We start from the raw sequence: 57,671 nt of genomic DNA, 5'->3' as shown, positions 1-57,671 counted from the left end.
GTACCCTCAAACCTGATTTCTTTAATATCAGGAAATTCTTCCTTTAATTTTTTCGCAATCTCTGTTTCAAATCCCTCGTATCTCAATTTATTCGCCATTTCAGCTACTCTTTGATTATGCGTTTGTTTAGCCATATACATTTTTCCTCCTATAATTCCGACAACTACCAATAAACCAATGACAATCCTTATAATTATTTTCTTCCGTTTACTCATTCAATTTTTCCTATTCCTTATAATTATGGTCAACGCCATAAACTATACCGTTCAAATCTACAAGCTCTTGTTCTGTCGCCATTTTAAACCTCCTTATTTTTACCAGTTGAATATGTAACTAATACTGGTGTCACTGTTTTACCTGTCCCCTGATATTTATACATAGATTTTGACAAAATCATCGAATATACATGCGTTTGTATATCTTGAATATTATTATAATTTATCACTGAATGTCTCTCACTTTCAGGCTGATTTTCTGTCCAATCTGCAATAATCTGAAATGTTGACCAATAAAATCCCATTTTCCTATTTTTTGCAGTATCATCAAATCTGATTTCTTTAATATCAGGAAATTCTTCCTTTAATTTTTTCGCAATTTCTGTTTCAAACCCCTCGTATCTCAATTTATTCGCCATTTCAGCTATTCTTTGATTATGCGTTTGTTTAGCCATATACATTTTTCCTCCTACAATTCCAACAACTACCAATAAACCAATGACAATCCTTATAATTATCTTCCTTCGCTTACTCATTTAATTTTCACTTTTTTAACCTTTTCATCTGAGTATCTAACTTCAATATCTTTTGTAATATTTGTGTTAATATTATGTTTTAAAAGTTCTTCCACATCATCAGTATACTCAAAATTTTTAGGATTAAATTTTATTTTTTTTATTGTATTATCTGTAAAAGTAACAATTAGTGAGATTTTAGGCTCAGACATAAAAGGGTTTGTTGGAACATACTTTAATTTTTCAAATTCTAGTTTCTTAATATCAGGATATTTGTCAGTAACCATCTTGACAATTTCTTTCTCATGGTAAATAATTCCCCACATTTCACTTTTTTGATGTTCTTGAATACCCCTAACATTGGCAAATGTTATCAATGATAAAAAAGCGATTGAAAAAATAAATACTTTTTTAAAATCTAGTTGTTGTACATCTTCTTTATCCTTTGAATTTTTTGAGATAACTACAATTTGTGAGATTATAAAAGAAATAATTAAAAGTACATCTAACCATATAGTAATCCCTTGGAAGTCTCCTCCCGTATCATTATAAAGATTGTCATAGTAATAAAAAGCTCCTATAAGATTTATAATTAACAGGAAAAGAATAAATATAATGACTAGATATTCTTTGGTTGAAAGCCGTGCACGTAACTCTAAACTTATAAAACTCATAAATACTATTGGACTTCCTATTACCAAAATCATAACAATTAACGCTATTAATGTCATTTTTTCCTCTTCCTATTTGAAATCAATACTTACTATATTTATTGATTATTTCCCATTTCTAAGTTTATAAAATGGGGCTTTAAGATATTCAGGTTCCATTTCATCGTCTTGAATTGTTTGAGAAATAGGGTTAAGACTTGATGAAGTGACCTGATTTCCAATTTCCTGTGATGGATTGCTCGCCTTTTCAAGTTGTTGCTTGGCAAAAATTTCATCTTTTTCATCTTCATAACCAAAATGATGAAGTTCTGTTATTTAATTTTCAGCTATAATAATGGGTTCGTGAGTTGCAGTTTTTCCGAATGGGTGGAGAACCCCTCTATACTCCGCTAAAAACGTACCATCCTTTTGTTTTTGAAAACCTCTTGATATGATGATGTAAACGCTATCATTTTCTTTTACGCTAACAGTTGTTCCAAGTGGTAATAAGCTCATTTCTTCCGACATATTAAACCTCATTATCTTTCTAAATGTTATTATCATTTTATGTTATTTGTCAAAATTTTACAAATATTTCTACCTATGCTCACAAGATTTTAGAATAGGTATTCAAAAGACTATAAAATGAAACTATCAAAGGACATTATTTAAAAATTGCTTCTTTGGTTGTCAAAACAAGAAAAAACTAACAACTAAACTGCAACCAATTCAAAACAAAGATTATCTAAAATAGAAGCGCATGATATGAATAAAAAAATAGACTTATGGTGCTTTTGTTCGGAATGAAAACAAAAAAGCGCCACAAAGTCTATCAGGACAATCAAAAAGGAAAGTGGATGATACCACCTTTCCTTTCGTAGTTTGCTTACAGTTCCTTATGAGTATCTACACTAATGTGTCAGACTATTTTTTTAAAGGTAATAGTGCTTCTGCTAACTTGGCAAATTCTGGGATTGAGAGGGCTTCCCCTCGAATTTGTGGGGAAATGCCTGAGACTTCCAAGGCTTGTGTGAGTTGCTGACGAACTTCTTCCGTCTTACCAAAGGCTGACTGGAGATTGTTCCAAAGCGTTTTTCGTCTGTGAAGAAAGGCAAGTTTTGCGACTTTGAAAAAGAAGTCCTCGTCTGAAACCGCAACCATTGGCGCATCGCGCCGGGTCATCTTGAGAATGGCGGAGTCGACATTAGGCGCTGGCACAAAAACTGTTTTGGGCACGATAAAGGCGACTTGGGCGGTCATGTAGTACTGGACGGCGATGGAAAGGCTACCGTAGGCTTTGGTATTAGGCTCAGCTGAGATGCGGTCGGCGACTTCTTTTTGCATCATGACAACGAACTCCGTGAAAGGAATTTTACTCTCAATCAAGTGCATCAAAATCGGGGTTGTGATGTAGTAAGGCAGGTTCGCCACGACTTTGATGGGCAACTCTGGATTTTTGAAGTTGCGAATGTGCGTCTGTAAATCTGCTTTGAGGACATCCTCATTAATCACGGTGACATTGTCAAAATCACGCAAGGTGTCTGCCAAAATCGGAATCAAACGGTCGTCGATTTCAAAAGCCATGACTTCTGCCGCATTCTCAGCGATAAATTCTGTCAGGGCGCCGATACCAGGGCCGATTTCGATGACATTAACTTGGCGGTCAATTTCGGCTGTATCGACGATTTTCTGCAAGATATTGGTATCTGTCAGGAAATTTTGCCCCAGACTTTTCTTAAATGAGAAACCATGACGGTCTAGAATGGCTTTGGTGACGCGGTAATCTGCTATGTGCATGAATAATTCTCCATTATGTTTTCAACTTCTGCTAGGGTGATGCCAAACAATTCTAAACGTTTGAGCTGCTGCTTCGCATTGCTGTAACCAATTCTGAGTGTCTGACCCAGATATTCTCGTCTTTGCCGGCTGTCCCTATGACCGATTAAACCTAACCGAATCAAGTCGCCATGCGTGATGTCAAAATCAGTGTCATCCTCAAAATTCGACGTTAAATGCCCTAGGGCCTTCTCTAAATCGTCATAACTCGCATGTTCCACCCCGAGGGAACGCCCTTTAGTTTTCGATTTTGGCTTGGCCTCGTCTCGATTGAGAAAGGCGTGCTTGACGGTCGGAATGGCGGTCATGATGATGCGCCGAATCCGCTCACCACTGTGGTCAGGGTCTGTAAAGACGATGACGCCACGCAGGTCGTGCAGGCGCTCAATCCGCTCCAAATCCTCATCTGAAATCGCTGACCCTTGCGTTTCGTAAGTGTCAACCTCATAATAACGTTTGAGATTGGCGGTATCATCCTTGCCCTCGACGACAACAATTTCTGAAATTTTGCGTTTATCAGTCATGGAGGTCAAATATCCTCATGGCATTATCATAAGTCGCTTGGGCAACTTCATCTGCCGATATACCGCGGAGTGCTGCGATTTTTTCGACGACAAATTTCGTGTAGGCGGGTGTGTTTTCACGACCCCGGAAGGGCATGGGCGCAAGATAGGGCGCATCGGTTTCAACTAAGAGCTTATCAAGTGGTAATTTTGTCGCTGCCTCTTGGAGTTCCAGTGCCTTTTTAAAGGTCACGACACCTGAGAAAGAAATCATCATCCCCAAGTCTAAAAACTGCTTGGCTTCTGCATAAGTGCCTGAAAAAGAGTGCATGATACCACCACGTGGTCCGACACCTTCAGACTTGATGATAGCATAGGTGTCCGCCATGGCATCACGGGTATGAACAACAAACGGTAGATTATGCGTTTTAGACAACTGAATCTGACGACGAAAGACAGTTTCTTGCACGTCTTTCGGATCTGCCATCCAGTGATAGTCTAAACCAATCTCGCCAAGCGCGATCACTTTTGGATTCGCCAACTGCTGGACAATCATCGCCTCAATTTCAGATGTATAAAACCCAGCTTCAGTCGGGTGCCAGCCAATGGTTGCATATAAATTATCATAGGTTGCTGACAAAGCCAAACTCTGTTGAATTGTTGGCGTATCAAACCCTACGATATTAAGTTTGGTCACACCAAATTCACGCGCTTTCTCAATCTCCTCAGCTTCACGACCTGCAAAATTCGCTACATTTAAATGCGTATGGGTATCAAATATCAAGTGCTTCTCCGTTTTCTATTTCTGATGCCTGTGAATACTACTTTACAAGGTATTCCGCCAAACAACAGAAGCTACTGCTTCCATTATAACATTTATTTAGCAGTCGGTTTCGTATTGTAGCTAATTAATCCAATAAAGCAAACTCTATTTTTCCTAAATTGCCAGACAACAAAAAACTGTCCCTAAAGTCTGGACAGTTTGAACAGGTCAAGCACTCAAATGGCATCACGCAAGCGCAGGCCATCATTTTCTAAAACACGGACGCTACGTGGTAAAAATGCGCGAATTTCTTCTTCATTGTAACCAATGTGGAGACGTTTATCATCCATGATAATCGGACGACGTAGAATTTGTGGATTTTCAGAAATGATTGTGACAGCTTCCGATAAAGAAAGCTCCTCAAAATCAACATTTAATGATTTCACGAATCGATTTCGATTTGAAATCAAAGATTCAATGCCATCATCGCATTTTTCTAAAATATGTTTAACTTCATCTGTCGATAAAGGAAAGGACATAATATTTCTCTCGTCATATGAAATATCATGCTGACCTAACCATAGTTTCGCTTTCTTGCAACTCGTGCAAGATGGCGCTGTATAAATTGTTATCATAGTGACCTCCATGTTGGTATTTCTAACGCATTTCATGTTATTTATATGATATCAATTATAACATATTTTGTCATCAGTCAAAAGACCTATTCCCTAAAAAACTTCACTTTTTAAAACAATTATTAGTGGTTTGTTTAAAAAAAGTTTAATATTCCTTTTGTTTTTCAACTAAAAATAGACTTTATTCTTCAATTTCAATCGTGTCTAAATCGAGAGAGACTAATTCAGGTTCGGCTTCTTGTTTCCCTTTTTTAGCTTTAGTTGCTTTTTTTGTCACTTTTTCTTCAGTTTGGTCTGTTTGTTCGGCAGTCGTTTCGCCCTCAATTAAACCAAATTTTTCACGCACTTTACGGTCGATTTCATCAAATACTTCTGGGTGTTCTTTCAAATAAAGTTTCGCTTTTTCAGAACCTTGACCGATTTTTTCATCGTTGTAAGAGAACCACGCGCCTGATTTTTTGATAATCTCCAAATCAGTTGCGATTTTGACTAGCTCGCCAGTTCGAGAAATCCCTTCGCCAAACATGATTTCAACTTCAGCAACTTTAAAAGGTGGCGCCACCTTGTTTTTCACGACTTTAATCTTAGTTTCTTTCCCCATCGCCGTGTCTTTATCATCGCCAGTTCCCTTGATTTGCGTGTTACCACGGACATCAAGACGAACAGAGGCGTAAAATTTCAAGGCGCGACCACCAGGTGTTGTTTCTGGGCTACCAAACATGACCCCAACTTTTTCACGCAATTGGTTGATAAAGATGGCGATTGTTTTCGTTTTATTGATGGATGCTGATAATTTACGCATGGCTTGCGACATCATCCGTGCTTGCAAACCAACGTGAGAATCACCGATTTCGCCATCGATTTCAGCACGTGGGACAAGGGCTGCAACTGAGTCGATGACAACCAAATCAATGGCACCAGAATCAATCAATTTACCTGCAATTTCAAGACCTTGTTCACCAGAATCTGGTTGAGACAGCAAGAGTTCATCGATATTGACACCAAGCGCTGCGGCATAGGCAGGATCAAGCGCGTGTTCTGCATCGATAAAGGCTGCAATCCCGCCCTCTTTTTGGGCTTGTGCCACCGCATGAAGGGCAACAGTTGTCTTACCTGATGATTCTGGCCCATAGATTTCGATAATCCGCCCTTTCGGATAGCCACCCGCACCCAAGGCAATATCAAGTGCCAATGACCCCGAACTCATGACCTGCACTTTTTGCTCAGCCTTGTCGCCCAGACGCATCAAAGCACCCTTACCAAAGTCTTTTTCAATGACTTTTAGGGCATCATTGAGCGCTTTTTCACGCTCTTCGCCAAATTTCTTCGTAATATCGTCTAAATTTTTCTTAGCTTTTTTTGCCAATCTTTCTCTCCTCGTTTCATACACGACCAGTTTTATGACCCGACCGCAAAACTTTCACAATACCCTATTATAGCATTTTTCCGTCTACTTTTATATACGTAATGCACCGTCAACTTGCTCAAACTTTTTTCAATTTCTGACATTTCGGGCAAAAATGCGTGCCACGTCCCGCTAGCTTATACTTCTCGATTGGCGTCCCACAGCGGGCACACGGCTGTCCCGTTTTCCCGTAAACCTGTAAATAATTCTGCATGGTGCCGTTCATCCCAAGCGCATTTTGATAGCTGCGAATGGTAGAACCACCATGTTTGACACCCTCTGCTAAGATATGAATGACAGCACGCCTCAGCTCTGCCACTTTTTGGGGCGATAAATGTCGAGCGATTTCAGACGGATGGATTTTAGCCAGCCACAAGGCCTCATCTACATAGATATTACCCAAACCCGCCACCAAAGACTGATCCAATAAGTAAGGTTTAAGCTTCTTTTGACTGCCTGAGAGCTGATCTTGCAACGTTTTTAAATCAAAGTCCGCCTCAGTTGGTTCTGGACCAATTTTTTTACGGCTGAAAAAATCGCCAAGCTCTAGCGTTTTGACCAGCTCCATGGTGCCAAATTTTCGGACATCTTGATAGACGAGGGTTTGTGCGTTTGACAAGTCAAAAAAGGCATGAAAATGCTTGTTGTCCGGCACTTCAGAACTGGGATAACGCAACCATTTCCCCTCCATCCGCAAATGACTGACCAAGGTCTGCTCACCTAAATCAAACAACAAATACTTGCCGCGACGATTGACCTGATGGATGGTTTGATTGACGAGATAGGCTTTAAACTCAGCCAAATCAGACTGAATCATTCGCTTGTAATTAATCTTGACTGCTGAGATTTTCTGACCGCGGACGAGGGTGTTGAGCCCACGCCTGACGGTTTCGACTTCTGGTAATTCTGGCATGGCACTTTCCTTTAACATTTATTTTAAATAGGGGTTGTCATCTATTTTAAATGGCTATACAATGCACTTAGACACCGGTGGACTAAAACGATGGAGCGCACAATGAAAATCGAACAAATTTCCGAAACACACCTCATGTACCAACGGCGAATAGGGGCTTATGGTCTTACAAACAAGCACCTGATGACTGACTTTAAGGCTTGGCTCAAGACGCAGCAGCTTTTGACAGATGATGCCGTTATTTTAGCCTTGGCTTGGGATAATCCCGAAACCGTCACACCCCAAAATTGTCGCTACGATGTTGCCTTAATCGTAGATAATTTTGATACTTTTGAAGAGTTGCTTTCGCCGACTATCAAAGCAGGACATTTAAAAGCTGGACGGTATGCTGTTTTTACAATCGCCCATACCGAAGCTGCCATTCAAGCCTGCATGCAAAATCTGTTTGCTGACCTCGCACAAGCAAGCTATACTTTTAATCCGCAGCAAGCCATTATTGAGCGTTATGCCATGGCGGTGCTTAAAGATGAGTTATGCGAAATCTGCGTGCCAATCCTTTAAGATTGAGACACGACTTTTAATCTATTAACAATTTTACCAAAAAATCCGCTATAATAGAGCTATGATAACTTTAAAGACCGTGATCGCTATTTTAAAACAAGACCAAAATTTTCGTGACATTATCAGTGACGGTGCTTATTTTAGCAGACCGCAACAAAACCTGACTTTTAGCCAGCTTTCCTATGATAGTCGGAATGTGACCGACAGCACCCTCTTTTTCGCCAAGGGGCTGAATTTCAAGCGTGAATTTTTGGCAGATTTAGCCATTCCTTTTTATGTATCTGAAACAGACTACGAGGTCGGCATCCCTGCCATTATCGTCAATGATGTCAAGCACGCCATGAGTTTGATTGCCATGGCTTTTTACGGTCAGCCACAAGATGCGCTCAAAACCCTGGCTTTTACGGGTACGAAAGGCAAAACGACTGCCGCTTACTTTGCTAAAAATATCCTAGATACGCATAATGGCGGTAAAACCGCTATCTTTTCAACCATGGAAACAAGCCTTGACGGGAAGACTTTTTTCAAATCGCAACTGACGACACCTGAAAGTCTTGACCTCTTTCGGATGATGCGTGAGGCTGTCAGTAATGGCATGACGCATCTGGTCATGGAAGTCTCGTCCCAGGCTTATAAAACCGCCCGTGTTTACGGTCTGACCTTTGATGTCGGGGTCTTTCTGAATATTTCGCCTGACCATATCGGCCCGATCGAGCACCCGACGTTTGAGGACTATTTCTACTGCAAACGTCAGTTGTTGGCTAATTCGCGCTATGCCGTGGTCAATGCTGAGATGGCGCATTTTGACTTTGTCAAATCTGAGTTGACAGGCGAGACTGCCTTTTATGGGACGGGGTCTGAGCACCCAATTTCAAACTCTGAGGCTTTCTCTTTTTCTGCCCTGGATACCAAGTTTGAGATTCAGTTAATTGGCCGTTTTAATCAAGAAAATGCCGTCGCTGCAAGTCTGGCTGCCATTCGCCTAGGGGCGAGCTCAGCTGATGCGCAGGTCGGTGTCGCGATGACGACTGTGCCTGGCCGCATGGAGGTGTTGACGCAAGCCAATGGTGCCAAGGTTTTCGTCGACTACGCGCATAATGCCGATAGTTTGGCGAAGTTACTCGATGTGGTGTTGCCCCACCAGACGGGGCGCGTGGTGCTTGTGATAGGCACGACAGGGAATAAAGGCGAGAGCCGACGTCAAGGTGTGGGCGAGCTTTTGGAGCAACTGCCTGAGATAGAAGTGATTTTGACTGCGGATGATCCGAATTTTGAAGATCCTGCTGAGATTGCGCGCGAAATTGCGAGTTTTATCACGCGCGATACTCAGATTATCGTTGATCGGGAAACGGCAATTCAGACCGCGATGGCCAGCACTTCTGGTGCTGCCGATGCGGTGATTATCGCTGGCAAAGGGGTCGACGCCTATCAAATCGTCAATGGCGTGCGTGAGCCTTATGCAGGTGATCGCAAGATTGCTGAGAAATATTTATAAACTGATGAAAACGCCGTGGGCGTTTTTTTCTAGCCCAACTCCTTTCCACCGCTCCCACATTTATGTTAAAATATAGCTTATGGATAAGATAATCAAGACAATTTCAAATAACGGGCATTTTAGAGCCTATGCCCTTGAAGCGACACAGACGGTTAGTGAGGCGCAAAAGCGACATCAAACCTGGTCAAGCTCGACGGTTGCGCTTGGTCGGACTTTGATTGCGGCGCAAATTTTAGGTGCCAATCAAAAAGGCGATGATATGATTACCGTCCGCGTGCAAAGTAATGGCGCGATTACCAGTATCATTGCGGTCGCAGATACACGTGGCAATGTCAAAGGCTATATTAAAGAACCAAATGTCGACTACAAACGTGGCGCAACTGGCGAAGTCTTGGTCGGCGATTTAGTCGGTCAGGGCTGGTTTTCAGTCGTGAAAGACATGGGCTTGAAAACACCCTATACCGGTCAAACGCCTTTGATTTCAGGGGAAATCGGCGAAGACTTGGCTTACTACCTGACAACTTCTGAGCAAACACCTTCGGCTGTTGGCTTGAATGTCTTGCTCAACGAAGATGAGTCTGTCCACGTTGCCGGTGGTTTTTTGCTCCAAGTCATGCCGGATGCCCCTGAGGCTGAAATCGCAGCTTTTGAAGCACGCATTCAGAACATGCCTGCCATTTCTAAGCTCTTGCGCTCACATGACCACTCTAAAGCCATTTTAGATGCCATTTACGGTCAAGACCAGTACAAAATCTTGGTCGAATCGCCTCTGGCTTTCCACTGCGATTGCTCTAAAGAACGGTTTGCTGACGGTATCCAAGGCCTTGGCAAACTAGAAGTTGAAAAATTAATCACTGAAAATCACGGGGCGGAAGTCATTTGCCAGTTCTGCGAAACAGTCTACAATTTTTCTGAAAATGATTTGAAAGAACTGATATAAGATGACGAATACCTACGATACACCCTGGAAAATTGGAAATGTTGACATCAAAAACCGCATCGTCCTCGCCCCGATGGCGGGGATTAACAACAAGGCTTTTCTTAGCCTTGCGAAAGACTTTGGCGCTGGTCTTGTGGTTACAGAAATGATTTCTGATAAAGGCATCGAATACCGCAATGCTAAGACCTTATCCATGCTGGATTTTGATGGCGTACCAAATCCCTTGTCGATTCAAATTTTTGGTGGCGATGCTGAGACGCTGGTCGCTGCTGCGAAATTTGTCCAAGCACATACGACGGCTGATATTATCGATATTAACATGGGCTGTCCTGTCCCTAAGGTCACTAAAAATGAATCAGGCTCCCGCCTCCTGCTAGACCCTGATAAGGTGTATGATGTGGTCTCTGCCGTTTCATCTGCTATCGACCTGCCCTTAACGGTCAAGATGCGGCTCGGATGGGATAAGGATCATCTGTTCGCCGTCGAAAACGCGCTAGCTGCTGAAAAAGCGGGTGCTGCTGCCATTGCCATGCACGGGCGAACGAAAGCTCAGATGTACGAGGGCAAGGCGGACTGGGCTTGGCTCGCCAAGGTTGCGAGCCAGATGACGATTCCTTTCATCGGGAATGGCGATGTCAAAACGCCTGAGGACGCGAAGCGCATGCTGGATGAGACCGGTGTCGATGCCGTGATGATTGGGCGTGCAGCACTGGGTAACCCTTGGATGCTGAAACGGACGGCGCATTTTTTAGCCACTGGCGAGGCAATGCCTGAGCCAAGCGTTGCTGAGAAAATCGAAACGGCCAAGGTTCACTTGACACGCCTGACGGAGCTTAAAGGGGATGAAAACGGTTCTCGTGAATTCCGCCAACACGCCGCTTACTACCTCAAAGGGGCACCTCGGGCTGCCAAGGTTAAAGTCGCCATCAATCAAGCCAATTCTGCTGCGGAGATTTCTGGCATCTTTGATGACTATTTGAACCTGTTTTGATAACCAAAAGACTGCTGTCGGTTGACGGCAGTCTTTTTAGCTTATCGTGGTTTATTTCGCTACCTTGGGTTTTTCATCTTTTTTAAACTTAGCTGTCGCTAGGGCGTTCACTAGCTTATCGCCTGCTTTAAATTTTATTTTGGCGCCTTTGATGAGCTTAACGTTAAAGGCTGCCTCAGTCTCAGCGCCCTCACTGTTAAGTGAGAGACTAAAGTTGCCCAATCTGCCAAAACGAACGATGTTCCCTTCAACGATTTCAGATTCGACAAGCTTAGCAACTTCGTTTAAAACGGCTAAGACGTCCGTATCACTGACTGTCGTCGACCCTTTCGCAATCTTTTCTGCCAAATCCGCCAAGGTTACCTCGCCAACCGACTTCGCGATGGCATAAAACTTAGGTGCCTCCTCAGGATGTTGGAGATTTGTTCTTGGGACGAGATGATAATGAATTGCCATACTATTTTTCCTTTCTGCGCATTCCTTTGCGACTACTTGAAACTTGACTGACGCTACTGCTCCGGTAGAAATTTGCTATTGCGACGACAGTTTTTCGCTACCGCTACAGTAGAAATTTGCTACCGCTACGATAGTTTTTTGCTACCGCTGCGACAGAAATCTGCTATCGCTACTGTCGTATTCTGCTACCGCGCCATCAGTGAACTCAAGACATCGTCATGTCTTGACTTGCTAAACACGACACCTTCATGTGGTGTTGCTAAACAATTCGCGCGAGTTGTTTATAGCTCTACTATAGCATATCTTGACAGCTTTATTTTCGAGATGTCATGAACGGTTATAAAATATGCCATGAACGACCATTTTTTTGATAATGGCAACTCAAGACAGCAAAAAACACCTGAAAATTGTTTTTCAGGTGTTGCCTAATCTCAAACATTTGTAGGGCTAACTGTCATTAAAGCATAGGTTTCACTTTTTCTTCAATAAAGGCAATCTCTTGTGCCTCAAGTCCGTATTTTGGATAGAAAAACTGGTCGATTTCAGCAATTGCTTTTTTCCATGGGATATCTGAGTTGGCTGTGAAGTCTTGGAGGGGACATATTGCCAAGTCTCAGGTGTATTATGTTGTGTAATTTTTAAAACTCCCAATAACACACGTGTAAATTTTGATTTTACATATTTCAAAGTAAATTCCGCTTCTGATAGTGTAGCAAAAACATACCCGACATTTTCGTCAAGTCACTCTTATTATTTGCTTTGAACAAACATCGGGAACCTGTCACGATTTTAAATCTTCGGTATAAGTAAACCCACTCCCAATCACTTCATGAACATTAATAATCGAAACAAACGCATCGGGGTCAATTTCTGCTAGGATGCCTTTGACGGCTTGGACTTGGATAGGACTTAAGACGACATAGATGACCTTAGTATCTTGACCCGAGTAGACGCCTTCTGCCTTAAGATAGGTCGCGCCACGACCGATTTCATCTGTGATTTTTTGGCTGATTGCTGTGTGCTTCCGGCTGATAATCAGCATCCCTCGCACAGTGTAACCTCCATTTTGCACGACGGCAACGACTTGGCTAAAGACGAAACTGGCAATGACGGTGTACATCATGTGCTGGATGTCGATGTAGGAGAGGGACAGGGTGAGGACGACGATGTCAAAAACGAAGAGGGTTTGACCGAGGGCGAAGCCTTTTTTCTGTTCAAAGTAGCGGCCGATGATGTCGCCGCCGCCCGTCGTGCCGCCAAAGCGAAAGACGATGCCGCCGCCAATCCCCGCAAATATACCAGCGAGCAGGGCGGCGATTAAGGTGTCGTGCGCGAGGTCGATTGAACAGCTCATGCGCTGGAAGAGCCAGATAAAAACAGAGAGACAGATGGTGCCGTGAATGGTGTAAATCATGCCCCGCTTGCCGAATATTTTCACGCCTAGAATAAATAGGGGAATGTTGAGCACGATTTGCGTATAGGCGGGATTGATTTTAAACAGGGCATGAAAAATCAAGGTAATCCCGCTGACACCGCCCTCTGCCAAGTGATTGACCATGTTAAAATTTACAAACCCAAAGGCGTAAATCGCCGTTCCCAAGGCAATCATCAGGAAATTCAGGGGGTGAAATTTGACTTCTTTATTCATTTATTCTCCTCAAAAAATAAGATTGCGATCCTTCATCACAATCTTATCAAAGTGCTAAGCCTTATCTTTTAATTATCATCCTCAACAAAACGTCCTAAAACTTTCACGTTTTCAGCGATTGAGACAAAGGCCGTCGGATCCGTTTTTTTCATGATGTACTTGAATTCCTGATACTCGGCTTGGGTGATAATCGTGATTAAAATCGTCATATCAGCGCGTGTGTAGCCACCCTCAGCTGATCGAACCACCGTCACGCCCCGATGTAGCTGTTGGTGCAGAGCTTGGGTAATCTCGACCGGATGTTGGGTGATAATGGTCGCCTGCATCTTACGTTGCTTGGTATAGATAGCATCGGTCACACGGCTAGACACAAAAATCGTGAGCAGCGAATAGAACATATATTGCCAACCAAAAAGCACCCCTGCAATCATCACAATGATACCATTGAACAAAAGGCTAATATGTCCAACTTGACGGCCTGTTTTCTTCCGAATATAGAGGCTGACAATGTCCGTGCCACCGCTGGAAATCCCACTGCGGAGCGCATAGCCAATACCAGCACCCATCACAGCACCACCAAAAATTGCATTGATAATCGGGTCAGTCGTCATGGTGTACTCAGGGATAATGTGGATGAAAATCGAGCTTAAAGTGACCGTAATCACCGTGTAAATGGTAAAGCGTTTGCCAATTTTTAGCCAAGCTAAAATCAGCAAGGGCAGATTCAGCAGATACAAGGTGATGGAGACGGGAATATTGTGCTCTAATAATTTAGAGGATAGAGTCGTGAAAATCTGCGCCAGACCTGTAATGCCACTAGAATAAACATGTCCCGGCTGAAAGAAGAAATTCAGAGCGACCGCAGACAGAATCGCATAGACGACTGACGCTGAAAGTTTGTACATCAGCTTTTCAATAGATAAATTTTTAATGACGTTCATCATAGGGGATTATTTTCCGATTTTCAAATTGAGTTCGGCTAGTTGTTGGTCAGAAACCAAGCTCGGGGCTTGTGTCATTGGATCCGTTGCCTTATTATTTTTCGGAAAGGCAATGACTTCACGAATATTATCTTTACCAGCTAAAAGCATGACGAAACGGTCAAGCCCAAGCGCTAGGCCACCATGTGGCGGGAAACCGTAGTCCATGGCTTCCAATAAAAAGCCAAACTGTTCATTGGCAGCTTCTGTTGTGAAACCAAGGGCTTTGAGCATGCGCTCTTGCAGATCTTTGTGGTTAATCCGCAAGCTACCACCACCCAACTCATAACCATTGAGTACGATGTCATAGGCGACTGCACGAACCTTAGACAAATCCCCCTCAAGTTCAGGCGCGCTCTCTGTTGTCGGCAAAGTAAAGGGATGGTGGGCGCTGGTGTAGCGATCTTCTTCTTCGCTCCACTCAAACATCGGCCAGTCGATGACCCAAAGGAAATTAAACTGATTTTGGTCAATCAAATCTTGTTCTTTAGCAATGCGACTGCGTAATGCGCCAAGTGTCGCATTTGCCACATCCAATTCATCGGCTACAAAGAGGACTAAATCTTTATCCGTCAAGGCGAGTTTGGTAGCCAATTCATCGGCAATTTCTGGCAGGAATTTCGCGATAGGGCCTGAAAATGCATTATCTACAAACTTAACCCAAGCCAGACCTTTAGCACCGAATTGTTTGGCGTAGTCGGTCATTTGGTCAATGTCTTTCCGCGAGTAGGCATCTGCCGCATTTTTAGCAACGATGGCTTTGACGACTGGCGCCTCTGTAAAGACCTTGAACTCAGCCTTTTTGACAATGGGAGAGACATCTGTCAAGAGCATCTCAAAGCGTGTGTCTGGCTTATCAGAACCATAGTCATTCATGGCGTCATCATACGTCATGCGTGGGAAAGGCAAGGTCACGTCGATATTTTTCGTGTCCTTCATGACCTTAGCAATCAAGCCCTCTGTCAAATCTTGAATGTCCTGTTCATCAAGGAAAGATGTCTCCAAATCGACCTGTGTAAATTCAGGCTGACGATCGCCCCGCAAGTCCTCATCACGGAAACATTTAACGATTTGATAATAGCGGTCAAAGCCAGCATTCATCAATAACTGTTTCGTGATTTGTGGCGACTGTGGCAAGGCATAAAAATGTCCTTCCGAAATTCGACTCGGCACTAAATAATCACGCGCCCCTTCCGGTGTTGACTTAGTCAAAATCGGTGTTTCAACATCAATAAAGTCCAAATCGTCCAGATAATGACGGATAGCCTTGGTCACATTGTGACGGAGTTTAAAATTCGCTAACATCTCAGGACGACGCAAGTCCAGATAGCGATAACGCATGCGTGTGTCGTCACTAGCCTCTAAGTCATCTTTGATTTCAAAGGGTGTTGTCTTGGCAACATTTAACACGGTCAAATCAGCCACTTCAAGCTCGACTTGTCCTGTTGCTAATTTATCATTGGCTTGCCCGCGGGCGACAACCGTTCCTGTCACTTCGATGACAAATTCACTGCGCAGACTTTCTGCTGTTGCTAAGACTGTTTTTGAGGCCAATTCAGGGTTCACTACCAACTGCATGATCCCTTCACGGTCGCGCAGGTCAATAAAAATCAAGCCACCAAGGTCACGACGGCGTGCTACCCAGCCTTTAAGCGTCATGGTTTGACCGATATGTTCTGAGCGGACGGCGCCCGCATATACTGTACGTTTCATTTTTTTATTTCCTTAATTAAAATGTTGAGGCGACTGCCATGGTGTGTCGAAAATTAGGAAAAAGACGTCAAGACACGACAGTGTCTGCGTACTTTTATCTATTTTCCTAACACCAAGGAGCCGAAACTCAATTATAATACTTTCGATAATATCAACATCACAACCTGCAAACTAACTGCTAGAAAAACTAACACCGTCGTCAAGCGACTTTCTTTGAGAAAGGTATTGATTTTCTTGACTGCCACCACATAGAGCGCGACAAATAACCAGAGATTGAGACCCTTATCATCGCCTTGTGCAAGTTTGAGCACGCTGATAATGATGATTAAAATCGCTAAAATTCTGATGAATATATGGACTTTCTTGTCAGTCATACGCTACCTCGCCAGAAACGATGTGACAAATAAGAGGATAAGCGTGATAATGACGACAACCCGTGCGATTTTGTCCTGTGTAATCGCCTTATCGCGATTAAAAATCACGATTAAGACACAATAAATGATGAGAAAAGTCCGGTCAAACTGATGAGAATGTGTCAGAATTTGATACAAACTAGCAGCGCTTGATAAGGCCGATAAGCCCATCAATATCTTGAGTTTATCTGCCATCAGTCAGCCGTCACTTCTGCAAAAACAGCGTCAAACTGACTTTCAATCTCGCTCAAAGTTGTCTTGACTTCTGCACGGGTCACATTGTTTTTAACGACAATTTCGCCGGTTTCGACTTCTGTTTCCCCAAGAGTGATGATGGTCTTCGCCCCAAATTCTTCTGCCGACTTGAATTGTTGCTTAATCTTGCGATTTAAGACATCACGTTCCACACTATAGCCTTGATCGCGCAGCGACTGAACTAACTTGAGTGCTGCAACATTGGCGCTTGCGCCCAAAACAACCACGTAAACATCGAGCGGCTGCGAAACTGGCAAGGACGTGCCCTGCTCCTCCAAGACGAGCAGGAGGCGATCCACACCAATCCCAAAGCCAAAGCCGGGGGTCTCAGGGCCACCAAAATAGCTAACCAGCGCATCATAGCGCCCGCCGCCGCAAATCGTCAACTCCTTGCCCTTAATCTCCGTCATAAACTCGAAAATCGTGTCGTTATAGTAGTCCAAGCCCCGCACCATATTCTGATCGACGGTGTAGGCGATATTAAGGCTTTCCAACATGGTCTTGACGTCGGTCAAATGCTGCTGACTGGCGTCAGTCAAGAAATCCAGAATTGAAGGCGCGTCTTTGACGATAGCAATGTCCTGTTTATCCTTGGAATCTAAAACACGCAAGGGATTTTCATGCAAACGGCGCTTAGAATCATCAGATAGCTTGTCAAGATGCTGTTCCAAATAAGCAATCAGAGCTGTACGATAACGTTCACGCGTCTCGCTATCCCCCAATGAATTGATAACCAGCTTGATATTTTTGACACCGACTTGGTCAAAAAAGGCTTTAGCCATGGCAATCGTCTCGACATCCGTTGCGGGATTTTTTGAGCCAAAATTTTCAACACCAATCTGATGAAACTCACGCAGACGACCAGCCTGTGGGCGTTCATAGCGAAACATTGAACCCGTATAGTAAACTTTAAAAGGTTTTTGAACTTCTGGCGCAAATTTTTTGTTTTCGACATACGAGCGAACAACGGGCGCTGTCCCTTCCGGACGTAAGGTCACATGACGGTCACCCTTGTCATAAAAATCGTACATTTCTTTGGTGACAATGTCTGTCGTATCGCCAACAGAACGCGAAATCACTTCATAATGCTCAAAAAGTGGCGTGCGAATTTCACTAAAGCGGTAGGTCGCAAAAACGCGACGCATGGTGGCTTCGACAAACTGCCATTTTTCACTCTCACCGGGCAGAATATCAACCGTGCCTTTGGGTCTTTGTAATTTCATAGTTGCTCTTTACCTCTTTCATTTCCTATAAGAAAACGCCCCTGAGCGTAGACATATACTCAGTTAACTCAAGAAAGAAAACAAAATTTTTGAGATATTTTCTGTCAATTCGAGGCGATGAGGCGATGACACACAGGTGTACGTCAAGACTTATCAACGATGAAGTGGCGGAAAATAACCGAAAATGTTTGCTTTATTGGGTTAAGTGAGTATATACGCTCAAGGACGATAATATCGTGGTACCACCTTGTTTTCTAGGCATTCCTAGCTCTTTAGCTATAAAGTCGCTAACTTTTCTTTTTATACTCATTTAAGTAAAAAAAGTGTACAGCATTTTTGAGATCTTTTTTGTCAATTCGAGGCGATAAGGCGCTGGCGTACAGGCGTACGTCAAATCTTGTCAACGAAGAAGTGGCAAAAAATAGCCCAAAATGTTCGCTTTATTTGCTTAATTGCGGATAAACTGTCACGTTTCCTAGTTGCGGATTTTCAGCTACCTCCGCTCTCTGATTGGTTATCTCAATTATAGCTCAGTCCGTGCCATTTTGCAAGATTTATTGTTGTGATTGGTCTGCTTCTTTAAAGACAGACAGATTTTGAGCAAAATAGTCGTAACCTGAGTAAATGGTTGCGATGAGGCAGATGTATAAGAAAATCACACCAAGGGTATGCCAACCGAGTAATAAGAAGATAATTGACAGCATTTGTGTAAAGGTTTTGATTTTCCCTGGCAAGGCTGCTGCCATCACGACACCACCTTGTTCGACCAAGAGCAGACGCAAGCCTGTCACGGCTAATTCCCGACAGATGATAATGGCAATCACCCAAGCTGGTGCTAATTTCAAAGGCACTAACATGATGAAAGCTGACATGACTAACATTTTATCAGCTAAAGGATCTGCAAATTTACCGAAATTTGACACGATCTGCCATTTGCGGGCCAAATAGCCATCTAGCCAGTCGGTTGCAGATGCCACAGCAAATAAAATCGCTGCAACGATTTGCCAAGCTTGGTGTTTGCCACCCAAGGCTAAAATTAAGATAAAAAGTGGAATCGCGAAAATGCGGGCGATCGTTAAATTATTGGGTAAGTTTTCTTTGGTTAGTTTCATCTTAATCTCTATTCTACGTTTATCGTCAAGGTTGCAGGGCTTTCAGGCGCTGCAATACTTGACAAATCAATTGGGGTATCGCCAATTTTAAGGGTCAGACCTGCTGTTTTTCCTAATGTCAAAACGGTCTGATTACCTGTTAAAGTCGCTGTCGTTGGTGTCGCATCAGTCAAAGTAATCTGACCACCAGCCAAGTCTGAATTCGTCATCCCAATCCAGACGGCAACACCTGCTGCCGTACTCAGGCTAACTTTCACTGGACTTGGCACATTTTTCACGGTTGCAACAAGCGCTTGACCATTGCCCGCCACCGTAATGTCGGCTTTAGGCGGTTCTGGTGCTTTGGACTCTGATGTGGCAGATGATGATGACGCGCTTGGCTCAGTACTGCTCGCCGACGCCTTGCTTTTAGAGCTGGTCGACACGCTATAGAGGTGTTCCGCGATGCCGCTATTTTTAGGTTTGTTGAGAATGACTGCAGCTGAAATGCTGATGATAATCAAGGCCGCAACAGTCCCTAATAAAACGATGGGCAAATAATAGCGCCATTTTTTACCGTCTAGCTCGTCCTCATTTTCGTCAACGCGTTCTGACGGCTTGACAAACCGATAATCTTCAGTTAAATCCGGTGTTTCTTGGACATCGATTGGCTCATTTTTTTCATAAGCTGTGACCAACTGGTCATAATCGAGATCCAGACGTTCAGCATATTGTTTGAGATAAGCTTTGACGTAAAAGTCCCCTGGCAAGGCATCATAATCATCACGCTCCAAGGCGACGATATACATTTTTTGAATCTGCGTTAAGTCTTGCGCTGCATTAAGCGTCATATCAAGCTTCGCGCGTTGATCACGCAAAACTTGTCCTACTGTTTTTTGGGCCACGAAAACTCCTTTCTGGTCATTTTAAGCTGGTGCTTACCTGATAGATGCAATGGTCGCCAGCATCACTTTTTTACATTTTTACTTGTTGATTTACTTAGGATTCATTATGAAATCAGTCGAGACCATCTCTTGAATAAATCGGTCAGCGTGCTGCTCGATTTTTTCGAGTGTCAGACTTGACAAAATCATTGGAAAATCAAAGAAAGTCACGCCTTCAAAAAGGTTAGACGAGAATTGATTGGCGATGAATTCCAAGGAATTTAAAGACTTATAATAGTCGCCAAGCATTTCTTTTTTGATAATCGTCAGATGATCTAAATTGAAATCATTCTCTATTTTATAACTTTTTAGCGTATCACGCAAAATTTTAGCAAGTTTTATGGGATAAATCGTATCAGATGTCATGCTGGCAAAATGATACTGCGGGGCGACTTCAAAATCAAAACCGAAAGAATCATCAATCAAGCCTTGATTATACAGGCTTTCATAGCGACTGCTGGTAGTGCCTAAAATCATCGTCAGCATGAGTTGAATGGCTAACTTATATTCAAAGCGCAACAAGGGATCTGACGGCAAGCGGTCATATCCCCGAAAACCTAGGGCAAGTTTGGGAATGGTCACATCAAAAGCCAGTTTATTTGTCGGAATCGGTGCTGCGGCTTCAAATGGCGCGCGCTGAATTGGTACAATCGGCTCAAAGCGTTTCTCTGCCTGATTTTTCTCGACCAAGGCTGCCATTTCTGACACCTCAAATGGCCCTGTCAAAAAGAGGGTCATATTGGCAGGATGATAAAAAGTCCGATAATTTTCATACAAATCTTCTGCTGAAATGCGTCTGATACTTTGCGGCGTGCCTGCAATATCCGCAGCCAAAGGGGACTTCGGATAAAGATTTTGTAGGAGACCAAAAAACAATCTAAAGTCTGCATCATCTTGATACATCTGGATTTCCTGTGTGATAATCCCTTGCTCTTTTTCGACTGAGGCTTGGGTAAAATAAGGCTCCTGCACAAAATCTAGCAGTAATTCAACATTAGGGTCAACATTTTCCATGGTTGAAAATAGATAAGACGTCCGTGTAAAACTCGTAAAGGCATTAGAATTCGCACCAAGCGCACCAAAAAAGTTCATGGCATCGCCATCTTTTTTCTCAAATAATTTATGCTCTAAGAAATGGGCAATCCCCTCTGGAAAAGTCTGCATTTCTGAGGCCCCACGTGGGACAAAACGGGTATCTAAACTCCCAAAATTTGTCGTAAACAGACCATAAGTTTTATTAAACTCAGGCTTGGGCAGATAGTAAACGAGCAGGCCATTTTCTAGCACATCTTTATAGAGTGTCTCACCGACTTGTGGATATTTTTTAATCTCCAAGGCTTTCTCCCTCCATGAAGTACAAGGCTTGTAGGTTCAATGTTTGAGCTACCCTGACGACGTCTGCTTTGGTCACGGCGTCTAATTTCTGTAGCCATTCTGCTTGAGAGAGCTGACGATCTGGTAAAAGTTGCTTGATATAGGCTTGTTCGATCAAATTTGACGGTGAATCCAATGATAAGAAATAAGCATTTCTCAGCATATCCTTGGTCTGACGGAGTTCGTTTTCCGAAATGTCTCCTTGTACCAAAGCCCGAACCTGCGCCCGAATAATAGTCAACGCCTTACTGCGATGTCCTGCATCGATCCCCGCTGCAATTTTCAAGAAGCCTGTGAACGTATCAAAACGTGAATTGGCATAATAAGCCAGACTTTCTTTTTCCCGCACATTTGTGAAGAGTTTGGAATGCGAAAAACCACCTAAAAGCCCATTCAACACTTGCAGGGTCAGATAGTCTGCATCGCCATATTTAACTGGATGGCTATAAGCTAGCTGTAAAATCGATTGATTGACGTCTTCTTTCTCTGTTTTTTCACGGACGATATTTGATGTCGCTTGCGCATAAAAAACCGTGGTCAAAGGGTCTCGGTCAGTGAACGGCATGTCCGAAAAATAAGCTCTGATACTACTTTCCTGAGCAACAGTCAAATCACCCAAAATCCAAATATCAATCGTATCGGTCAGCAACATTTTTTTATAATAGTCAAAAACACTCTGACGCGTTTCGTGTTCCATCAGCTCAACGGTTGAAATACTCGGTGTTGACAGGTTTTTATCCGCAAAAAAGAGCTCGCTCAAACGCGTAGATGCGACGTAGGATTTATCCTCACGCGTTGACGCCAAATAATGCAGGAGATTTTTCTTCTCACGCGCAAATGTTGCCTCATCAAAGCCAATCTCATCAATCAAGGGCATAAACAAAGCCTGATGGATAAGTTCAACCGCATCTGTCACCGTATCACTCTTGACAAATTTAGGATTAACCACACTCATGCCGATATTCAAAAAATGATTATCGCCTTTTTTAGCCACACCTGTCGCAAAACTTGCCCCATACATCTCTGATAATTTCCGCTGAAATTGCTGGTTGGTCGTCAAAACTGCATTTGATGTCTCCCAAAGATTGGAAATAATCACCCGTTTGGCAACAGTTTGCCGTGACATCTTCGTCCGAAAGCGCACTAAAAACTGGACTGTCTTAAACTTCGTTTCCTTGATTATATGTAAATTTACACCATTTTTTATTTTCATGTTTGTCCTTTATTTATATACTTTTCCATTATACCAAAATTTAAGGCCTCCCTCCTTAAATCAAGCAGAAGATTTTTATAAATTTTCAAACACAGAAATTGCCATTATCACCAGCTTTTTTTTGCATTTTCTGTCAACTGATCACACCATTTCACGAAAGATTCGGGTTGCGCACCTATCCCACCTCAAATTATGTTAAAATGAGGTATGAATACTTATACGATATACGATGACTTTATTACCCTCGGCAAGTTGCTCAAAGAGGCAGCCATTATCGAAACTGGCGGCGCAGCCAAGCATTTCCTCGAGACCCACGACGTTTTGTACAATGGTAACTATGAAAATAGACGCGGTAAAAAACTTTTCGACGGCGATGTGCTAGAATTCCCAGAATTTGGACTGAAAATTGACATTATCGCAGCGACAGCTGAAGAAATTGCTGAGCATCAGGCTGAACTTGATGAAGAAGCGCGTGTTAAAGCCATTGTCAAAAAAATCAACGCTGATAATAAAAAAACGGAAATGCGTCAAAAATCAGCTGCTAACAATAAAGAGCAATACTATAAACGCAAAACAAGCAAACCAAAATTTCCTGGTGCTAAATAAACCCCTATGATTATTTCCGAGTTACATCTCAACAACTTCCGAAATTATAGCCATCTCGATCTCAAGTTTCATCCTCATCTCAATATTTTTGTCGGGCAAAATGCGCAAGGCAAGACCAATATTGCTGAGAGCATTTATTTTCTGGCATTGACCCGTAGCCACAGAACACACGCCGACCGTGAATTGATTGCTTGGCAGCAAAAAGAGATGTCGGTTTCAGGCACAATCCTCAAAAAAAATACAACGGTGCCACTTGAGATTACTTTGACACCAAAGGGTCGAATTGCCAAAGTCAACCACCTCAAGGAAAATCGACTGGCTGATTATATCGGTCATCTCAATGTCATCATGTTTGCACCTGAGGATTTGGCGATTATCAAGGGCGCGCCTAGTGTTCGCAGACGGTTTATTGATATGGAAATCGGACAGATTCGCCCAGTCTATCTTTACGATTTGATGCGCTATAATAAAACGCTCAAAGAGCGCAACAGCTATCTCAAATTCGATGCAGCTAAAATTGACCCCGATTTTTTGGACGTTTTAGACGATCAGCTGGTCGAATATGGTGAAAAAGTCATGACCCATCGCAGGCAATTTATCACCAGTCTGACCGAAATTTCGGCTGAGTTACATCATCATCTCAGCCATGGTCAAGAAAAATTAAGCATCGTTTATGCCCAAAATGTCAAGACCGACTTTGCAGCCGAGTTGAAACAAGCGCGTGACAAAGATAAATTTCGGTCGCAAACTTCTGTCGGGCCGCATCGTGATGATTTACAGTTTTTAATCAATGCCATTAATGTGTCAAATTTTGGCTCTCAAGGTCAGCAACGCACGACTGCGCTATCTGTCAAATTAGCTGAGATTGAATTGATTTATCAAGAAACGGGAGAGTATCCTGTTTTACTCTTAGATGATGTCATGAGTGAACTCGATAATCAAAGACAGCTCGATTTATTGGCTCTGGTTATCGGTAAAACACAGACCTTTATCACAACAACGACGCTAGATCACCTCCAACATTTGCCCGATAAAATGACGGTTTTTGAAGTTGCTCATGGGGAAATCACAGAACAAGATAATCACGATTAAGGTTGACAAAAAAGCTCCAATTTCACTTTTGAAATTGGAGCTTTTTCCTTGATTTATAAGGTAATAATCGTGCCACTTTTGCCATCAAAGACCAATGGTGCATTTTCAAGTGAGGCAATGACTGCTTTTCGACCTTTTTGAGATGAGGCAAATTCAATCGCTGCCTCAATTTTAGGGAGCATACTGCCCGGCGCAAATTCACCTTGTTCAGCATAGACTTTAGCTTGTGCTACTGTTAATGTGTCCAAATCTAATTGGTCTAGTTGCCCAAAGCGAATGGCAACACGATCAACTGCGGTCAAGATAAAGAAGTAGTCTGCCTCAACCAGCTCGGCTAATTTCGCTGACGAAATATCTTTATCAATGACTGCTAGCGCACCTTCATAGTCCCCATCGCCATGTTTGACAACAGGAATACCACCACCACCACAAGCGATGACGATAAATTCATTATCTAGCAGATTAAGAATAGATTTACTTTCCACAATGTCAATCGGTTTGGGTGAAGCAACCATCTGACGATAGCCACGACCTGAATCTTCTCGATAAACCAAAGATGGATTTTCTGAAATCATCTTCTCGGCATCTTCTTGGGTATAAAAACTGCCGATTGGTTTGGTTGGATTTTGAAAGGCTGGATCGTCAGCTGCAACCTCAACTTGCGTGACAACCGTTGCCACATTCCATGGCATGCCTTGTTTTCTCAATTCTCTTAGAATAGCGTTCTGCAAATGGTAGCCAATATAACCTTGACTCATGGCTGTACATTCCGGTAATTGCACATGTGGGATTGAGCTATCCAAATTTGCTGACATATTGATTGCTTTTTCTAACATGCCAACCTGAGGGCCATTGCCATGGCTGATGATAATCTCATAGCCGAGTTTGATGAGATTGACCATTGCTGGCGCTGCTTGATTGACATGTTCAAGCTGTTCTTTGGGATTATTGCCGAGAGCATTCCCACCGAGGGCGATGACGATTCTTTTCATAATTTTTTTCCTTTCTGCGATTTCATTTTATGAAACCTTGAAACTTGACCTACGCTGCGCTCCGTCCAAACGGGGGCATTCGCGAGCTTCGACCGCTCAAAGGCTTTCTGCGATTTCATTTTATGAAATTTTGAAACTTGACCTATGCTAAACACTACCGTCTAAACGAGGGAGAAAAAGTAAGCAGAGCAAGCACAAAACTTGTCGTTTTTAGCTTGTTCTGCCCTTTTTACTAGTGCCTTACTGTCAATTTATGACGGCTTAGATTTCCTTATTCCTTAGTAAGTTTACCGTATTTTTCTCCCATTAAAACATGGTCATAATATTCGCCATCTGTTTTTGGAATCGTAATGTCTAGCTTAACGCCTTTTTCAAAAATCATCATATAGTCACTGCCACCAAATAAGAAGTAGCCAAGTGGATCACCTTTTTTAACGGTGTCCCCAACTTTTAGATTTTTTTCAAAATTAACTGAACTAATTTGTGACATACCAACTGGAACTAGGGCAATTTTGCCAAAAGTTGGATTGTCAATAATCATATACTGTCTCGTCTCAATTGATTCCCAGTTAGGATTGGTACTTGAGAGCATATAACGTTGAAGTTTTGAATCCCAATAGGTTAGCCCACCAATCGCATCCTGCTCCATCACTGTTTTCATTTCCAATATTTTTCCTGAAATCGGGAAATGATAACGATGATAGTCCTGAACGTTTAAGAAAGTATGTGTCACGCTGCCGTTTGCAAATGTATTGGCATATTTACTGTCGTGCAAGATTTGAGGAATAGAATTGTAGCCTTTAGATTTCACAACCATCTTGTCGCCATTTTCAGAATCAACTTGGTCACTACTATTCATAATCTCTGATTTGTCATTGATTTGCCACAGACCTTGTGCTTCACTATCAGCTGGCGCTGTCAAAATCGAATCATCATCAGGATTCGAAATCGGTCTCACACTTGGATCCTTTAGTTTTCTGGCAAAGAAGTCATTGAATGAATGCCAATTTGACGCCTCTTCATACCAATCATTTTGTAAGCCAAAATTTTCATCATTCTTGGCTCTTTGCAGGTATTGATCATTCCAAGATGCGGGTTGACTCAAATATTTACCCCAATTTTTGGTGAATTTAACCAGCCATTCAGAATAGGGTGGATAGTATTCTAAACAAGCTCTATAGTAGCCTTTATCTGCTAGCTGTGGTAATTCAATATCTGCTAGAAAATAGAAGTAATTCAAACTCTGGTCAATACTTCTAAATAAGCTTGGCTGTTTATCATTATTATAATTGATATTCCAAGGCAAAGCTAAGGTTGCCCAGTCGATAAAACTATAAAATTCATCCAATGTTTGTGCCGGATTTTTATCCTTATTAGGATTGATTTTTTTCCCTTCTGCAATGGCATCCATTAGCATGGTTTTGAGCTCTGGATCTTTTTCAACGATTGCAATCAAGGCGTCTGTATCCGGTTGATGATAAGACGTACTTTTAGATTTCTCTTTCGCAACATTGGATTGGCTCGGTTTGGTCGCATTTTCTTTAGTCGTCGTGCCACAGGCACTCACAGAAAAGATGACGGCGAATGTGACAACAATGATTTTTAATTTCTTCATGATGGACATATTTCTTCTCCTGACGTTTTCATAACGCTCTCGTTTTATTTCTGTCAGTCTTATCTTTTAGGTTGTTGTTGTGTGACACAGTGAATGTTGCCGCCGCCGTAGACAATTTCGAGCGTATCCACACCCACAATTTCCTTATCTGGGAACATGGCTTGGACTTGCTCAAGCGCTAACGCATCATTTTCATCGCCATATTGTGGCACAATCACACCACCATTTGTAATCAAGAAGTTCATATATGAGGTAATACAAATATCACCGTCTTCCCGTGGCAGCGTGCCTTCTACCGTGTCAATGGCGAAATTCCCTTTAATCGTAATGGCATTTTTAGGACAGCAGAGTTTGTGAACTCTAAGCGCACGCCCTTTGGCATCTGTCATTGCTGACAATGTTTGATAGGCAGCTTGAGCTTCAGTATAGAAAGGACTGTTGGTATCATCAGTATAGATACAGGCCACTTCGCCCGGTGCAACGAAGCACGCTACATCATCAATGTGACCATTAGTTTCGTCTGGATCAATGCCATCTTTTAGCCATAGGACTTTTTCACAGTTGAGATGGTCACAAAGCATTTGTTCAATTTCGCTCTTACTCATCTGTGGATTTCTACCTTCACTGAGCAAACACATTTCAGTTGTCAAAACAGTGCCTTGACCGTCAACATGAATTGAACCACCCTCGAGCACGAAGCCCGATGTTTTATAAGTATCAACCCCTTCAAGCTCCGTCACTTTTCGAGCCACTAATTCATCTTGATCCCATGGAAAATAGAGCCCATCAACCAAACCACCCCAAGCATTGAAATCCCAGTCATTAGCACGAATTTCACCTTTATCATTGATCACAAAAGTTGGCCCACAATCACGCACCCAAGCATCATTATTTGACATTTCAATCACGCGAATGGTATCAGGCAACTGTTCACGACAGTTAGCATATTGGGCTTGTGAGACTAAGACAGTCATTTTTGTGAAACGGCTGATAGCTTTCGCCACATTGGCAAATGATTTTTGGGCAGGTTTCGCGCCATCACGCCAATTATCTGGGCGTTCTGGCCAAATCATCCAAACCTGTTCTTGTGGTTCAAATTCTGCCGGCATTCTAAAACCGTCTGCTTTAGGTGTTGTTCCAATTATTCTTTTAGCCATGATATTTTTCTCCTTTTACAAAAAATATGCTATTTTTTTATTTTTTTAACAGTAATGATAAGTTCACCGACAATGAGACAAATAATCGACCCAATCGTAATCGGTAAGACTTCACCCAAGGTTTCTGGGCTGAAATCAAACGGGACGGCGATAAAGATAAGCGATGTGACGATCAAAATAATGGGCAAGGTAACCAATAGATAATGGAAGCCTTTACCACCACCAACTTTGAACGGTCTTTCTGTATCCGGATCAATTTTACGAAGTTTCAAGAATGCTGGGAAAATGGGAATATAGGATAAGAGGAACATGACCAGATTCAAGGCGAAGAAACTCCAGAATAAATCTTCATTTGGTAAAAGTGGTGCGATGATGACGATAGCTGATGCAACAACGCCATTCATAACCGCTGCACCAGTCGGCATGTCTGTTTTGGCATTTCTCTTGGCAAAAACAGCTGGCATATCCCCATTTTCAGCTGCGTAGCAAGCAGTGTTATTAACCCCTAGCGACCATGAGACCATGTTCCCAAACAAGGTAAGTAAGAACAGGAAGGCCACAATCGCCACTAGTATGCCCCCAGAATTGCCAAGCATGAGTTGAATACTATCAATCAAACCGCTACTTGTGCTAATCTTATCGGTTGGAATAGCAACGCCTATCCCAAATGCCGAGAAGATATAAATCGCAGCAATCACAAGCCCACCTGTGATAATGGCAAGTGGAATTTGTCTCTTGGGGTTTTCCATATCCGGCGCGAAGGTACATACAACTTCAAAGCCTAAGAAATTGAACAAAATGACCGAGATAAAGGACAGGGATTTCATGTCAAAGCTAGGCAAGAGGGATGCAAGTGTGTATTCGTTGGCAACACCTTGCGTCACTGCAACATAAATACCGAGACAACCAACAAGCAGCGCTAGAAAGACTTTGATAAATGCCGCACCATTGAGAATCCATATGCTGTCACTAACGGAATAAAAGCTAATGAAGACAATCACCCAGATAAAGACAAGCTCTATCAAAAGGGAGACTAGGGTATTGGGTGTTTGACTCGTCACGATGCGAATCAGCTCAGGGCAAATCACGGCAAGCGATGCCATCCACAAAGGGAAGTTAATCCAGTAATACCAAGCTGTACGTGCGCCCATGCGATGTCCGAAAGCTTTGGTTACCCAATCATAGATACCGCCCTCACCTTCATAGGTCGTTCCAAGTTCTGAAGCGATTAAGCCATAAGGGAGTAGGAAAGTAATCATCAGGAAAATCCACCAGAAGTATTGCGAATTACCGATAGCTGCGACAGGTGCCGCTGCTTCAGCAACAAATACCACACAGATAACTGTTAGTATGGCGGAAAATAGTTTAAATTTCTTTTTTGGTTTTATATCACTCATATCTGTTTCCTCCAGTAAGGCGCTGAGCTATGCTTTGATTTAAAGCAAAATGCTCAACTGCCGGTCATTTAGAGTGCTAAACCTAAGAATTTTTCCAAATCAGCTTTAGCAGTCGCCTTTTCTTGTTCACTTACGCTTGTTTTGGCAGCATGTTGCTGATAGAAATAAACGAGTAACCCTCGAATAGAAGACAATCTATTTTCTGCTTCATCAAAGACAATCGAATAATCTGAATCAATAACTTCATCCACCACTTCTTCGCCACGACTCGCAGGTAAACAGTGCATGAATTTTGCCCAAGGATTGGCTTTCTTCATCATCCGATCTGTCACTTGATATTTCGGATAGAAAATACCCATTCGTTCTTCTTCGGATAATTCGGCATCGTAGAGACCATACCAAACATCTGTGTAGACGAAATCGGCATCAGCCAAGCCTTCGCTTTCGTCCTCTGTAATGACATAAGAACCACCAGAAACTTGACAAATTTCATCTAGTTTAGCTTGGTGCTCTTCATTTAACTGGAAGCCTTTAGGACCAAATTGAGCAAAACGCATACCTAATTTGGTTGTAATTAAAGCCAATGAGAAGCAAACTTGTGTCGCATCACCGACAAAAACAACTTTACAATCTTCCAGTTTCTTACCTTCTGGTAAATGCTCTAACATGGTACAAACATCACCCATTTCTTGTGTTGGATGGTTGTAATCAGACATGCCATTAATGACAGGAATTGTTGCATATTTTGCCAAATCAGCTACATTAGCATGCCGGTCAACACGTGCCATGACAATATCCACCAATCTAGAAACAACCCTAGCAGTATCTTCTAATGTTTCGTGACCACCGAGTTGAATTTGACCCGGTGCTAAATATTGGGCATGGCCCCCGAGTTGGGTCATGGCCGTTTCAAATGAAATACGTGTTCGAGTTGATGATTGTTGGAAAATCATGCCAAGTGATTTATTCTTAAGTAATGGTGGGTAAAAGCCAGCTTTGATACTTCTTTTAATGGCAAGTGATAATTGTAAGATTTCCCATAATTCTGCTTTGGTAAAATCTTCAGTTGTAATAAAATCTTTTTTCGACATGTGTCTGTCCTCCATGTTTAAAATTTTAGTTTGTTTGACAAGCTCAGTTTAAACTTAAAGCAAGGAGTTTACTATCAGCTTCTATCCAACTTTCGGGCTTATTTTCATCTAAACTTTTCTATACCTTTTTGATTGAAATGCCTAAACTCCTTTTATTGACAGCGTTTTCAAACTTGTTATGTAAGCGTTTTTTTGTTATAATTCAACTAGAGTTAGAACATATTTAATCGAGGGGGAGCGTGAATATGGATATTCTACTTATCATTTATAACATTGGACTTTTTATCCTTTTTACTGTCGTCGCAACACTTGGTATCATTACCTATCTTCAGAAAAAACGACCATTTTTCCTCACCATCACTTTTTTATTTGTTTTTTTAATCATTAACAATATTTTGATTTACTTAACCGAACAAATTCCTTGGTTTTCAGATGGGTTTGATCAAATTTTCATGACAACACCCTCGCCTAAAACCATTCTTCTGGTGGCACACTCTGTCTTCTTAGTCCTTATTTTAGACGCCGCCTTACAAGCTAAAATTCAAACTTGGCAATATCTCTTGGTGATTGCGCAAACAACTGTCCTTTTATTTGTACCCATGCTGCCAAACAACGCTTTTAAGGTCTGGATTTTCTATTTCACCTCAGAAATTGTAAGGATTATACTGGCTACTTATGGTCTGTACGTTTTAAAAAATATGAACCAAGAAGAATATGAAAAAAATGCTTCTCATATTGACATTCAAATTAGTAATTCCGATTTATTTAGAAAATTACTGATCATTACCATTATCATGACCGTTGTTATTATCATTGAAGATACCATTGTCATCTTTTTCCATGATAGTTACGCATTAGATCAAGTCCACATGACAAATCGGAGTATCAGTGAAGATCTATTAGCCATCATTTATGCGAGTATTGCGATTGGCTATCTCACGAAGGACTTGATTCAACCAGTCTTTGCGGGAAATGTGTTAGACGACGCATGTCCAGCTGAAAGTCTGTCAATTGCCAAACAACGAAAATTTGCCCATACTTACAGCATGACGTCGCGTGAAATAGAAGTTTTGATGCTGCTCTTGGAAAATAAAAGCAACCTCGAGATTAGCAGCGAACTTTTTATATCAATGGGCACTGTCAAAAGTCATATCCATAATATTTTCATGAAACTTGATGTCACGAGACGAAGAGAAGTCCAGAATTTGTACTCTGAATACCGTGTAGATCTATAAGCTCAATTCAGTTCACCAAATGTTTAGAAGTCAAAAGAAAAAAACCGCGAACGGCTGTGCCATTTGCGGTTTTTAATCACTTATTGTTTTTTCTTATTAGCATCATCTGAACTACTACTGCTAGTCGGAGGGTTGCTGCTGGTAGGAGGAGTTGTATTATTATTCGCTTTATTACCTAAAATTTGTGTCCAAGCATTAGCATAATCGCTATCGCTACCCCCAATCGCAAATTTATACTGTGTCGTTGGTGCGCCTTCCGATTTAGCCCAGTAAGAGGTCGTCGTCGGTCCAGACAGTGTGAAGTTGGTATAATTACCACCTGTGAACGCCCCTGGTTTTTCGCCAGTCGAGACTAAGACCGTTGACTTCGTCACTGACGGATCGAGCGCAAACCGTTGCTCAATGCCAAAGACTGCTGGATTAGCTTGATAAATACTATTGGCTAATTGTGCCATATACTGCGAGTTATTAGTATAACCTGTCATCGCAGCCATCGGGGTATTATTATCATGACCAGCCCACGAACTCAACGTTACTGATGGTGTTGCAACCATTAACCAAACGTCTTTAAAGTCATTCGATGTCCCCGTTTTACCGACCCAGTCTGCCCCAGCAAGTGTCGGATTCAGACCAGACAGCTGACCGTAAAATGTCGTTGTTTTCTGCGACTTAATCGGCCCTTTTAAAAGCTCTGCCATGATTGATGAAGTTGCTTTTGAATAAACTTGTACCGGTTGACTTTGGTGTTTATAAACTTCCTTACCGTTGCTATCTTTGATACTATCGACAACGTAGTAAGGCTCGTATTGACCGCCATTGAGCAAGGCTTGGTAGCCATTGGTATGCTGCACAACCGTTGGATCCAAACCACCACCTAAAGGCAAGGACTCAATCGAATAGTCAGAAACCTTGTAGCCCATCTTAGTCATATACGGCTTAACACTCAAACCATCTTTAAGAATGGTCTGGTAAGTCCAGTAAGCCGGAATATTCCAAGATGTATCCAGCGCATCCTGCAAGGTCATCATTTCTTGCGTCCCAGCTGAGGTATCATGCATGATAGGCTCACCACTTGAGAACTTCGTCGGGTAGTTAGATAAGCGACTTGCGCTACCCATCAAGCCCATATCAATCGCCGGACCATAAGCTACGATTGGCTTGATAGAAGATCCCGGATCACGGTGCGTGTCAAAAGCATGGTTGTTTTGGTTGGCATTATAGTCCAAACCGCCAACAAAACCAAGCACAGCACCCGTTTTATTATCCATCAAAACATTACCCGTCTGATTTTCACCCGTCCCATCTTGCAGCAGATAACCATAATTGGCGACTGCCGACTGCATGGCCTGATAAATCCCTTGGTCAATGGTTGCTGTAATCGTATAACCGCCTTGTTGCAATTTTTGCTCAGCCATTTTTTGATAGGTCTCTTTGATCACATCGTTGCCTTGATCAGCCTCAGAAACCTTATCCGTCTTAATCAAATAATCATAGATTTTATCAAAGGCTTCATTGTAGACCACGTGATAAAGATATCCATGGCTGGTTGTTTCAGGTGTCGCTGGCGCGATAAACTCTGTCGAAATATCATAAGCTTTATAGGCATCATATTCTTTTTGAGAGATATAGCCATTGCGATAAAGATTAAAAAGGACATCTTTTTGTCGCGCTAAACCATACTGCATATTTTCCTTAGATTTGAGCTGACCATCTGCACCATAAGGCGTGTAAACAATCGGACTTTGCGGTAAACCGGCGATAAATGCCGCTTCTGGAATCGTCAAATCCTTAGCTGCTTTTCCGAAAATCCCCCGCGCTGCCTCTTCCACACCAGCGATATTTTGACCTTTATTATTGCGACCAAAAGGTGAAACATTGAGGTAATCCGTTAAAATTTGATCCTTAGTGGCGTGTTTTTCAAGCTCCAAAGCATAGACCATTTCAGTCGCTTTTCGCTTAAAAGTCGGCGAATCACCAAGGACTTGTTGCTTGATTAATTGCTGAGTCAGCGTTGAGCCACCTGAAGATGAACCGCCCATCGTCTCGCCCAAAATCGCTCTCAGAAAGGCTTTCGGCACGACACCATTATGGTGTTCAAAATTCTCGTCCTCTGTCGCAATCAAGGCATCTTTGACCGTTTTGGCAATCTGATCACTTGCGACTTTTGTTCTGATTAAATCACTCGAAATGTCAGAAATCGGTTGACCATTGCTGTAAGTCATCACAGATGCTTCGTGGATGGTATTGATTTTTTCAGTCAAGACTTTGCTTGAAGGAACCTTAACATCTGAAATCAGACTGACCAAATAACCTGTTCCTGTCGCAGCCCCAAAAATAATCCCGAGACTCACAATCGTCGCAAAAACAATTGCCAAACCTCTCACAACCATAAAAATCGTCTCTAAAATGGTTTTACCATCTGAGGGACTTTTTTTCTTGTTATTTTTTTCATTCCGCTTCGCCTTTTTAGCTTCGATACGACGCTGCAAGGCTTCACGTTCCTTATCAGAAAATTCTTTAGTCATAGTTTCATTATATCATAACTCTTTTCTTTTACCTACTACTATATGCCTGTAAGCCTTTGTATATGGGGCTTTCATCTTTTTCTACACACGATTTATAGGAAAAATAAGGTTGATACAAGATACAAGACCAAGATGTGCAGCGGATAAAAAATATAGAAAAGCCATTTCTCTTTTTTGCCTTCTTGACCGTTATACAAAATGATTGGGATAAGTGAAAAGACCATCATCCATTGCTCCTGATGTGGATTTGAAATAAAAATAAAGAGGCTGACAAGCGCAAGCGCTAAATAAGCACCCAATTTTTTCTCTCTAAAGATATGAAATAACAAAGCAAGTAGGATAAAAATAGGACCACCTTCAACAGTGATGACATTGGGGATAAAAAAGATAAAAATTTGTTTGATGATAAACGGCATATCTTGACTGGCCATCACAAACAAAGTCACGAAAGGTGTCACGACGAGAAACAGCAATCCTAAAACTGCCTTACCGATGTATTTGACTTTTCCGAAAAAGCCATCATAGACCCACATGGCACATAAACCTAAAAATAAAGTGCCAAAGATTGTATTAATCAGCTCCACCTTAGGATTTGGCAAGATACCTGGGATAACCATGAACAAAACCTGACAAATCCAAAAACCAATTAATAAATTCAGCATATATTTTTTGCGATTACGGGTATAATGAAAGCCTTCTGCACTTAAAAACAAAAAAATCGGTGCGACTAATCGCCCTAGCATGGTAAACCACAGCGGAATCCCTTCAAAATAAAACATTTGGTGGACATGGTCAAAGACCATTAAGCTAATGCCGATAAGTTTTAAATCAAATGATGTGAAACCTCTTTTGAGGATAGACATATTATTTTCTCCTATTTACTTCATTTAAAGGTAACAACACATTGTTGTGTGCCTTGACGATATTGAAATTATACACCATATTCTGGCAGCTTTGCCTTACACTTTCGTAAGCTCAATGTAAGGTTAGACATTTCAGATGCTTATCAGGCAGCATTTAAATCGTCAAATCATCGCCTCATGCCTTAAAATATCTTGATTTTTTTGATATAATAGAGTTAATTTCTAAAAATTTAGTTCAAAGTAAGGACGATTAAACATGAATATCTTCGAAGAACTCAAAGCACGTGGTTTGATTTTTCAAACGACAGATGAAACGGCTTTAATCAAAGCCTTGACGGAAACTTCTGTTAGCTTCTATACAGGCTATGACCCGACTGCGGATTCACTGCATTTAGGACACTTGGTGCCTATCCTGAATATGCGCCGCCTCCAACTTGCGGGGCATCACCCTGTGGCGCTCGTTGGCGGGGCAACTGGGATGATTGGCGATCCATCATTTAAGGATGCCGAGCGCTCACTCCAAACCACCGATACCGTGGCGCAATGGTCGGAATCAATCAAGCAACAGCTCTCACGTTTTCTAAGTTTTGAAGGCGATAATGCTGCTATCGTCGTCAATAACTACGACTGGTTCGCCAACATGAACGTCCTCGAATTCTTGCGCGATGTCGGCAAATACTACACCATCAACTACATGATGAGCAAGGAATCGGTCAAAAAACGGATTGAAACTGGGATTTCTTATACTGAGTTTGCTTACCAAATCCTTCAAGGCTATGATTTCTATCAACTCAATGAGAACAAGGGCGTTACCCTCCAAATCGGTGGTTCTGACCAATGGGGGAACATGGTAGCGGGAACTGATTTAATCCGTAAAAAGTCAGGAAACGAAACCCATGTCATTACAGTTCCGCTGATTACGGATTCAACCGGTAAAAAATTCGGCAAGTCTGAGGGCAATGCTGTCTGGCTTGATGCCGATAAAACCTCGCCATATGAGTTCTACCAATTTTGGCTCAATATCGCTGATGCTGATGCCGTCAGATTCCTGAAAATCTTTACTTTCTTATCTCTTGACGAGATTGACGACATTGCCAAAGCCTTTGAGGTCGCACCGCACGAGCGCTTGGCTCAGAAAACATTGGCTAAAGAAGTCGTGACTTTGGTTCACGGTGAGGCTGCTTATGAGCAGGCGGTCAATATTTCTCAACAACTCTTTGCGGGCAATATCAAAGACTTATCAGTCAAAGACATCAAGGCTGGTTTATCTGATGTCGCAAACTTTACAGTCGCGCCTGATTTCGATGGCAATTTTGTCAATCTACTCGTGGATGCGAAAATTTCCCCAAGTCGCCGTCAAGCGCGTGAAGACATCACCAATGGCGCCATTTACCTCAACGGTGACCGTCAAACTGAACTTGATTATGTCTTGAGCGATGCGGATAAACTTGAAAATGAATTAACCGTCATCCGTCGTGGTAAAAAAAGATACACGATTGTGAATTACTAAACCAAACCAATCCAAAAATACCGTAGCCGGTTCTGACAAGCTACGGTATTTTTTATTTTAAAATTTTTGCCTCACCAAAATCTATTTTTTGACACATTTTAGAGAAGTAATTTTTATTCTTAGAATATTTTCAGCTGTCTTTTTTCTTTAAATAATTTAATTTATATCGTGATATTACCAGAAATAATATTCATTCCTGCAGGAATTTCATAATGTCCATCTTCATACTTATAAGCTCTAAAAGTATTCATCAGCAATTCAATAGATTCATCACTATCTAAATATCCTTTCAAATGTAAATTTTTAAAGTACTCTATCAAATGTTCATCATCATCTAAAATAACAAATCCACTTTTATGTTCATGAACAAACTTAACGCTCTCTAACTGATGTAAAATTTTTTTAAATAACCTGAAAGTAAATCCTCTGTCATTATAAGGAAATGGTAAACTTTGTTCTAAAACGCTTGTCACATATGATTGTTCAACGGAATACGCATCAAAGTAAAGAAACAAAAATTTTGTTCCTTTACTTAAATTAGAAAATAATTTTGTTATTTGTTCTTTTGCCTTCTCTTCTGCCTCAGTTAAATTGTCTATTGCATATGTTTTTCCAGTAGATAAATCCCGATACTCGAAAAAACTTAAAATAGCGTAATTAAAAGCCCAATAACTCCCAATAAAATCATATTGTCTCAAACCGTCTATATTTTGATTAATGAATTCATTAATATCAAAAACTTCAAATTGACTTTTTTCTACAGGAAAACGTCGATTAATCCTCTTTATCATGCTATCACTTATATCAATACCTTTATATTTTTTTGATATAGGCATCAATAATTCTGTTATACGACCAGAACCAACCCCAAACTCCAATACCGAATTAAAACTCTCTCTAGAAAGTTTATTTTCAACTACAACAGTTTCCTCAACATACTCTCTAATTTCATCATCAAAAAAATAATATTTCGGTAAATATTTTTCATAATTTTCAGCTGTATCTTTTGCCAAATACTTACTATTTTCATCATATACCATTTTTTATTTTCCTACCCTTTAAGTTTAATTTTTCTTTCACTATTATCGTAGCAAATAAACAGCCACTTATAACAAACATTATTTTAACACCTAAAAATTCTATTGATACGTTAATAAACTGCAAAGAAATTATAATAATAATCTCTGTGAAAAAATCTATACTAGATAATGTTTTTGATTTTTTCTCTTGATTTAAAAGTGCTTGGTTTTGTAAAACATGAACTGCATTTGTAAAAATCCCTGTACATAATTCAAATAAAATAAAAAATATCAAACTTCCAATTTTATTTTCAAGTATACCAATCAAAATAGTTGATATTGTCATCAAAAAAGCTGATATTACAACAAGCATATGATTAGAACGCTTTTTACTTCCTAAAACGTAAATTTCATTTCCAAAAATAACTGAAAGTAACATTAAAGTATATATAATTGATAAATTAAAATTTAACTTTTGAACAAAATATATCGACCAATAAACCATGATGAATTGAATTCCTATCTCAAAAATTAAATTGATAATTGAAACATGTAACAATAGCTTATTAATTGAAAATTTATCTTTTTTATAAAAGTTCGTTTTTTTTAAAGAATTAATTGAGCTATTATCCTTAAATTCCATTAAGTGAGTCCACCCCAAAATGATTATCGGATATAAAAATAAACCAGTAATCGAAAAATACAGTGGTAAATTATAATTTCTAGCAAACAAAAAGGTTCCAATATTCCCTCCGATTAATGTTGAAATATTTAGCACCGTTGTTCTACGACCTATTGTTTGATTAGATAAAAAAACATTTTTTTCCAATTGTAAATCACTAATATAAGCAATCAATATACCCGAATTCAACGCCAATCCAATACCATACAACATTTCAGCTAAAGAAAAATTTAATTGAGAATTAGATATTAACATCACCACAAAACTCGTTGCCATTACCCAGCTAGAAAACATCAATACTTTTAATCTGCCAATTCTATCTGCTAAAAAACCCGCAGGAAGTAAACCTACTAAAATACCAATATTTTGAAATGATTTTATACTACTGATAGCATGATTTTCCATACCCTTTTCCACATAGTAAAGAGATAATATGCCTGATACGCCAGATCTAAATAGAGTTAATAAAGCAACAAAAAGTAAATAAGTTATTGCAATTTTCATAGATAGTTTTTTATTTGAATTCATAGAAACCTCTTTGAATTACTTCGTTTATCGTTGTTCTACCATTAAATTTTTCTATAGCTTCATATAAATCAATAAAATCAATTAATTTATCTGGATAATTTCGATTTGATACTTTATCTAAAGCTTTTTGAATATCCTCAAAATTTTCTAAAGTAAGAGTGGTAATTCCAAATGATGATAATAACTCTTGATACAAATTTCGTAAAACAGAATTCTCCATGTTACCAAGAGTTAGCAAATTAAATCTTCTTTCAATTGCCTTATCAGACATCATAATCTTAAATTCTTCTATCGTTGTTGTACCAATAATAATTAACTCAGAATCAGTCAAGTAAGGTTTTAAAATATCTGCCGCTGAAAGCCCCCCATCTACTTTTCCACTTGAAAATATAATATGGATTTCGTCTATAAATAGAATGATGCGTTCTTCCCGAGAATATTCTATCAGCTTAATGAGTTTATTCTCAAATTCTCCACGATATTTTGTATTTGAAATGATTTTCCCCATTTCTACTACGAATATGCGTTTATCGGTTTGCTTATTATATTGTGAAACCAAAGTCGTTTTTCCTGTACCAGGTTGTCCGATAATTAATAAATTATTTTTAATTTTTCTAGATAATGTTATTTCCATAAATTCTAACTCAAACTCTTTACCAATGAATAATAAATTTTTATTTTTGTTCAGAAAATATCCTATTTCTGTAAATTCCTGCAGCTCTTTTATTTTTTCTTCACCCATTAGACACTTATCCAAATCCCTTTTCATTGTTTTTATATCCGAATCTGTTGTTATCAAAAAGCTTAAATACTCCCCTAATGTTTTTTTAAGAGAGTAATCATTTGTAAATTGTTTGGCTTTGGTTTGCATTAATATTAATTTAGCATCGGAATACGTTCCCATTATATGCGTTCTTAATAGGTTATAGAGATATGATACATATTCCGCTGTTATTTCTTCTTTGTAATCAATTTTCCAAATCATAATGCTCAATTTCCCAAGTGCTAGTATCAATTAAAATTCTTTTGTTAATAACTGAAACATTTCCGTATCCTGTAATAAATTTAACCACTTCAATCAATGCCATTTTTGCTGCCATTCCATTGTAAGGATCCATAATTGTAGAATAAAAATTATCATTAATTTCTTTTATCAATTTACTATTTTCAATAAAATTATTCTGAGGAATTAACTCCTTTAAAGTTTTTGTTTTATTCGGAATAATTAATGGACCTAAAAATATTTTACTAAATCCAAATGGAGCAAATGTTAGCCAAGGTACTTGATTCCTAACTGCAAGTCTATCTGTTATATATTCTATTTCACCTCTTGGTGTATCAGCTGCCAATATCAAAAAATCAATACCCTCAAAAAAGAGAGACACTTCATCTATATTTGCATAATCAATAAAAGTATTTAAAACTTCTACCTCCGTTTTAGGCGATATTAAAGCTACTTGCTCTTTTGCTACAAGCACCTTGCTTTTTCCAATGTCATGCTCACGATACAAAATCTGCCTAGAAGTGTTACTTAACTCTATAATATCACCATCAACTATTTTTAATTTACCTATCCCCATAGAAGCAAGTCCTTGAACAATATATGAACCAACCCCTCCAATCCCTAAAACACCGATAGATGAGGCGCTTATTTTCTTTTGAAATTCTATACCGTCTTGTTCTGTTAGTCCCGGTAATGTTCCAAAATTTTTTATTTGTCTATCATATTTTTCAAAATTTAAATCCACTAACTTCTTTTCACAATCTTCTTGTAACTTTAAAATGTTTAAATCAAGCCACAATTGTAGCAAATCGTTCAGATCATCTAAATCAATATCAAAGCCATTTTCCCTTAATAATTTTTGATAGTTACTCACTTCTGGGGTTATTTGAACTATTTTTAATAAATTCAAATAAAAATCAATATTATCCTTATATTCGATACCATCAGTACCGACTACAGAAATAAATAAATGTTCCTCTTTAGTTAAATGAACTTGCAAATTCTTATTAGTCATTAAATTTTTCACGTATTCTCCTTACGCATAATAAAAATCCACTTCAATCTTTTTATAAATCGAAGCGGAAAAGTTTGACATTAACGTTCTGAAGCACTCGCCATAGCGGCAATTTTAGTTGAAGTTGTAACCGCTATTGGTGCGCTTACTTTCACCTTCACAATATGTGATGTTTTCATCGCTCTTTCCTTTCCGACAATCATAACCTTGCGCATTAAACTATGAATGTTTCAAAAATAAGTAATGAATCAGATACATATAAAACTAAAATCTAATCCTTACTTTGTTTATTGTAAGTCATTCCGAACTAACTTACAAAATAATTATATCACTTCAAACACACCTATATGAAAAGTTGCTAACTTGCAACGGTTTATAGCAAAAAAGTGTTGCAAGTTAGCAACGATAGGTTTTCCCTTTTTAAATTTGATAAAATATAGCTATCATAGGAAAGGAATTCTAATCATGATTTTTAAACTACTTAATCTGTTTGGTATTTTAGATTTTTAATTTAAACAAAACACCAGTATTTTAACAAGCTACTGGTATTTTTATTTAGGTATAGTTGACTAGAAGAATCTCAATTTTTCTCGCTAATGCTGATGCATCTAAAGTTTTCAAAAACTGTATATCCCTTTCAATCTCCGTCAAAATCTCTGATTTTTCATCTTGACGATAGCAAGAAATTTTTTTAAAAACAGAAACAGCGATTCTCTCTACTGTATCATTTGGTTTTAATAGTACTTCAAGTTTCTTTTCAAACACATCTGCATAGCTAAACTTTCGATGAAGAATCATATGAACATATAGATTCACAACTGTTCGCTTAACGATATGTGCATTGTAAGGTAACTTTTTATAAAATTTATCTTTTTTCAATAAATCTAAACCAAGTTGGTACACTAAATTAATATCTAAAGTTTCCAAAACCATCGCAAAAACATTAACATCAAATACTGTCCATTCTTCAATATCTGTTAAATGTTTATCAATAAACAGACATTCCTCATCTGTCAACACATTTCTTCCCGACAAATCTTTGATTGCACACTTAGCCAAAATGTTGAAAATCTTTTTCTCTTTTGTTCTAGGTTTTGGTAGAATCAGGGCTTTCAATCCCTCTATATCTTGAGTAACAATATAAGACTGTAATTTTTCACCAAACCTATGTAAATTACCACCCTCAAAATTTCCGATTGTCAAGAAAAATTCGCTCGCAGTCATATTTAAACCTTTAATCGCATGCATAAAACCGTCTAACAATAACATTTGTGTCCCATTTTCAAATCTTGAAACCTGTGATTTATTCAAATTATCACTTGTGACATCTCCCATAGTGTAACCCCTAGACTCCCGCACTTTTCGATAGTGAGCACCTAAATCTCTGAAACCTAACATCTATCTTTCTCCATTATTTTACTTAGCAAATACAGATAAAATAGCATAGCAGAACGAACACAAGCAGGAAAACAGTAATCGCTTTCATTTAATAATGACTGCCTACTGCCTACTGCCTACTGCCTACTGCCTACTGCCTACTGCCTACTGAAATTAGGCAAATTTTCAGAATATCTGTCAATTATTTATATCGAAATATTCAGATAACATATCATCAACTCATCTTAAAAATGATTTTTTTATGACTAAAAAACTGTACAAAATCTACCTACCCCAAGCAAATTCCATACAGTTTTTTAATTATTATTAACTGCTACTCAAATCAAGCCGTTTTTCTCCGTGTCAGTAAACGATAACTTGACAGCCCCCAAGCAAAAATGACTAAAGCCAGTGCGACGTAGAACGCCACGTGCATGCCATGAAGGAAAACTTCCGGTTGTGATTTGACATAGCCGGACACGCGATGACCGATTTGCCCTGACATGGCGACAAATAAGACCGTTGTCGCTAGGGTTGTCCCTAATACAAAGCCAAGATTTCGTCCTAAGGCGTTGACCGATCCTGCAATCCCCAGATATTTGGTCTCCACCGTTGACATAACTAAGGCATTATTAGGACTTTGGAAAAAGCCGACGCTACCGCCATGAATGAAGAGAATTAGCATCACGACTGGCAAAATGGTGACCTGACCAATCATAAGATAGCCGAGTTGCACAATCAACACACCAGAAATGGCAAAGAAGGTAATGACTTCCTTGTCGAATTTATCCGACAAGACACCTGCAATCGGACTGAAAATGAACATGCCCACAGGATAAGCCATCATCACCATACCAGCAAAACCGGCAGCAGCCCCGCGGTAATCTTGGAGGTAGAAAGGCATGAGGATATTGACAAAGCTACCCGCTGTAAACATAGTCATGCTGGTCAAGACGCTCATGCTAAAGAGTTTACTGCTGAAAATATTAAGATTCAGCAAAGGTTTTTCGACCGTTTTTTCAGTGTGGATAAACCAGACAAAGAGCGCGACCATGGTAAGAAAACTTAACATAACCGGCACCGTCATGAAACCTTGCGCCTGCCCCAGACTGACGGCGATGAAAAACGCCACAATCGTTAGAAACATCTGCGTGGCGCCCAGCAAATCGGCATCTTTCACGCTACCTGAACCCTCATCTTTCGGTAAGGCTTTTCGGCCAACCAGATAAGCGATGATGCCCAAAGGCACATTAATCCAAAAAATATAGGACCAACTTGCGATTTGTAGAATGAAACCACCAATCGCCGGCCCAGCAATCGACCCCAAACTGACGAACATGGACATAATGCTCATGGCTCTGGCTCGAAGTGCTGGTTCAAAAAGCTGACTGGTAATTCCAAAACTATTGGACATAGTCATCGACGCACCAATCGCTTGGATAATTCTGGCAAATAGCAGAAAATGCAACCCCAGATTGATGCCCGCAAGGAGCGACCCAAATGTGAACAGTAGGCTGCCATAATTGAAAATTTTCGTTTTGCCAATCAAATCGCCGAGCCGGCCAAAGAGCAAAATCAAACCTGAAATGACGACCAGATAAATCGTCACTGACCAGGTCACTTGCCCCATCTCAAGGTGCATTTCACGCGCCATACTCGGCAAGGCAATGTTGACAATTGACCCATCAAGGGTTGACATAAACGTGAAAATACCAAGGGCTAGTAGCCCCGGAAATTTTTCTTTACTAAACATAAGTGACCCACCTTTTTCTATAACAAATCTTGAATGGCTACCTCAAGCGCATCGACTTGTGTTACGCCTGTGATTTGACTGACCATAATCCCATCAACCGCCCGTTTAACGAGGTTATCAATATCCATACGTGCCTCGAATTTCTCAGCGTTTTCAAGTTTTGGATTGGTCTTGGGTTGTGGTGGCGCAAAAATCGTACAGCAATCTTCAAAAGGCTGAATGGAAATATTAAAGGTATCAATCTTCTCAGCTAATTCGATAATTTCCAGCTTATCCATGGTCACAACTGGGCGAATGACTGGCGTTGTCGTCACTGCATTGATCGCTGTCATTGAGCCTAGCGTTTGACTGGCGACCTGGCCTAGACTTTCACCATTGATAATGACTTGACCATGACGACGCGCCCGAATTTCATCGACGACACGCATCATGAAACGACGTATCACCGTCATCAAATAAGGCATGGGCACTTTTTCTTTGATTTCTTCTTGAATTTCAGTAAAAGGCACTTCGATAAACTGAATATCGCCACCAAAGACAGTCAATTTGCTGGCTAAATCTTTAGCTTTTTGAAGAGCACCGGGGCTAGTATAAGGCGGGCTGGCAAAATGCACTGCCTCGATTTCAACGCCACGTTTCAGCGCCAAATAACCCGCTACCGGTGAGTCAATCCCGCCAGACAGCATGAGCATGCCTTTACCAGCCGTTCCGACAGGCAGGCCACCTGCACCCTTAATCGTTTCATAGCTCAGATAGGCAAAATCAGGGCGAATTTCAACCCGCAAATCAATATCAGGCTTCTTCATCTGAACTTTGGCATGGGGCACCGCCATGATAACGGTATGCCCCAACTCGCGATTTAACTCTGTACTATCCAGCTCGAAGTCATGGTCAGAGCGTTTGGCTGTGATTTTAAAGGTCATGCCGTCTTGATAAACTTCGGTCATCAGGGCAGCCACCGCTGCCTCAAGCGCTGGCATATTTTTATCGACTTTAATCGCAGGCGAAAAATTTTGTATACCAAAAACCTTGACTAATTTTTCAGCCAATGGGCCATATTCTGCGCCATTAAGAAAGATATGCGCCCGGTCTCGCTCAGCCTTGACTGAAATCGTTGGAAATTCTGTCAAAACCTCCCGAATATTTTTAGCAAGTCGACCGATAAAGCGCATCCGATTCTTGCCTTTTGTTGACAGCTCGCCGTAACGAACCATAATTTCTGAATAATTTAAATTTGTCATGATTACTTTCTATTGTATTTTTTGAAATTTAGCATGGAGTTGTTTAAAAATCGTCAAAAATTGCTCGATTTCTGCCATATTATTGCTTTCATCTAGGGAAATGCGGACAGCTGATGTGGCAAGTTTAGGCGACACTTTCATCGCCGTCAGGGTACTTGACGCCAGACCCGCCTTAGACGAGCAGGCGCTTGTCGTCGAGATGTAAATCTCGTGTGCCTCAAACCCATGCACCAAGACTTCGCCACGGACACCTTTGAGCCCAAAAGTGATGATATTCGGTACAAAGTTAGCCTGCTGACTAAAGACGACAACATCAGGATAAGCTCCTAAAGCTTTCAACAAAACCTCTTTCATAGCCGCTAATTTTGTTAATTTGGCTTCTGAGTCTGTCAGCACCATGCGTAAAGCCTTCGCCATTGCCGCAATACCCGCCACATTTTCTGTCGTTGAGCGCAGATTATTTTCCTGACCGCCACCCGTTAGTAATGGTTGTAACTTTTTACCTTTTTTAATGTAGACAAATCCAACACCGCGTGGCCCATGAAATTTGTGAGCTGAAAAGGTCGCAAAATCAACACGTTCTGGTAAAAATTCACGAACGTCTAGCTTACCAACAGCCTGTACCGCATCCACATGAAAAGAAATCGTTGGCTTATCTGCTAATAATTCCCCAATCTGACGAATCGGCTCAATCGTACCGATTTCATTATTGACCGCCATGACTGAGACTAAAATCGTTTCTTTTTTGATTAAAGCTGCTAGCGCCTCTAACTTGACAAAGCCATTGCTATCAACGGGGGCGAAATCGACTTTAAAGCCCTGTGTCGCTAGCCATTCGGCTGATGCTTTGACTGCAGGATGTTCAACACTTGAGACGATGATATGGTTACCATAGACACGCTTTTCAAATGCCACACCTTTTAAAATCCAGTTATCGCCCTCTGTACCGCCTGAGGTAAAGTAAATTTCCGACGCAGCTTTGCCGAGTAAGTCGGCAATTTGCTTACGAGACGCCTCTAGCATTCGCCCAGCGACTGTCCCTAGATTATGTAAACTAGACGGATTGCCCATGATTTTAGTGGCAACGTCTGTGTAGGTTTTCAGGACTGCGGGATCGATCGCCGTCGTCGCTGAATTATCGAAATAGATCATGTTTTTTTCCTTTTATTTGAACTGCTATTTGAACTTCAAGCTAACTTCTTAGCAACGCCTAAGTGATAAATCACTAAGGCACGTTGCCCCTAGCTTTTCCGTAAGCCACTAAATTGGCAACTTCAAAGCCATAGGAAAATAGATAATTGACGAACCCGCGCAAGCGCGAAAGCTTTACCAGCGACGAGTAATCGCAGGAGCACCGTTCTTCCTAATTTTCTACAGAAGTTTACGACTACGTCGTATCGCTTTCAGTATCATGAACACTTGAAAATAACTGCGAATTCGCAGTTTTTATTTGGGGTTATACTCGAGAAAATCATAAAGCAGATTAGACTGGTTGTCATTCATAGAATAATTTTCCAGAGCGTTGACGTTTTTTCGCATGACCTTGGCTTCTCGCGCTGTAAGTAGGCCTTGCGCTTCATATTCAAAGATGAATTTGCGCTCTAAATAATAGCCACGCATCATCTCATCTAGATTATTGGGTCTTGCCTTGGTAATAATTCGCGTGAGAAAGTCTCCTGCAGCTACTTGCTCTGACGCTCGCAGCCGTTCTGACTGGACATAATTAATCAAGTCAGCATTATAGACTCCTTCCAAACTCTCTAGGGCATCCAAAATGAGACTTGTATTCTTGAAATAAAGGTCGCGAATTTCCGTTTTGGCATCACCAACCAATTTTTGAATTTTTTTCCGCTTAAAATGAATATTTGTATGTAAAAGATGACTCAAAACCAAACGAATGGCACGTAGAAAAATGGCGACTGCAAAGGCTAAACTTGAAACAAATCGATGAACGATTGAACGTTCTAACTCTTTCAAATATTGTTGGTAAATCTGATACGTTTTGATCGTAATCTCATTATTTCGAAAGGCATTTTCCAGGCCTTCATTTTCAAGCCGAAGAATCAAGAGCTGTAAATCATTAAATTCCGCAGTCATGGTCGCCGATTCTTGATTGATAATTAATTTTCGAATTCTCGCCTGATAATTATCAATCGTTGCGATATAGCCGAGTTTATTGCGCCCTTTTTTCGACTCATGTTCAAGCTTTTCAACAACACTGGTCAAAATGGCAATTTTAGCAACATTATCAACCTTTTCTTCTTTTTTGGGCGCGATAATGGGCAAGACCAAAATGCCCGTTAGGAAACTGACAACTGTCACTGACGCCGCAAGAAAAATCAATAATGAATACTTCTGAGCAACTGCTTCTGGTAGCAGCAAAATCGTCGCAATGGATACTGTCCCCTTGACACCTGAAAAGGTCAGAAGCAAAATATCATCGACATAGCGTGAAAATTTCTGGCGCCGTTTTTTAGCAATCACGGCATAATAGATACTCAAAATCACATAACGCAAGATGAACAGAGTTGCCGTCAGCGCTAGAACAGTAAGGAAGAGACGGAAATTATCATAATAGGCATTCCTGATAATCGGCGTCACGATTTGTTGCAACTCAATGCCTAAAAACAAAAAGACGATGGAGTTCAAAATAAAGGTAATGGCATCCCAAACTGTTTTCGAGACACTCTCAACCTGAGCATCAAACAGGGTAATTTTCTTGAAACCACCTGCCTGCATGACACCTGCGACAACGACAGCAATAATCCCTGAGACATGAAACTCTTCTGCGAGGAAGAAAGCCACCAAGGGTAACATCATTTCAAGCATGAGATAGCCCGTAACGTCCTGCGCTGCAACATCTTCCATCAGAGTCAAAACAAGCCGATTCAACCAAGCCACTAGGAAACCAATTAGCGCCCCCCCAATGGCTGACAAAGCCAAACTGCCAACGGCTTTCCCAAGAGAAAATTCCCCCGTCGTCAGCGCTAATATAGCAAATTGAAAGGCAATAATGCCTGATGCATCATTAAAAAGGCCTTCCCCTTTTAAGACAGCGGTAATCCGCTTGGGAAAATCAAAACGCTCAGAGAGTGAGCCCACCGCCACTGCATCCGTCGGTCCCAAACTGGCCCCAAGAGCAAAACAAGCGGTTAAAGGAATCGCAGCATAAAAATTATGGCTGATAACGCCGATGATAAAGGTCGTCATAAAAACAACTGGAAAGACAAGCATCGTCACTGTCCGACTATGCTTAATAATCCCTTTCACATCAGCTTCTTCGCCTTCTCTAAACAAAAGCGGACCAATGATAAAGGCTAGAAAAAGCTCCGAATTTAATCGCAACACATCTCCCGCCCCAAGCATACCTAAAATCAAACCAAAGATAACTTGAATCAGAGGGAGAGGCAGTTTAGGAAAGACCTTATTGATGACATTGGAAACAATTAAGGCAACAAAAAATATGATGACATAAAATACCGTATGGATCACTCGTTGACACGCTCCTTTCTACGATTTCATGCTATGAAATCTTGAAACTTGACTTACGCTAGTCCTTATTCTTCTCGTCCAATAATTTTTTAAATAAAGCTTTTTTCATGGCTAACTTCTGATCAAATTTTTGGGCAGATTTTTTATCCAAAGTGGCACGACATCGTTTGATTTCCAGTTTTGATAACTGACGACGCAACCTCGCCTTCTGATGTTCCCGACTGCGAAAATGATCCAAAAATGATAATTTGGCCGCCATGGCAAGCTTCAAGTCACTTTTATCATGATTTTCCAAATAAAGCTCACGCATATGTTGAATTTTACGTTCAAATTCATCATCAGACATCTTTTTCATTTCATCTCTCCATTTGATTGATATGTCTTATTATAGCATAAAAAGGAAGTCTAGCGCCAACGCCACAACACCACAGCCTCTCAAATGAGCCAGCCACAAGTTTTCCTTTTACTTTTCCGACAAATGAGCATATAATAAAAGGAGAGGGTATGACTGGTTTCTACCCCATTATCAACCTCATGGGCAACACGAAACTTTTCGTCATCGTATTAGCCCCTCAGAGTAGCATGAATGGAGGAAAAGCTATGCTTCAAGAATATAAGAAAATTATGGTGGGGATTGATGGTTCTGTCGAATCTGCTAACGCTTTCGACCGCGCCGTTGCCGTTGCGCTCCGAAATGATGCGGAACTTTTACTCGTCAACATCATCGACTTGCGTGCTTTCCAAAGCATCTCAACCTACGACACGATGGTCGCTGAAGACACCAAAAAAGGCGCAGAGCAACTCATCGCCGACTTTGCCGAAGAGGCAAAAAGAGCGGGTATCACTAAAATTCAGACCCGCGTCGAATTTGGCTCTCCTAAGGTTATGATGGCCACAACAGTGCCCAAAGAAGAAAATGTCGATTTAATTATGATTGGTGCGACAGGTCTGAGCTATATCGAACGCCTCTTTATCGGCTCCGTTGCCCAGTATGTGACCGCCCACGCCAAATGCGACATCCTCATCGTCCGTTAAAAATGAAATCAGAACTCAAGCAAGAGTTCTGATTTTTTGATAGATAGCCACCTACACTCAGGCTTGAGTTGACGTGACATTTAATTTCGCAATCTCAATAATTGTATCAACAGCTGCCTGCATCGTCTGCACGCTAACAAATTCAAAGCGACCGTGCATATTTTCACCACCCGCAAAAATATTCGGCGTTGGAATGCCCATAAATGAAATTTTTGAGCCATCTGTGCCACCACGAACAGGTTCAATTTTCGGCGTAATCCCTAAATTGGTCATGGCAGTTTCGGCAAGCGTGACAATCGACATATCTTTCTCAATCACTTCAGCCATGTTGTAATATTGATCTTTCAAGACCACATTGACACGGTTTTCGTCATATCCCGCGTTCATTTTTTCAGCAAGCGTCAGAAGGTCTGATTTCATTTGCTCGAAAATCGGCCGATCATGGTCGCGAATGATATAGGTCATCGTTGCTGCTTCTGGCGAACCTGTCAGGCTTGCCAAGTGATAGAAACCTTGACGACCGTCAGTCAGCTCAGGACGCGCAGTTTCTGGTAATTGATTGTGGAAATCATGAGCCAGCTGCAGGGCATTAATCATCTGATTTTTAGCTGTTCCCGGGTGAACATTACGCCCAGCAATCGTGATGACTGCTGATGCGGCGTTAAAAGTTTCATATTCCAATTCACCAAGTGGACCACCATCGATGGTGTAAGCAAAATCAACATCGAAATCGGCCACATCAAATAAATCTGCACCCGTACCAATCTCTTCATCTGGGCCAAAGCCAACTCGAATTTCACCATGTTCAATCTCAGGGTGTTGGATTAAGAAATCGGCTGCTGTCATGATTTCAGCAATCCCCGCCTTATCATCAGCCCCGAGCAAGGTTGTCCCATCAGTTGTAATCAGGGTTTGACCTGTATAATTGGCCAGATTTGGAAAATCTTTCGCATCTAAGGCATAGCCACTTGTCCCAAGTTGGATAGGCTTGCCGTCATAATTGTCGATGATTTGTGGCTTGACACCCTCCGCATTAAAATCGGCTGTATCGACGTGCGCAATCAAGCCCATTTTACGGACAGGTTGAGCCGTCGTCGCTGGAATGGTTCCAATGACGTAGCCATTGCTTTCTAAATAATGGACATTTTCTAAGCCGATGTCACGCATTTCATCCGCCAACATGGCTGTGAAATCTACTTGTGATTGCGTCGTTGGCACTGTTGAACTTGTTTCGTCAGAGCGCGTATTGATTTTAACGTAACGTAAAAAACGTGCTAACATTTGATTTTCTGTCATCATTTTCCTCATTTCTTGGGTGGCACCACCCGATTCACATGAAAAAACTTTCAACCGTAAAGTCGAAAGTTTTCATTTTTATGCTTTTTTTGCTACTGGGTAAACAGATACTTTTTTCTTATCGCGACCGAAACGTTCGAATTTCACAACGCCTTCGATTTTAGCGAAAAGTGTATCGTCACCACCACGGCCAACGTTTTCACCTGGATGGATTTTAGTACCGCGTTGACGGTAAAGGATTGATCCGCCAGTCACAGTTTGTCCGTCAGCAGCTTTAGAGCCAAGACGTTTAGATTGTGAATCACGACCATTGGAAGTTGAACCACCACCTTTTTTGTGGGCGAACAACGATAGATTCATTTTCAACATAGGGTTTTTCCTCCTTGATTTAATGTCGGAAATTGTTTTGGTGCTAAACTGTCACCAAAACAATTCACTTAGTAGATACCCTTAGGTAACTTTGATGAAACTGCTATATTCTGCTTCCTCGGCAATGGCGCTAACACCATTTTCAAAGTTCAGCAATAATATCTGAGCAATTTCAGCTTGTTTGTCGGATAAATCTGACAAGATTTCACAATCGAGAAAGCCACCTTCGACCTCGTCCACTTCAACTAAAGGTTGAAAATGCGCGATTGTCTCTAGCGAATTTACCGTCGTAATCGCAAGACTTGAAACACCAGCACAAACAATGTCGTGCGCCATTTTGCCATTAAAGGCGTGTCCTGTGATCACAAAGCGTGTAATCTGGTCATCTTTTCGACTAAACTTGATGTTAATCATCTGATTGAAATACCGCGATTAAGCGTTGATTTCTTTGATGACAACTTTTGTATACGGTTGACGGTGACCTTGTTTACGGTGTGAGTGTTTTTTAGGTTTGTATTTGAAAGTAACAACTTTCTTTTGTTTACCTTGTTTCTCAACTTCTGCGACAACAGTTGCACCAGATACGAATGGCGCCCCAATCACAGTTTTTTCACCGCCAACAAGGACAACTTCATCAAAAGTGACAGTAGCGCCAGCTTCAACGTCCAATTTCTCAACGTAGATAGCTTGTCCTACTTCAACTTTGACTTGTTTCCCGCCAGTTTTTACGATTGCATAAGTCATTTGCGTGTTTCCTCCTTATATAATATGTTAGACTCGCCTTAGTAGGTGGAAATACTTCACTTAGACACCACTCTAAAATTGCTTTTTGTTCAATTTTAAAGCTGTGCCCGAACCTGACTTCGTGCGGTTGTACTCTTGAAAGCTATGAAACTCACAAAGACAACGTTATTATTATACCAAAAGTGATTGAGCTTGGCAAGTATTTTAATGAGAATAAAAAACAAACAAAGCAAAGACCTCGTTTGTTTGATAGTATTTAACATCACTCGTCTATTTGCTCATCAGAAACGATGTTGACGTGTTCAGCGACTTTTGCTAATTTACCAGTTTCTTGAACCGTCAATGTGCCTGCAGCACGCTGTTCCATCATGTTAGCTAAATCCATGCCTGTTGATGATTTTATAAAATCAAATAATCCTGGCAATTGACTAGCAGAAGCGCCTGAGATACTTTCAACGCCGTCGTAAACTGTCATATTTTGAATTTGAGACAATGGTTCTGCAAGCTTAGAAGCAACCTCTGGCAAGATTTTGACAAGTTCTTGCATGATGATCATTTGACCATTAGATTCAAAAGCCTTGGCTAATTTCTCTTGACTTTCTGCTTTGGCTAGACCAATTTGGCGAATACTTTCAGCTTCGGCTTCACCGCTCCTGCGAATACGATCCGCTTCCGCTTGTGCCTCAGCTGTAACAGCATAAGCTTTTGCATCTGCTTCTTTTTGCTCGGCGATCAACTTCACTTGCGCAACTGTTTCAGCTTCGACTTTTTTCTGTGCTTGTTCGACCTTAGCGGTTTCAACGTTACGCTCAGCTACTAGCTTGTCCGCATCAGCTTTCGCCAATTCTTGTTGCCGTCTGGCTTCGATATTTTGAAGCTCTTGTTCGCGTTGTGCTTCGATGATTGCGATTTGTTTTTCACGATCATATTCAGCTGTTTTAATTTGCGTATCTTTTTCAACTTCCGCAATCTTTTGCTCAGATTCTTTCTCAGCTTTAATCGCGATTTGTTGAGATTCAGCTTCCTTACTCCGTGCATTTTTATCAGCTTCTGCTTTTTGAATGCGTGATCGGCTCTCATTGTTTTTAATTTCAATAATCGCTAAGTTATTGTAATAACCTGAATCATCCGAAACACTCTCAACCGACAAAGTGATTAGTTCCAAACCGAACTCTGCGAGTAAGGGTTCAACCAAATTCACAACGTTTTCTTGGAACTTAGTTCGGTCAGTATTTGCTTCCTCAGGCGTTAATTGACCGATGATTGAACGTACTTGGTTGCCCAGTACATCTGACAAGTCGATAACTAATGCATCCAAATCAGTACCCAAAATACGTTGTGCCGCAGTTCTACGCATCGCATCAGATTGACCAATTCGGATTGTTGCAAGTGTTTTAACATTGATTGGGACTTGGTTGACTGTTGGCACCTTTGTAACGGTACTTGCCACTGTAAATGGTTTTTGAGAAATGTACGTATACTCTTGAAGGACAGGAATGACGAAAGTCCCACCACCACTTACAATTTTTGTTTTTGAGCCCGTTACTGGGTCTGGTTGGATACCACCACCTGAGATGACCATGATTTCATTAGGCGCAACACGTTTGTATTGGGCTAAAAAAATAATCAGTAACAGTAAAACGACGGCTACGATTGCAATCGTAATAATCAGCCCAGTTGTCAAGGTAAATCCTCCTAAAAGTAAAAATAAATGATTTTTCATAAAAACTCCTCTGTCACAACGTTCTAGTACTCAAGAGCTTGTTAAATTTTCTCAACAGAATAGGTGTTATTGGCAATCAGTTGACCAACTGTCACAAAGTCACCAACACTCAAATTAGCCTCATGACATTTGCCATTGATTGTGAAAATACCTTCTACGGTGCTGACTTGAACTTTGGCAATTTGCCCAAATACGTCAATAACCCTACCTGTCTCATTTAACAATACAAAATCTTGAAGATCCAAAACATGGTCTCCTTCTAATTATTTGACATGGATGCCATGCCTTATTTTATCACTTTTATACGACATTCTCAATGTTCTAAAAACAATATCCAAAGAATTATTGGAAATATTTTAGATATCACTTGCAATTTGTTATAATATGATGTAACAAATTTAATTAGCATACTAGCTAGGAGATCCGAGTGCGCAAGATATTAATCATTGAAGATGACAGTAACATCTGTCAATTACTAGACTTATTACTAAAAGATAGCTATCAGCTCACGATTGCTAATACAGGAACCGATGGTCTATTGCAAGTCACTCAAGGACAGTTCGACTTGATTTTGCTTGATTTGATGTTGCCCGGTGTGACTGGCGAAAGTGTTTTAACGACGATTCGTAAAACGAGCCAGACACCGATTATCATCACGACAGCGATTGATGATAAGGCGAAAATCGTCGAATTGCTGAAAAATGGTGCTGATGATTACATCACTAAGCCTTTTAATCTGGATGAATTACAGGCACGGATTGAGGTACAGCTCCGTAAAGGCAGTCGTGAATTACCACAAAAGCAAACGCTATCCTATAAAAATTTATGCTTAGATGCTGAAAATCTTGCACTTAAAATCGGTGAAAGTCAACTGACCGTTGCCCAAAAAGAATATCAAATTATGGCGTTACTCATTAATCACCCGACTAAGATTTTCACCAAAGAAAGTCTTTATGAACGAGTTTGGCAAGAAAGTTATTTAGGTGGCGAAAATACTTTGAACGTTCACCTCAGCAATCTGCGCAAGAAACTAAAAGCTGCTGACCCAGAAAATGACTATATTGAAACCGTTTGGGGCATGGGGATTCGCCTAGTAAAAGAAAGGAATTGATATGACCATTTTCCTAGTAATTCTTCTTTTTATCATCGTCATTTTATGTGCCTATCTCGTATTTCTTATCATTGACTTACACCAAATCACGCGCCAAATCACTTTTATTGCCGAAAAAGAAACGAATGCCGAAATCACGTCAACAACGAAAAATCCTTGGATTAAAAATTTGTTGAACGAAAACAATCGTTTGATTCGCAAAAATAAAACTTTCCACCGTGAACAAGTCAAAAAAGATAAACTCCTGCATGAGTTATTGACTAACTTAACACACGACTTGAAAACACCGCTAACGGTTGCTTCTGGCTATACACAACTGCTTGAAAAAACGTTACCAGCTGAAAATCGTGAAATTGTAACTAAAATCGACAGTAGCCTTGCAAGTATCAAGCGCTATGTTGACTACCTCATGAGTTATAATATGATTCAAGAAAAAAATATCGCCCTTCATTTGGAGAAGACAAATATTTCTGAAATTTTGCGCGAAAGTCTTTTTCTCTATTACGAAAGTTTTGAGGAACGTCAGATGACACCTCAGTTTGAGCTATTTGAACAACATTATGCCATTATTGATGTCATCATCTTACAACGGATTTTCCAAAATATCCTTGGCAATGTCCTCAATCACGGTAAAGATTTTCTCAAAGTTAGCATGACACAATCCGATAATCAGCACTTAAAACTTAGTTTTTCAAATGGTTTGCAAGCCAAAATTGACAATCCTGAGCTACTATTGGAACGTTTCAAAACCAATGAACCTTCTCGTACTAACAAAAGTACTGGACTTGGACTCAATATTATTCAAGAACTCTGCCATCTGATTAACATCACCCCTACTATTGAAACGAATGATACCGAGTTTAAGATTGAACTTGTCTTGCAAGTGAGCTGATAAACCTTATAACTCTTTATGTTTAATCACAAAGGCACTTCCGACTAGTGACAGTAGAATAATAATCAAACCTACGAGCAAATAAGGCAGACTTTCACTTAAAGTTAGTTGATTCAAGCCTATCATTTGAGGAAAACCAAATAGGTCAAAATATTTTATATTCTCCCATTTGCTGACAAGCCCAATGATTTGGAGGATTAAGGGATATATCACGATAAATACTGCGGCAATCACTGAACTTTGTGTCAAAATTAAAATCAGGGTCGCTAAACTGAATAAAACACTTACCATCAAGCCCATCACAAGTGAGAATAAAAACATATCAGAAAAGATAGAAAATAAATTAACATCTGCTAGACCATATTTGACAATACCTGCCATAAGAACAGCCATAAAAAATATAAATGTCGCTAAAATCAAAACGAGCAACTCAGTCACATATTTAGCTAAAACAAAGGTCATTCTGCTAGTGCCTGATGTCAGACTATTTTTATAGGTTTTTAAAGAAAATTCATATCCGATTAAAATCACAAAGATACTGATAAAACAATAATTTAAAAGTGGGGTAGAGGTAACTGTGTTTTGCATCAGATATGGTAAATTCCAAACGAGATCTAAACCTGAACCGCCGTCTACTTCTATACCAACCGAAGCGACCGCTTCAAAAATGGTATTTAAAATACCAAACCCAACGACGACTAACAAAGTAATATAGACGCCAATTGTCCGACTCAATCGATAAAAATCTGCTTTCATTAAACGTATCATCACTTATTCCTCCCCTACTGTTTTCACTAAATTAGTATAATAATCTTCCAGACTATATTCCTGCTTATCTATGCCTTCAACGTGAATATCATTAACCACTAACAACTTATTAATCTCTGCAACTGTCGCGGATGTGCTAGAAATTTTAATTTCGTGCTGAGATAAGACTTCAAACTCAGCCGCTAGATGCTCTGCCAAAACAACCGATGCTTTGGCAGTATCCTCTACCTTAACGATAATTCCCTCTGTCACAATCGCATCGAATTCTGCCTTTGTAATTTCCTGAATCATTTTACCATTATGAATGAAACCAAAACGCGTTGAAACATGGTATAATTCTGTCAAAATATGACTTGAAATAAAAATTGTCGTCTCTCTTTCTTGATTGATTTTTTCAAGTAAGTCGCGCAGTTCCACGATTGCAATCGGATCTAGACCATTTACTGGTTCATCCAAAATCAGAAAATCCGGTTGATTGACAAGTGCCATAGCGATGCCCAAACGTTGTTTCATACCAAGAGAGAATTGCTTAAACTTTTTCTTACCAGTGTCTGCAAGATTGACAAATTTTAGAGTTTCATCAATCACAGAAAAATCATGAATACCACGCTGTAAGCAAATAATTTTCATATTTTGATAGGCTGTTAAGGTATTAAAAGCCACTGGCGACTCAATAACAGACCCAGCCCGATTTAGGGCTTGCGCATAGCTACTAGATTCTTTTGAATGTCCCAAAAGTGTAATCTGCCCCGATGTTTCCTTTGATAAATCTGCAATGATTTTCATAATTGTTGTCTTACCCGAACCA

General features: G+C 40.6%; 58 protein-coding genes (2 of these 58 cut by a window edge). 11 read left to right on the top strand and 47 right to left on the bottom strand.

Annotated elements, in window-relative coordinates; all coding sequences use genetic code 11:
- From RsY01_RS09340 to mutM, 10 genes are all read right to left on the bottom strand, one after another.
- Window positions 1-215, bottom strand: the start of a protein-coding gene (locus RsY01_RS09340) for a hypothetical protein (protein ID WP_094785273.1). It extends 241 nt beyond the left edge of the window; the window shows 215 of its 456 coding nt (coding positions 1-215); its start codon is at window positions 213-215; the stop codon falls past the left edge of the window.
- An 83-nt stretch (window positions 216-298) separates the two neighbouring features.
- On the bottom strand, window positions 299-670 hold the full coding sequence (locus RsY01_RS09335; RefSeq protein ID WP_133063209.1) for a hypothetical protein: 372 nt from the start codon (window positions 668-670) through the stop codon (window positions 299-301).
- A 77-nt stretch (window positions 671-747) separates the two neighbouring features.
- Entirely contained in the window at window positions 748-1,461 is a 714-nt protein-coding gene (locus RsY01_RS09330) for a hypothetical protein (protein ID WP_094785271.1), read from the bottom strand.
- Between the two features lie 255 nt (window positions 1,462-1,716).
- Window positions 1,717-1,908: a DUF4176 domain-containing protein gene (locus RsY01_RS09325; protein ID WP_157905812.1), complete on the bottom strand. Its 192-nt coding sequence runs from the start codon at window positions 1,906-1,908 to the stop codon at window positions 1,717-1,719.
- A gap of 396 nt (window positions 1,909-2,304) precedes the next feature.
- Window positions 2,305-3,177 (bottom strand): 16S rRNA (adenine(1518)-N(6)/adenine(1519)-N(6))-dimethyltransferase RsmA, encoded by an 873-nt coding sequence (gene rsmA, locus RsY01_RS09320; RefSeq protein ID WP_094785269.1) that lies wholly within the window; start codon window positions 3,175-3,177, stop codon window positions 2,305-2,307.
- Window positions 3,168-3,740, bottom strand: coding sequence for a ribonuclease M5 (rnmV, locus tag RsY01_RS09315; protein WP_094785268.1), 573 nt, complete (start codon window positions 3,738-3,740; stop codon window positions 3,168-3,170). The genes rsmA and rnmV overlap by 10 nt, the downstream gene beginning before the upstream one ends.
- On the bottom strand, window positions 3,733-4,503 hold the full coding sequence (locus tag RsY01_RS09310) for a TatD family hydrolase (protein ID WP_094785267.1): 771 nt from the start codon (window positions 4,501-4,503) through the stop codon (window positions 3,733-3,735). Before RsY01_RS09310 ends, rnmV begins: the two co-directional genes overlap by 8 nt.
- Before the next feature lie 215 nt (window positions 4,504-4,718).
- Window positions 4,719-5,117 carry a transcriptional regulator Spx gene (gene spx / locus RsY01_RS09305; RefSeq protein ID WP_094785266.1) on the bottom strand — a complete coding sequence of 133 codons (399 nt, stop codon included), beginning with the start codon at window positions 5,115-5,117 and terminating at the stop codon, window positions 4,719-4,721.
- Between the two features lie 181 nt (window positions 5,118-5,298).
- Window positions 5,299-6,483, bottom strand: coding sequence for a recombinase RecA (gene recA, locus RsY01_RS09300; protein WP_094785265.1), 1,185 nt, complete (start codon window positions 6,481-6,483; stop codon window positions 5,299-5,301).
- A gap of 118 nt (window positions 6,484-6,601) precedes the next feature.
- Entirely contained in the window at window positions 6,602-7,435 is an 834-nt protein-coding gene (gene mutM / locus RsY01_RS09295) for a DNA-formamidopyrimidine glycosylase (protein WP_094785264.1), read from the bottom strand.
- A 102-nt stretch (window positions 7,436-7,537) separates the two neighbouring features.
- On the opposite strand from mutM, the gene RsY01_RS09290 reads away from it, so the two are divergent.
- From RsY01_RS09290 to dusB, 4 genes are all read left to right on the top strand, one after another.
- Window positions 7,538-7,996, top strand: coding sequence for an AraC family transcriptional regulator (locus RsY01_RS09290; RefSeq protein WP_157905811.1), 459 nt, complete (start codon window positions 7,538-7,540; stop codon window positions 7,994-7,996).
- 61 nt (window positions 7,997-8,057) lie between these two features.
- Complete coding sequence (locus RsY01_RS09285; protein WP_094785262.1) at window positions 8,058-9,491, top strand: UDP-N-acetylmuramoyl-L-alanyl-D-glutamate--L-lysine ligase; 1,434 nt, start codon at window positions 8,058-8,060, stop codon at window positions 9,489-9,491.
- A 79-nt stretch (window positions 9,492-9,570) separates the two neighbouring features.
- Complete coding sequence (hslO, locus tag RsY01_RS09280; protein ID WP_094785261.1) at window positions 9,571-10,431, top strand: Hsp33 family molecular chaperone HslO; 861 nt, start codon at window positions 9,571-9,573, stop codon at window positions 10,429-10,431.
- Between the two features lies 1 nt (window position 10,432).
- The gene (dusB, locus tag RsY01_RS09275) at window positions 10,433-11,422 is read left to right on the top strand and encodes a tRNA dihydrouridine synthase DusB (protein ID WP_094785260.1); all 990 of its coding nucleotides are present in this window, start codon (window positions 10,433-10,435) and stop codon (window positions 11,420-11,422) included.
- 51 nt (window positions 11,423-11,473) lie between these two features.
- Here dusB and RsY01_RS09270 read toward each other — a convergent pair whose 3' ends face one another.
- From RsY01_RS09270 to yfmF, 12 genes are all read right to left on the bottom strand, one after another.
- On the bottom strand, window positions 11,474-11,878 hold the full coding sequence (locus RsY01_RS09270) for an HU family DNA-binding protein (RefSeq protein WP_094785259.1): 405 nt from the start codon (window positions 11,876-11,878) through the stop codon (window positions 11,474-11,476).
- A gap of 457 nt (window positions 11,879-12,335) precedes the next feature.
- Window positions 12,336-12,488: a restriction endonuclease gene (locus tag RsY01_RS09265; RefSeq protein ID WP_238594972.1), complete on the bottom strand. Its 153-nt coding sequence runs from the start codon at window positions 12,486-12,488 to the stop codon at window positions 12,336-12,338.
- A 171-nt stretch (window positions 12,489-12,659) separates the two neighbouring features.
- Window positions 12,660-13,526: a YitT family protein gene (locus RsY01_RS09260; RefSeq protein WP_094785258.1), complete on the bottom strand. Its 867-nt coding sequence runs from the start codon at window positions 13,524-13,526 to the stop codon at window positions 12,660-12,662.
- Between the two features lie 68 nt (window positions 13,527-13,594).
- Complete coding sequence (locus RsY01_RS09255) at window positions 13,595-14,470, bottom strand: YitT family protein (protein WP_094785257.1); 876 nt, start codon at window positions 14,468-14,470, stop codon at window positions 13,595-13,597.
- A 6-nt stretch (window positions 14,471-14,476) separates the two neighbouring features.
- Complete coding sequence (gene aspS / locus RsY01_RS09250; RefSeq protein WP_094785256.1) at window positions 14,477-16,219, bottom strand: aspartate--tRNA ligase; 1,743 nt, start codon at window positions 16,217-16,219, stop codon at window positions 14,477-14,479.
- Window positions 16,220-16,350: 131 nt separating this feature from the next.
- Window positions 16,351-16,593, bottom strand: coding sequence for a hypothetical protein (locus tag RsY01_RS09245; RefSeq protein WP_094785255.1), 243 nt, complete (start codon window positions 16,591-16,593; stop codon window positions 16,351-16,353).
- Between the two features lie 3 nt (window positions 16,594-16,596).
- On the bottom strand, window positions 16,597-16,827 hold the full coding sequence (locus RsY01_RS09240) for a hypothetical protein (RefSeq protein ID WP_094785254.1): 231 nt from the start codon (window positions 16,825-16,827) through the stop codon (window positions 16,597-16,599).
- Window positions 16,827-18,110 (bottom strand): histidine--tRNA ligase, encoded by a 1,284-nt coding sequence (hisS, locus tag RsY01_RS09235; protein ID WP_094785253.1) that lies wholly within the window; start codon window positions 18,108-18,110, stop codon window positions 16,827-16,829. The genes RsY01_RS09240 and hisS overlap by 1 nt, the downstream gene beginning before the upstream one ends.
- 554 nt (window positions 18,111-18,664) lie before the next feature.
- Window positions 18,665-19,222, bottom strand: a complete 558-nt coding sequence (gene pgsA, locus RsY01_RS09230; RefSeq protein ID WP_094785252.1) for a CDP-diacylglycerol--glycerol-3-phosphate 3-phosphatidyltransferase — start codon at window positions 19,220-19,222, stop codon at window positions 18,665-18,667.
- A gap of 8 nt (window positions 19,223-19,230) precedes the next feature.
- Complete coding sequence (locus tag RsY01_RS09225) at window positions 19,231-20,106, bottom strand: helix-turn-helix domain-containing protein (RefSeq protein WP_094785251.1); 876 nt, start codon at window positions 20,104-20,106, stop codon at window positions 19,231-19,233.
- A gap of 90 nt (window positions 20,107-20,196) precedes the next feature.
- On the bottom strand, window positions 20,197-21,480 hold the full coding sequence (yfmH, locus tag RsY01_RS09220) for an EF-P 5-aminopentanol modification-associated protein YfmH (RefSeq protein ID WP_094785250.1): 1,284 nt from the start codon (window positions 21,478-21,480) through the stop codon (window positions 20,197-20,199).
- Entirely contained in the window at window positions 21,470-22,732 is a 1,263-nt protein-coding gene (gene yfmF / locus RsY01_RS09215; RefSeq protein ID WP_094785249.1) for an EF-P 5-aminopentanol modification-associated protein YfmF, read from the bottom strand. The genes yfmH and yfmF overlap by 11 nt, the downstream gene beginning before the upstream one ends.
- 207 nt (window positions 22,733-22,939) lie before the next feature.
- Between yfmF and RsY01_RS09210 the strand changes: the two genes are divergently transcribed.
- Together RsY01_RS09210 and recF are read left to right on the top strand one after the other, a co-directional pair.
- Window positions 22,940-23,338: an RNA-binding S4 domain-containing protein gene (locus tag RsY01_RS09210; protein ID WP_094785248.1), complete on the top strand. Its 399-nt coding sequence runs from the start codon at window positions 22,940-22,942 to the stop codon at window positions 23,336-23,338.
- Window positions 23,339-23,344: 6 nt separating this feature from the next.
- Complete coding sequence (recF, locus tag RsY01_RS09205) at window positions 23,345-24,430, top strand: DNA replication/repair protein RecF (RefSeq protein WP_094785247.1); 1,086 nt, start codon at window positions 23,345-23,347, stop codon at window positions 24,428-24,430.
- Between the two features lie 53 nt (window positions 24,431-24,483).
- On the opposite strand, the gene arcC is transcribed toward recF, so the two are convergent.
- The 5 genes from arcC to ptcA form a co-directional block, all read right to left on the bottom strand.
- Window positions 24,484-25,422 carry a carbamate kinase gene (gene arcC / locus RsY01_RS09200; RefSeq protein ID WP_094785246.1) on the bottom strand — a complete coding sequence of 313 codons (939 nt, stop codon included), beginning with the start codon at window positions 25,420-25,422 and terminating at the stop codon, window positions 24,484-24,486.
- A gap of 271 nt (window positions 25,423-25,693) precedes the next feature.
- Window positions 25,694-27,037: a phosphatidylserine decarboxylase gene (locus tag RsY01_RS09195; protein ID WP_094785351.1), complete on the bottom strand. Its 1,344-nt coding sequence runs from the start codon at window positions 27,035-27,037 to the stop codon at window positions 25,694-25,696.
- A gap of 59 nt (window positions 27,038-27,096) precedes the next feature.
- Window positions 27,097-28,194 (bottom strand): agmatine deiminase, encoded by a 1,098-nt coding sequence (aguA, locus tag RsY01_RS09190; RefSeq protein WP_094785245.1) that lies wholly within the window; start codon window positions 28,192-28,194, stop codon window positions 27,097-27,099.
- Window positions 28,195-28,223: 29 nt separating this feature from the next.
- On the bottom strand, window positions 28,224-29,582 hold the full coding sequence (locus RsY01_RS09185; RefSeq protein ID WP_094785350.1) for an APC family permease: 1,359 nt from the start codon (window positions 29,580-29,582) through the stop codon (window positions 28,224-28,226).
- 77 nt (window positions 29,583-29,659) lie between these two features.
- On the bottom strand, window positions 29,660-30,682 hold the full coding sequence (ptcA, locus tag RsY01_RS09180; RefSeq protein WP_094785244.1) for a putrescine carbamoyltransferase: 1,023 nt from the start codon (window positions 30,680-30,682) through the stop codon (window positions 29,660-29,662).
- A gap of 245 nt (window positions 30,683-30,927) precedes the next feature.
- Between ptcA and RsY01_RS09175 the strand changes: the two genes are divergently transcribed.
- Complete coding sequence (locus tag RsY01_RS09175) at window positions 30,928-31,917, top strand: helix-turn-helix transcriptional regulator (protein WP_094785243.1); 990 nt, start codon at window positions 30,928-30,930, stop codon at window positions 31,915-31,917.
- 80 nt (window positions 31,918-31,997) lie between these two features.
- Here RsY01_RS09175 and RsY01_RS09170 read toward each other — a convergent pair whose 3' ends face one another.
- Complete coding sequence (locus RsY01_RS09170) at window positions 31,998-34,442, bottom strand: transglycosylase domain-containing protein (protein ID WP_094785242.1); 2,445 nt, start codon at window positions 34,440-34,442, stop codon at window positions 31,998-32,000.
- 92 nt (window positions 34,443-34,534) lie between these two features.
- Entirely contained in the window at window positions 34,535-35,305 is a 771-nt protein-coding gene (locus tag RsY01_RS09165; RefSeq protein WP_094785241.1) for a TraX family protein, read from the bottom strand.
- A gap of 256 nt (window positions 35,306-35,561) precedes the next feature.
- Between RsY01_RS09165 and tyrS the strand changes: the two genes are divergently transcribed.
- Entirely contained in the window at window positions 35,562-36,815 is a 1,254-nt protein-coding gene (tyrS, locus tag RsY01_RS09160; RefSeq protein WP_094785240.1) for a tyrosine--tRNA ligase, read from the top strand.
- Between the two features lie 161 nt (window positions 36,816-36,976).
- Here the strand turns inward: tyrS and RsY01_RS09155 are convergent, their stop codons facing one another.
- The 10 genes from RsY01_RS09155 to RsY01_RS09110 form a co-directional block, all read right to left on the bottom strand.
- Window positions 36,977-37,855: a methyltransferase domain-containing protein gene (locus RsY01_RS09155; protein WP_094785239.1), complete on the bottom strand. Its 879-nt coding sequence runs from the start codon at window positions 37,853-37,855 to the stop codon at window positions 36,977-36,979.
- Window positions 37,845-39,044 (bottom strand): MFS transporter, encoded by a 1,200-nt coding sequence (locus tag RsY01_RS09150; protein ID WP_094785238.1) that lies wholly within the window; start codon window positions 39,042-39,044, stop codon window positions 37,845-37,847. The genes RsY01_RS09155 and RsY01_RS09150 overlap by 11 nt, the downstream gene beginning before the upstream one ends.
- Window positions 39,031-40,029, bottom strand: a complete 999-nt coding sequence (locus RsY01_RS09145; RefSeq protein ID WP_094785237.1) for an AAA family ATPase — start codon at window positions 40,027-40,029, stop codon at window positions 39,031-39,033. Before RsY01_RS09145 ends, RsY01_RS09150 begins: the two co-directional genes overlap by 14 nt.
- A complete protein-coding gene (locus RsY01_RS09140; protein ID WP_238594971.1) occupies window positions 40,013-41,074 on the bottom strand; it encodes a HesA/MoeB/ThiF family protein in 1,062 nt (353 codons plus the stop codon). The genes RsY01_RS09145 and RsY01_RS09140 overlap by 17 nt, the downstream gene beginning before the upstream one ends.
- A 543-nt stretch (window positions 41,075-41,617) precedes the next feature.
- Window positions 41,618-42,460 carry an Rgg family transcriptional regulator gene (locus RsY01_RS09135; RefSeq protein ID WP_094785236.1) on the bottom strand — a complete coding sequence of 281 codons (843 nt, stop codon included), beginning with the start codon at window positions 42,458-42,460 and terminating at the stop codon, window positions 41,618-41,620.
- A 322-nt stretch (window positions 42,461-42,782) separates the two neighbouring features.
- Window positions 42,783-44,192, bottom strand: a complete 1,410-nt coding sequence (locus RsY01_RS09130) for an MFS transporter (protein ID WP_094785235.1) — start codon at window positions 44,190-44,192, stop codon at window positions 42,783-42,785.
- 17 nt (window positions 44,193-44,209) lie between these two features.
- Window positions 44,210-45,433: a tRNA uracil 4-sulfurtransferase ThiI gene (thiI, locus tag RsY01_RS09125; RefSeq protein ID WP_094785234.1), complete on the bottom strand. Its 1,224-nt coding sequence runs from the start codon at window positions 45,431-45,433 to the stop codon at window positions 44,210-44,212.
- 9 nt (window positions 45,434-45,442) lie between these two features.
- Window positions 45,443-46,585, bottom strand: a complete 1,143-nt coding sequence (locus RsY01_RS09120) for a cysteine desulfurase family protein (RefSeq protein ID WP_094785233.1) — start codon at window positions 46,583-46,585, stop codon at window positions 45,443-45,445.
- A gap of 294 nt (window positions 46,586-46,879) precedes the next feature.
- On the bottom strand, window positions 46,880-48,925 hold the full coding sequence (locus tag RsY01_RS09115; protein WP_094785232.1) for a cation:proton antiporter: 2,046 nt from the start codon (window positions 48,923-48,925) through the stop codon (window positions 46,880-46,882).
- A 58-nt stretch (window positions 48,926-48,983) separates the two neighbouring features.
- A complete protein-coding gene (locus RsY01_RS09110) occupies window positions 48,984-49,280 on the bottom strand; it encodes a hypothetical protein (protein WP_094785231.1) in 297 nt (98 codons plus the stop codon).
- Window positions 49,281-49,525: 245 nt separating this feature from the next.
- Between RsY01_RS09110 and RsY01_RS09105 the strand changes: the two genes are divergently transcribed.
- Complete coding sequence (locus tag RsY01_RS09105) at window positions 49,526-49,960, top strand: universal stress protein (protein WP_094785348.1); 435 nt, start codon at window positions 49,526-49,528, stop codon at window positions 49,958-49,960.
- A gap of 57 nt (window positions 49,961-50,017) precedes the next feature.
- Here RsY01_RS09105 and pepT read toward each other — a convergent pair whose 3' ends face one another.
- The 6 genes from pepT to RsY01_RS09075 form a co-directional block, all read right to left on the bottom strand.
- Entirely contained in the window at window positions 50,018-51,256 is a 1,239-nt protein-coding gene (pepT, locus tag RsY01_RS09100; RefSeq protein WP_094785230.1) for a peptidase T, read from the bottom strand.
- Between the two features lie 78 nt (window positions 51,257-51,334).
- Window positions 51,335-51,625 (bottom strand): 50S ribosomal protein L27, encoded by a 291-nt coding sequence (rpmA, locus tag RsY01_RS09095; RefSeq protein ID WP_003137946.1) that lies wholly within the window; start codon window positions 51,623-51,625, stop codon window positions 51,335-51,337.
- Between the two features lie 81 nt (window positions 51,626-51,706).
- Window positions 51,707-52,039, bottom strand: coding sequence for a ribosomal-processing cysteine protease Prp (locus tag RsY01_RS09090; RefSeq protein WP_094785229.1), 333 nt, complete (start codon window positions 52,037-52,039; stop codon window positions 51,707-51,709).
- A gap of 18 nt (window positions 52,040-52,057) precedes the next feature.
- Window positions 52,058-52,369 (bottom strand): 50S ribosomal protein L21, encoded by a 312-nt coding sequence (gene rplU / locus RsY01_RS09085; RefSeq protein WP_031366319.1) that lies wholly within the window; start codon window positions 52,367-52,369, stop codon window positions 52,058-52,060.
- A gap of 262 nt (window positions 52,370-52,631) precedes the next feature.
- Window positions 52,632-54,092: a flotillin family protein gene (locus RsY01_RS09080; RefSeq protein WP_094785228.1), complete on the bottom strand. Its 1,461-nt coding sequence runs from the start codon at window positions 54,090-54,092 to the stop codon at window positions 52,632-52,634.
- A 41-nt stretch (window positions 54,093-54,133) separates the two neighbouring features.
- Window positions 54,134-54,337, bottom strand: coding sequence for a hypothetical protein (locus RsY01_RS09075; RefSeq protein ID WP_094785227.1), 204 nt, complete (start codon window positions 54,335-54,337; stop codon window positions 54,134-54,136).
- A 182-nt stretch (window positions 54,338-54,519) separates the two neighbouring features.
- Here RsY01_RS09075 and RsY01_RS09070 point away from each other — a divergent pair, with 182 nt between their 5' ends.
- Both RsY01_RS09070 and RsY01_RS09065 read left to right on the top strand, forming a co-directional pair.
- A complete protein-coding gene (locus RsY01_RS09070; protein ID WP_094785226.1) occupies window positions 54,520-55,203 on the top strand; it encodes a response regulator transcription factor in 684 nt (227 codons plus the stop codon).
- Window position 55,204: 1 nt separating this feature from the next.
- Entirely contained in the window at window positions 55,205-56,095 is an 891-nt protein-coding gene (locus RsY01_RS09065; RefSeq protein ID WP_094785225.1) for a sensor histidine kinase, read from the top strand.
- Between the two features lie 6 nt (window positions 56,096-56,101).
- On the opposite strand, the gene RsY01_RS09060 is transcribed toward RsY01_RS09065, so the two are convergent.
- Both RsY01_RS09060 and RsY01_RS09055 read right to left on the bottom strand, forming a co-directional pair.
- Complete coding sequence (locus RsY01_RS09060) at window positions 56,102-56,863, bottom strand: ABC transporter permease (RefSeq protein ID WP_107490456.1); 762 nt, start codon at window positions 56,861-56,863, stop codon at window positions 56,102-56,104.
- A 3-nt stretch (window positions 56,864-56,866) separates the two neighbouring features.
- Window positions 56,867-57,671: the 3' portion of an ATP-binding cassette domain-containing protein gene (locus RsY01_RS09055; protein ID WP_094785223.1), read on the bottom strand. Its footprint extends 119 nt past the window's final position; only the last 805 of its 924 coding nucleotides appear in the window; the start codon falls outside the window, past its right edge; the stop codon is at window positions 56,867-56,869.

It is taken from the genome of Pseudolactococcus reticulitermitis (assembly GCF_002260845.1).
GTDB lineage: Bacteria > Bacillota > Bacilli > Lactobacillales > Streptococcaceae > Pseudolactococcus > Pseudolactococcus reticulitermitis.
Note: the sequence above shows the minus strand (reverse complement) of the source record. Positions and strands in the feature narration are given on the sequence as shown.

Coding starts and splice junctions, on each gene's coding strand:
- recF (WP_094785247.1), top strand. CDS start 23,345: ATGATTATTTCCGAGTTACATCTCAACAACTTCCGAAATTATAGCCAT.
- RsY01_RS09135 (WP_094785236.1), bottom strand. CDS start 42,460: ATGTTAGGTTTCAGAGATTTAGGTGCTCACTATCGAAAAGTGCGGGAG.
- rplU (WP_031366319.1), bottom strand. CDS start 52,369: ATGACTTATGCAATCGTAAAAACTGGCGGGAAACAAGTCAAAGTTGAA.
- tyrS (WP_094785240.1), top strand. CDS start 35,562: ATGAATATCTTCGAAGAACTCAAAGCACGTGGTTTGATTTTTCAAACG.
- RsY01_RS09330 (WP_094785271.1), bottom strand. CDS start 1,461: ATGACATTAATAGCGTTAATTGTTATGATTTTGGTAATAGGAAGTCCA.
- RsY01_RS09155 (WP_094785239.1), bottom strand. CDS start 37,855: ATGGTATATGATGAAAATAGTAAGTATTTGGCAAAAGATACAGCTGAA.
- dusB (WP_094785260.1), top strand. CDS start 10,433: ATGACGAATACCTACGATACACCCTGGAAAATTGGAAATGTTGACATC.
- RsY01_RS09175 (WP_094785243.1), top strand. CDS start 30,928: ATGGATATTCTACTTATCATTTATAACATTGGACTTTTTATCCTTTTT.
- RsY01_RS09165 (WP_094785241.1), bottom strand. CDS start 35,305: ATGTCTATCCTCAAAAGAGGTTTCACATCATTTGATTTAAAACTTATC.
- RsY01_RS09150 (WP_094785238.1), bottom strand. CDS start 39,044: ATGAATTCAAATAAAAAACTATCTATGAAAATTGCAATAACTTATTTA.
- RsY01_RS09195 (WP_094785351.1), bottom strand. CDS start 27,037: ATGAAGAAATTAAAAATCATTGTTGTCACATTCGCCGTCATCTTTTCT.
- RsY01_RS09255 (WP_094785257.1), bottom strand. CDS start 14,470: ATGATGAACGTCATTAAAAATTTATCTATTGAAAAGCTGATGTACAAA.
- aguA (WP_094785245.1), bottom strand. CDS start 28,194: ATGGCTAAAAGAATAATTGGAACAACACCTAAAGCAGACGGTTTTAGA.
- RsY01_RS09270 (WP_094785259.1), bottom strand. CDS start 11,878: ATGGCAATTCATTATCATCTCGTCCCAAGAACAAATCTCCAACATCCT.
- rsmA (WP_094785269.1), bottom strand. CDS start 3,177: ATGCACATAGCAGATTACCGCGTCACCAAAGCCATTCTAGACCGTCAT.
- RsY01_RS09110 (WP_094785231.1), bottom strand. CDS start 49,280: ATGAAAAAGATGTCTGATGATGAATTTGAACGTAAAATTCAACATATG.
- RsY01_RS09120 (WP_094785233.1), bottom strand. CDS start 46,585: ATGATCTATTTCGATAATTCAGCGACGACGGCGATCGATCCCGCAGTC.
- spx (WP_094785266.1), bottom strand. CDS start 5,117: ATGATAACAATTTATACAGCGCCATCTTGCACGAGTTGCAAGAAAGCG.
- pgsA (WP_094785252.1), bottom strand. CDS start 19,222: ATGAAACTAACCAAAGAAAACTTACCCAATAATTTAACGATCGCCCGC.
- RsY01_RS09335 (WP_133063209.1), bottom strand. CDS start 670: ATGGCTAAACAAACGCATAATCAAAGAATAGCTGAAATGGCGAATAAA.
- RsY01_RS09130 (WP_094785235.1), bottom strand. CDS start 44,192: ATGTTTAGTAAAGAAAAATTTCCGGGGCTACTAGCCCTTGGTATTTTC.
- RsY01_RS09060 (WP_107490456.1), bottom strand. CDS start 56,863: ATGATACGTTTAATGAAAGCAGATTTTTATCGATTGAGTCGGACAATT.
- RsY01_RS09210 (WP_094785248.1), top strand. CDS start 22,940: ATGAATACTTATACGATATACGATGACTTTATTACCCTCGGCAAGTTG.
- RsY01_RS09245 (WP_094785255.1), bottom strand. CDS start 16,593: ATGACTGACAAGAAAGTCCATATATTCATCAGAATTTTAGCGATTTTA.
- RsY01_RS09260 (WP_094785258.1), bottom strand. CDS start 13,526: ATGAATAAAGAAGTCAAATTTCACCCCCTGAATTTCCTGATGATTGCC.
- RsY01_RS09170 (WP_094785242.1), bottom strand. CDS start 34,442: ATGACTAAAGAATTTTCTGATAAGGAACGTGAAGCCTTGCAGCGTCGT.
- hisS (WP_094785253.1), bottom strand. CDS start 18,110: ATGAAATTACAAAGACCCAAAGGCACGGTTGATATTCTGCCCGGTGAG.
- RsY01_RS09105 (WP_094785348.1), top strand. CDS start 49,526: ATGCTTCAAGAATATAAGAAAATTATGGTGGGGATTGATGGTTCTGTC.
- RsY01_RS09290 (WP_157905811.1), top strand. CDS start 7,538: ATGAAAATCGAACAAATTTCCGAAACACACCTCATGTACCAACGGCGA.
- RsY01_RS09065 (WP_094785225.1), top strand. CDS start 55,205: ATGACCATTTTCCTAGTAATTCTTCTTTTTATCATCGTCATTTTATGT.
- RsY01_RS09285 (WP_094785262.1), top strand. CDS start 8,058: ATGATAACTTTAAAGACCGTGATCGCTATTTTAAAACAAGACCAAAAT.
- thiI (WP_094785234.1), bottom strand. CDS start 45,433: ATGACAAATTTAAATTATTCAGAAATTATGGTTCGTTACGGCGAGCTG.
- ptcA (WP_094785244.1), bottom strand. CDS start 30,682: ATGTCGAAAAAAGATTTTATTACAACTGAAGATTTTACCAAAGCAGAA.
- mutM (WP_094785264.1), bottom strand. CDS start 7,435: ATGCCAGAATTACCAGAAGTCGAAACCGTCAGGCGTGGGCTCAACACC.
- yfmF (WP_094785249.1), bottom strand. CDS start 22,732: ATGAAAATAAAAAATGGTGTAAATTTACATATAATCAAGGAAACGAAG.
- pepT (WP_094785230.1), bottom strand. CDS start 51,256: ATGACAGAAAATCAAATGTTAGCACGTTTTTTACGTTACGTTAAAATC.
- RsY01_RS09080 (WP_094785228.1), bottom strand. CDS start 54,092: ATGAAAAATCATTTATTTTTACTTTTAGGAGGATTTACCTTGACAACT.
- rpmA (WP_003137946.1), bottom strand. CDS start 51,625: ATGTTGAAAATGAATCTATCGTTGTTCGCCCACAAAAAAGGTGGTGGT.
- RsY01_RS09090 (WP_094785229.1), bottom strand. CDS start 52,039: ATGATTAACATCAAGTTTAGTCGAAAAGATGACCAGATTACACGCTTT.
- RsY01_RS09325 (WP_157905812.1), bottom strand. CDS start 1,908: ATGTCGGAAGAAATGAGCTTATTACCACTTGGAACAACTGTTAGCGTA.
- RsY01_RS09145 (WP_094785237.1), bottom strand. CDS start 40,029: ATGATTTGGAAAATTGATTACAAAGAAGAAATAACAGCGGAATATGTA.
- arcC (WP_094785246.1), bottom strand. CDS start 25,422: ATGAAAAGAATCGTCATCGCCCTCGGTGGGAATGCTCTCGGCAATAAT.
- aspS (WP_094785256.1), bottom strand. CDS start 16,219: ATGAAACGTACAGTATATGCGGGCGCCGTCCGCTCAGAACATATCGGT.
- rnmV (WP_094785268.1), bottom strand. CDS start 3,740: ATGACTGATAAACGCAAAATTTCAGAAATTGTTGTCGTCGAGGGCAAG.
- hslO (WP_094785261.1), top strand. CDS start 9,571: ATGGATAAGATAATCAAGACAATTTCAAATAACGGGCATTTTAGAGCC.
- RsY01_RS09240 (WP_094785254.1), bottom strand. CDS start 16,827: ATGGCAGATAAACTCAAGATATTGATGGGCTTATCGGCCTTATCAAGC.